Source organism: Sinorhizobium americanum, assembly GCF_001651855.1.
GTDB lineage: Bacteria > Pseudomonadota > Alphaproteobacteria > Rhizobiales > Rhizobiaceae > Sinorhizobium > Sinorhizobium americanum.
Map to the genome: position 1 here is coordinate 1 of NZ_LNQC01000077.1, position 56,137 is coordinate 56,137.

At 63.5% G+C, this 56,137-nt stretch carries 56 protein-coding genes (1 of these 56 cut by a window edge); 34 read left to right on the top strand and 22 right to left on the bottom strand.

Going from position 1 to position 56,137, the window contains the following annotated elements:
• Positions 1 to 119: 119 nt before the first annotated feature.
• From dnaA to mutM, 4 genes are all read right to left on the bottom strand, one after another.
• Positions 120 to 1,562 carry a chromosomal replication initiator protein DnaA gene (gene dnaA / locus ATC00_RS25740; protein WP_064255109.1) on the bottom strand — a complete coding sequence of 481 codons (1,443 nt, stop codon included), beginning with the start codon at positions 1,560 to 1,562 and terminating at the stop codon, positions 120 to 122.
• A 1,103-nt stretch (positions 1,563 to 2,665) separates the two neighbouring features.
• Complete coding sequence (gene rpsT / locus ATC00_RS25745; RefSeq protein ID WP_064254972.1) at positions 2,666 to 2,932, bottom strand: 30S ribosomal protein S20; 267 nt, start codon at positions 2,930 to 2,932, stop codon at positions 2,666 to 2,668.
• Positions 2,933 to 3,123: 191 nt separating this feature from the next.
• On the bottom strand, positions 3,124 to 3,897 hold the full coding sequence (locus ATC00_RS25750) for an enoyl-CoA hydratase (protein ID WP_064254973.1): 774 nt from the start codon (positions 3,895 to 3,897) through the stop codon (positions 3,124 to 3,126).
• Positions 3,898 to 3,952: 55 nt separating this feature from the next.
• Entirely contained in the window at positions 3,953 to 4,843 is an 891-nt protein-coding gene (gene mutM / locus ATC00_RS25755; RefSeq protein ID WP_064254974.1) for a bifunctional DNA-formamidopyrimidine glycosylase/DNA-(apurinic or apyrimidinic site) lyase, read from the bottom strand.
• 182 nt (positions 4,844 to 5,025) lie between these two features.
• On the opposite strand from mutM, the gene ubiE reads away from it, so the two are divergent.
• The 6 genes from ubiE (at position 5,026) to coaBC (ending at position 11,215) form a co-directional block, all read left to right on the top strand.
• On the top strand, positions 5,026 to 5,802 hold the full coding sequence (gene ubiE, locus ATC00_RS25760) for a bifunctional demethylmenaquinone methyltransferase/2-methoxy-6-polyprenyl-1,4-benzoquinol methylase UbiE (protein WP_064255110.1): 777 nt from the start codon (positions 5,026 to 5,028) through the stop codon (positions 5,800 to 5,802).
• A 4-nt stretch (positions 5,803 to 5,806) separates the two neighbouring features.
• Positions 5,807 to 7,381, top strand: coding sequence for a 2-polyprenylphenol 6-hydroxylase (ubiB, locus tag ATC00_RS25765; RefSeq protein ID WP_037378035.1), 1,575 nt, complete (start codon positions 5,807 to 5,809; stop codon positions 7,379 to 7,381).
• A 206-nt stretch (positions 7,382 to 7,587) separates the two neighbouring features.
• A complete protein-coding gene (locus tag ATC00_RS25770; RefSeq protein WP_064254975.1) occupies positions 7,588 to 8,091 on the top strand; it encodes a GNAT family N-acetyltransferase in 504 nt (167 codons plus the stop codon).
• Between the two features lie 126 nt (positions 8,092 to 8,217).
• Entirely contained in the window at positions 8,218 to 9,078 is an 861-nt protein-coding gene (locus tag ATC00_RS25775; RefSeq protein ID WP_037378031.1) for a helix-turn-helix transcriptional regulator, read from the top strand.
• A 133-nt stretch (positions 9,079 to 9,211) separates the two neighbouring features.
• Entirely contained in the window at positions 9,212 to 9,754 is a 543-nt protein-coding gene (locus ATC00_RS25780) for a YbhB/YbcL family Raf kinase inhibitor-like protein (RefSeq protein WP_037378030.1), read from the top strand.
• A 255-nt stretch (positions 9,755 to 10,009) separates the two neighbouring features.
• Complete coding sequence (gene coaBC, locus ATC00_RS25785) at positions 10,010 to 11,215, top strand: bifunctional phosphopantothenoylcysteine decarboxylase/phosphopantothenate--cysteine ligase CoaBC (protein ID WP_064254976.1); 1,206 nt, start codon at positions 10,010 to 10,012, stop codon at positions 11,213 to 11,215.
• A 15-nt stretch (positions 11,216 to 11,230) separates the two neighbouring features.
• Here coaBC and ATC00_RS25790 read toward each other — a convergent pair whose 3' ends face one another.
• A complete protein-coding gene (locus tag ATC00_RS25790) occupies positions 11,231 to 12,073 on the bottom strand; it encodes a class II glutamine amidotransferase (protein WP_064254977.1) in 843 nt (280 codons plus the stop codon).
• 261 nt (positions 12,074 to 12,334) lie between these two features.
• Here ATC00_RS25790 and ATC00_RS25795 point away from each other — a divergent pair, with 261 nt between their 5' ends.
• From ATC00_RS25795 to ATC00_RS25825, 7 genes are all read left to right on the top strand, one after another.
• Entirely contained in the window at positions 12,335 to 13,462 is a 1,128-nt protein-coding gene (locus tag ATC00_RS25795) for a Gfo/Idh/MocA family protein (RefSeq protein ID WP_064254978.1), read from the top strand.
• A gap of 140 nt (positions 13,463 to 13,602) precedes the next feature.
• Positions 13,603 to 14,463 (top strand): MurR/RpiR family transcriptional regulator, encoded by an 861-nt coding sequence (locus ATC00_RS25800; RefSeq protein WP_037378021.1) that lies wholly within the window; start codon positions 13,603 to 13,605, stop codon positions 14,461 to 14,463.
• Positions 14,464 to 14,572: 109 nt separating this feature from the next.
• A complete protein-coding gene (locus tag ATC00_RS25805) occupies positions 14,573 to 16,516 on the top strand; it encodes a bifunctional 5-dehydro-2-deoxygluconokinase/5-dehydro-2-deoxyphosphogluconate aldolase (protein WP_064254979.1) in 1,944 nt (647 codons plus the stop codon).
• Positions 16,517 to 16,628: 112 nt separating this feature from the next.
• Complete coding sequence (gene iolD / locus ATC00_RS25810; protein WP_064254980.1) at positions 16,629 to 18,482, top strand: 3D-(3,5/4)-trihydroxycyclohexane-1,2-dione acylhydrolase (decyclizing); 1,854 nt, start codon at positions 16,629 to 16,631, stop codon at positions 18,480 to 18,482.
• Positions 18,483 to 18,740: 258 nt separating this feature from the next.
• Positions 18,741 to 19,640: a myo-inosose-2 dehydratase gene (gene iolE, locus ATC00_RS25815; RefSeq protein WP_064255111.1), complete on the top strand. Its 900-nt coding sequence runs from the start codon at positions 18,741 to 18,743 to the stop codon at positions 19,638 to 19,640.
• Positions 19,641 to 19,787: 147 nt separating this feature from the next.
• Entirely contained in the window at positions 19,788 to 20,588 is an 801-nt protein-coding gene (gene iolB, locus ATC00_RS25820; protein ID WP_064254981.1) for a 5-deoxy-glucuronate isomerase, read from the top strand.
• Positions 20,589 to 20,667: 79 nt separating this feature from the next.
• Positions 20,668 to 21,072, top strand: a complete 405-nt coding sequence (locus ATC00_RS25825) for a GFA family protein (protein ID WP_064254982.1) — start codon at positions 20,668 to 20,670, stop codon at positions 21,070 to 21,072.
• 272 nt (positions 21,073 to 21,344) lie between these two features.
• Here ATC00_RS25825 and ATC00_RS25830 read toward each other — a convergent pair whose 3' ends face one another.
• Positions 21,345 to 22,328, bottom strand: a complete 984-nt coding sequence (locus ATC00_RS25830) for an NAD-dependent epimerase/dehydratase family protein (RefSeq protein WP_064254983.1) — start codon at positions 22,326 to 22,328, stop codon at positions 21,345 to 21,347.
• A gap of 72 nt (positions 22,329 to 22,400) precedes the next feature.
• Positions 22,401 to 22,925: a helix-turn-helix domain-containing protein gene (locus tag ATC00_RS25835; RefSeq protein WP_037378004.1), complete on the bottom strand. Its 525-nt coding sequence runs from the start codon at positions 22,923 to 22,925 to the stop codon at positions 22,401 to 22,403.
• A 94-nt stretch (positions 22,926 to 23,019) separates the two neighbouring features.
• Between ATC00_RS25835 and ATC00_RS25840 the strand changes: the two genes are divergently transcribed.
• From ATC00_RS25840 to ATC00_RS25850, 3 genes are all read left to right on the top strand, one after another.
• The gene (locus ATC00_RS25840) at positions 23,020 to 23,832 is read left to right on the top strand and encodes an AraC family transcriptional regulator (protein ID WP_037378002.1); all 813 of its coding nucleotides are present in this window, start codon (positions 23,020 to 23,022) and stop codon (positions 23,830 to 23,832) included.
• Positions 23,833 to 23,913: 81 nt separating this feature from the next.
• A complete protein-coding gene (locus ATC00_RS25845; RefSeq protein WP_064254984.1) occupies positions 23,914 to 24,822 on the top strand; it encodes a DMT family transporter in 909 nt (302 codons plus the stop codon).
• A gap of 14 nt (positions 24,823 to 24,836) precedes the next feature.
• On the top strand, positions 24,837 to 25,529 hold the full coding sequence (locus tag ATC00_RS25850) for a B3/B4 domain-containing protein (protein WP_064254985.1): 693 nt from the start codon (positions 24,837 to 24,839) through the stop codon (positions 25,527 to 25,529).
• A gap of 166 nt (positions 25,530 to 25,695) precedes the next feature.
• Here ATC00_RS25850 and ATC00_RS25855 read toward each other — a convergent pair whose 3' ends face one another.
• Complete coding sequence (locus ATC00_RS25855) at positions 25,696 to 27,279, bottom strand: peptide chain release factor 3 (protein WP_037377995.1); 1,584 nt, start codon at positions 27,277 to 27,279, stop codon at positions 25,696 to 25,698.
• A 92-nt stretch (positions 27,280 to 27,371) separates the two neighbouring features.
• Between ATC00_RS25855 and dut the strand changes: the two genes are divergently transcribed.
• On the top strand, positions 27,372 to 27,848 hold the full coding sequence (dut, locus tag ATC00_RS25860; protein ID WP_037377992.1) for a dUTP diphosphatase: 477 nt from the start codon (positions 27,372 to 27,374) through the stop codon (positions 27,846 to 27,848).
• A 58-nt stretch (positions 27,849 to 27,906) separates the two neighbouring features.
• On the opposite strand, the gene ATC00_RS25865 is transcribed toward dut, so the two are convergent.
• On the bottom strand, positions 27,907 to 28,341 hold the full coding sequence (locus tag ATC00_RS25865) for an Lrp/AsnC family transcriptional regulator (RefSeq protein ID WP_037377989.1): 435 nt from the start codon (positions 28,339 to 28,341) through the stop codon (positions 27,907 to 27,909).
• 138 nt (positions 28,342 to 28,479) lie between these two features.
• Here ATC00_RS25865 and ATC00_RS25870 point away from each other — a divergent pair, with 138 nt between their 5' ends.
• Together ATC00_RS25870 and ATC00_RS25875 are read left to right on the top strand one after the other, a co-directional pair.
• Positions 28,480 to 29,394 (top strand): DMT family transporter, encoded by a 915-nt coding sequence (locus tag ATC00_RS25870; protein ID WP_037377986.1) that lies wholly within the window; start codon positions 28,480 to 28,482, stop codon positions 29,392 to 29,394.
• On the top strand, positions 29,391 to 29,696 hold the full coding sequence (locus ATC00_RS25875) for an NIPSNAP family protein (RefSeq protein WP_037377983.1): 306 nt from the start codon (positions 29,391 to 29,393) through the stop codon (positions 29,694 to 29,696). The genes ATC00_RS25870 and ATC00_RS25875 overlap by 4 nt, the downstream gene beginning before the upstream one ends.
• Here the strand turns inward: ATC00_RS25875 and ATC00_RS25880 are convergent.
• Positions 29,674 to 30,411: a gamma-glutamylcyclotransferase gene (locus tag ATC00_RS25880; RefSeq protein WP_064254986.1), complete on the bottom strand. Its 738-nt coding sequence runs from the start codon at positions 30,409 to 30,411 to the stop codon at positions 29,674 to 29,676. The two genes, ATC00_RS25875 and ATC00_RS25880, sit on opposite strands and share 23 nt — an antisense overlap.
• 80 nt (positions 30,412 to 30,491) lie before the next feature.
• A complete protein-coding gene (locus tag ATC00_RS25885) occupies positions 30,492 to 31,124 on the bottom strand; it encodes a LysE family translocator (RefSeq protein ID WP_037377977.1) in 633 nt (210 codons plus the stop codon).
• Between the two features lie 280 nt (positions 31,125 to 31,404).
• Between ATC00_RS25885 and cysK the strand changes: the two genes are divergently transcribed.
• On the top strand, positions 31,405 to 32,373 hold the full coding sequence (cysK, locus tag ATC00_RS25890) for a cysteine synthase A (protein ID WP_037378062.1): 969 nt from the start codon (positions 31,405 to 31,407) through the stop codon (positions 32,371 to 32,373).
• A 261-nt stretch (positions 32,374 to 32,634) separates the two neighbouring features.
• Here cysK and ATC00_RS25895 read toward each other — a convergent pair whose 3' ends face one another.
• The 10 genes from ATC00_RS25895 to rsmI form a co-directional block, all read right to left on the bottom strand.
• On the bottom strand, positions 32,635 to 33,075 hold the full coding sequence (locus ATC00_RS25895; protein ID WP_153045286.1) for a hypothetical protein: 441 nt from the start codon (positions 33,073 to 33,075) through the stop codon (positions 32,635 to 32,637).
• 150 nt (positions 33,076 to 33,225) lie between these two features.
• Positions 33,226 to 34,758 carry a YifB family Mg chelatase-like AAA ATPase gene (locus tag ATC00_RS25900; protein WP_064254987.1) on the bottom strand — a complete coding sequence of 511 codons (1,533 nt, stop codon included), beginning with the start codon at positions 34,756 to 34,758 and terminating at the stop codon, positions 33,226 to 33,228.
• Between the two features lie 175 nt (positions 34,759 to 34,933).
• Positions 34,934 to 35,881, bottom strand: a complete 948-nt coding sequence (gshB, locus tag ATC00_RS25905; protein ID WP_037377973.1) for a glutathione synthase — start codon at positions 35,879 to 35,881, stop codon at positions 34,934 to 34,936.
• A gap of 177 nt (positions 35,882 to 36,058) precedes the next feature.
• Positions 36,059 to 37,051 (bottom strand): exonuclease/endonuclease/phosphatase family protein, encoded by a 993-nt coding sequence (locus tag ATC00_RS25910; RefSeq protein WP_064254988.1) that lies wholly within the window; start codon positions 37,049 to 37,051, stop codon positions 36,059 to 36,061.
• On the bottom strand, positions 37,048 to 38,175 hold the full coding sequence (locus ATC00_RS25915) for a sn-glycerol-3-phosphate import ATP-binding protein UgpC (protein WP_064254989.1): 1,128 nt from the start codon (positions 38,173 to 38,175) through the stop codon (positions 37,048 to 37,050). The genes ATC00_RS25910 and ATC00_RS25915 overlap by 4 nt, the downstream gene beginning before the upstream one ends.
• A gap of 125 nt (positions 38,176 to 38,300) precedes the next feature.
• On the bottom strand, positions 38,301 to 39,143 hold the full coding sequence (gene ugpE, locus ATC00_RS25920; protein WP_064255112.1) for a sn-glycerol-3-phosphate ABC transporter permease UgpE: 843 nt from the start codon (positions 39,141 to 39,143) through the stop codon (positions 38,301 to 38,303).
• 10 nt (positions 39,144 to 39,153) lie between these two features.
• A complete protein-coding gene (locus ATC00_RS25925; RefSeq protein WP_064254990.1) occupies positions 39,154 to 40,074 on the bottom strand; it encodes an ABC transporter permease subunit in 921 nt (306 codons plus the stop codon).
• A gap of 125 nt (positions 40,075 to 40,199) precedes the next feature.
• Complete coding sequence (locus tag ATC00_RS25930; protein WP_064254991.1) at positions 40,200 to 41,498, bottom strand: extracellular solute-binding protein; 1,299 nt, start codon at positions 41,496 to 41,498, stop codon at positions 40,200 to 40,202.
• A 105-nt stretch (positions 41,499 to 41,603) separates the two neighbouring features.
• Complete coding sequence (locus ATC00_RS25935; protein ID WP_037377965.1) at positions 41,604 to 41,972, bottom strand: YraN family protein; 369 nt, start codon at positions 41,970 to 41,972, stop codon at positions 41,604 to 41,606.
• On the bottom strand, positions 41,962 to 42,891 hold the full coding sequence (gene rsmI, locus ATC00_RS25940; protein ID WP_234782423.1) for a 16S rRNA (cytidine(1402)-2'-O)-methyltransferase: 930 nt from the start codon (positions 42,889 to 42,891) through the stop codon (positions 41,962 to 41,964). The genes ATC00_RS25935 and rsmI overlap by 11 nt, the downstream gene beginning before the upstream one ends.
• Positions 42,892 to 43,140: 249 nt before the next feature.
• Here rsmI and dnaN point away from each other — a divergent pair, with 249 nt between their 5' ends.
• From dnaN to ATC00_RS33100, 7 genes are all read left to right on the top strand, one after another.
• Positions 43,141 to 44,259 (top strand): DNA polymerase III subunit beta, encoded by a 1,119-nt coding sequence (gene dnaN, locus ATC00_RS25945; protein ID WP_037377962.1) that lies wholly within the window; start codon positions 43,141 to 43,143, stop codon positions 44,257 to 44,259.
• A 305-nt stretch (positions 44,260 to 44,564) separates the two neighbouring features.
• On the top strand, positions 44,565 to 45,167 hold the full coding sequence (pmtA, locus tag ATC00_RS25950) for a phospholipid N-methyltransferase PmtA (protein ID WP_064254992.1): 603 nt from the start codon (positions 44,565 to 44,567) through the stop codon (positions 45,165 to 45,167).
• A gap of 15 nt (positions 45,168 to 45,182) precedes the next feature.
• Complete coding sequence (locus ATC00_RS25955) at positions 45,183 to 45,764, top strand: histidine phosphatase family protein (RefSeq protein WP_064254993.1); 582 nt, start codon at positions 45,183 to 45,185, stop codon at positions 45,762 to 45,764.
• Positions 45,765 to 45,771: 7 nt separating this feature from the next.
• Positions 45,772 to 46,476: an orotidine-5'-phosphate decarboxylase gene (pyrF, locus tag ATC00_RS25960; RefSeq protein WP_064254994.1), complete on the top strand. Its 705-nt coding sequence runs from the start codon at positions 45,772 to 45,774 to the stop codon at positions 46,474 to 46,476.
• Positions 46,477 to 46,604: 128 nt separating this feature from the next.
• Positions 46,605 to 46,892 carry a DUF1330 domain-containing protein gene (locus ATC00_RS25965; RefSeq protein ID WP_037378049.1) on the top strand — a complete coding sequence of 96 codons (288 nt, stop codon included), beginning with the start codon at positions 46,605 to 46,607 and terminating at the stop codon, positions 46,890 to 46,892.
• A gap of 133 nt (positions 46,893 to 47,025) precedes the next feature.
• A complete protein-coding gene (locus tag ATC00_RS25970) occupies positions 47,026 to 48,006 on the top strand; it encodes a complex I NDUFA9 subunit family protein (RefSeq protein ID WP_037377954.1) in 981 nt (326 codons plus the stop codon).
• Positions 48,007 to 48,245: 239 nt separating this feature from the next.
• Positions 48,246 to 48,407, top strand: coding sequence for a hypothetical protein (locus ATC00_RS33100; protein WP_012710132.1), 162 nt, complete (start codon positions 48,246 to 48,248; stop codon positions 48,405 to 48,407).
• Positions 48,408 to 48,519: 112 nt separating this feature from the next.
• On the opposite strand, the gene ATC00_RS25975 is transcribed toward ATC00_RS33100, so the two are convergent.
• A complete protein-coding gene (locus ATC00_RS25975; RefSeq protein ID WP_064254995.1) occupies positions 48,520 to 49,326 on the bottom strand; it encodes an undecaprenyl-diphosphate phosphatase in 807 nt (268 codons plus the stop codon).
• Positions 49,327 to 49,580: 254 nt separating this feature from the next.
• On the opposite strand from ATC00_RS25975, the gene ATC00_RS25980 reads away from it, so the two are divergent.
• The 7 genes from ATC00_RS25980 to ATC00_RS26010 all read left to right on the top strand — a co-directional run.
• A complete protein-coding gene (locus ATC00_RS25980) occupies positions 49,581 to 50,273 on the top strand; it encodes a glutathione S-transferase family protein (RefSeq protein ID WP_037377948.1) in 693 nt (230 codons plus the stop codon).
• Positions 50,274 to 50,283: 10 nt separating this feature from the next.
• Positions 50,284 to 51,456, top strand: a complete 1,173-nt coding sequence (queG, locus tag ATC00_RS25985; protein WP_082912578.1) for a tRNA epoxyqueuosine(34) reductase QueG — start codon at positions 50,284 to 50,286, stop codon at positions 51,454 to 51,456.
• A complete protein-coding gene (locus ATC00_RS25990; protein WP_037377944.1) occupies positions 51,444 to 52,316 on the top strand; it encodes an SDR family oxidoreductase in 873 nt (290 codons plus the stop codon). The genes queG and ATC00_RS25990 overlap by 13 nt, the downstream gene beginning before the upstream one ends.
• Positions 52,317 to 52,778: 462 nt before the next feature.
• Positions 52,779 to 53,153, top strand: a complete 375-nt coding sequence (locus ATC00_RS25995; protein ID WP_037377942.1) for a septal ring lytic transglycosylase RlpA family protein — start codon at positions 52,779 to 52,781, stop codon at positions 53,151 to 53,153.
• A 127-nt stretch (positions 53,154 to 53,280) separates the two neighbouring features.
• Entirely contained in the window at positions 53,281 to 54,570 is a 1,290-nt protein-coding gene (locus ATC00_RS26000) for an RsmB/NOP family class I SAM-dependent RNA methyltransferase (RefSeq protein WP_037377940.1), read from the top strand.
• Positions 54,571 to 54,722: 152 nt separating this feature from the next.
• Positions 54,723 to 56,003: an imelysin family protein gene (locus tag ATC00_RS26005; protein ID WP_064254997.1), complete on the top strand. Its 1,281-nt coding sequence runs from the start codon at positions 54,723 to 54,725 to the stop codon at positions 56,001 to 56,003.
• Between the two features lie 48 nt (positions 56,004 to 56,051).
• Positions 56,052 to 56,137, top strand: the 5' portion of a protein-coding gene (locus ATC00_RS26010) for a di-heme oxidoreductase family protein (protein ID WP_082912567.1). It continues 1,669 nt past the right edge of the window; the window shows 86 of its 1,755 coding nt (coding positions 1–86); the start codon lies at positions 56,052 to 56,054; its stop codon lies beyond the right edge, outside the window.

Here is a 56,137-nt window from a genome sequence, read left to right on the forward strand (position 1 = left end):
GACAACGACCGACGCCGCGCCTTGTAGGCGCGGCGAGGATATCCTTTGCTTGACAGACCCAGCCCAAAAAGAGAAGCCCGGTCGAACCGGGCTTTTCGTAACTACAAGCTTACCTATACCTATTCATTGATCAGGCGCTTGAGCAGCTCGATCTCGTGGCTGAGCTTCGTGTCGCCGGCGATCAGTTCTTCGATCTTGCGCACCGCGTGGAGCACGGTCGTATGATCGCGGCCGCCGAAGCGGCGGCCGATCTCCGGGAAGGAGCGCGGCGTCAGCGTCTTCGACAGGTACATGGCGATCTGGCGCGGCTTGACGATGACGCGAGTCCGGCGGTTCGAGACCAGTTCCTGGCGCGAGACATTATAGTGCTTGGCGACGATGCGCTGAATGTCCTCGATGCGGACGCGGCGCGGCTCACCGGCATTGACCAGATGGCCGAGGAGCTCGTCGACACGCTCGATCGACAGCTGCGGCTCGAAGGAACGGCGGAAGAGGAGCTGGTTGAAGGCACCCTCCAGTTCGCGGCCGCTGGCCGTGACGTTTCGCGCCACATGGGAGAGAATTTCCTGCGGAATGTCGAGCGAGCCATCGTCATGACGGGCCGCTTCGAGGCGGCGTTTCAGCATTTCGAGGCGCATGTCGTAGTCAGGCCCCTCCATCTCGATCGCCACGCCGCCCTGCAGGCGCGAGCGAACGCGGCTGTCGAGCGATTCCAGTTCCCAGGGCGCCCGGTCCGCCGCCACGACCACCTGCTTGGCCGAGTCGAGCAGCATGTTGAGCAGATGGCAGAACTCGTGCTGGATCGACTTGCCCTGCAGGAACTGCATGTCGTCGATGACGAGAAGATCGATGTTGCGTAGCGATTCCTTCAATGACAGCGCGTCGTTGTCGCGGATCGCGGTGGCGAAACGCCACATGAAATACTCAGCCGTCAGGTAGACGACGCGCGGCGCCCGGGCGCTTTGCAGTGCCGCAAGCGCGATCGCCTGCAGCAGATGCGTCTTGCCGAGGCCGACGCTCGAATGAATGAACAGCGGATTGAAGCGGACGGCGCCGGCCCCGGCCTCCGCGATCGTGCGCGCGGCAGCGAGCGCCACGCGATTGGACGAGCCTTCGACAAAGCTCTCGAAATTGTAACGCTGGTCGAGCGGCGAGCCGAAAAGCGGCGCCTGCGCCGGCTTTGCGGCGGCGGCGACCGTGGCGGCGGCAGCGGCCACCGGCTGCGGCGAGGCCGCGCGGCGGACCGGGGCAGTGGGCGCCGGTTCGGCTGCCGCAGTTACTGCCTCCTCGTGAACCGCCGGGCGCTGGCCGCGGGTCGCGGTACGGACGAGGATCTCCACTTTCAGGATCTCACCGTCTTCCTGCTGAACAATATTGGTGATCAGATCGAGATAGCGATTGTTGATCCATGACTTCAGGAATGTCGTCGGCACCGACAGGCGCACGACGCTTTTCGATACCGAATGGAGCTTGAGACGCCCGAACCAGCTGGCGAAGACATCCGGACCGACCTGGGCTTTCAGACGCGCACTTACCCGCTCGAAAAGTGCGTCATGCCGCATGTCGTGCTTTTCCCCCGCCGCCTGAGACTGATTGCTTCCGGCCTGAATTCCTTCAGACGCCGTCGCCAAATTCATCTGCATGTTGCCGCCTTCCATTATCATTATCCGATGCCGTCATTGCTGCCGGCGTCATCCTTATATCCATCGGACACGGCCGCCTTCCGAAGCCATGCCGCGTCCGACGGACGCCCTGTCGCAGCGAAACCGGGCTCCTCATATCCCGCCCCGCTGCGCGCTGCGCGCACCCGCTCGCCTCGAACAAGCGAATGTCCCCTCGCGCCTCCTGCATGCTTCCTCAAGCCGAAATCGATTCAAGGACGGAATCATGCAGCACTCAAAGTTCTACAGCGACCTTTGCGCGCCCAGATGAGGCGCGCTGTAGCCCTATCGATTCCGCGTGGCCGTTTTCAAGCCATCCGATCCTACTCATTGCGACTACGCCGCACCCTCGTACGAAGCGGGTAGCCGAGGTTTCCTTTCCTCTTGAACGAACACCAACACAGTACCGATGGGAGTCGCGCACGACACAACCATAAGACGAAATGTCCTCGTGCCGTGGCGACGGATCGCCCGGTTGACCATATCGACTTTTCTGATTGAGCGACGTGGATTTCCCCCGCCACAGGGAACAGAAAGCCCAAAGCCATCTCGTTGAAATGACTCCAAACCTCCTTGATACAGATGTGATCCGTGTCCCCTGTGGAAGCCATTTAGGCAGGATCGATGGGCAAGATCAATGGTGATTTTTACCGCTTCTTAAGCGCTGCCAGTTGACTCTCGTGCCACGTTTTGCATGCGGTTTGCGAGTCCCGAAAGAATCCCTGTTGAATCAAGGGTTTTAATTTTGGCCGCCGTGTTTAGCTGGCGAAAAAGAAAAAAAATAAAAATCTTCTTGACTCACTTCGCCTCGAAGTAGGCGGCCTGCCGAGACGTACCTGTTGTGACAACCTCGTGCAACCAGTTGAAATTGTTTCAACAATTTTGTCACGCCGTTGACACAACCACCCTTCTGGCAGGTTAATCATGACGATGGCAGAATTATGAATCCGAAAAGCCCGGCGCTCGCGCCGGGCTTTTCATCAACTGCTTATTATTTAGCCGGGTTAGGCCGACAGGGCCTTCACGCGCTGTGCCAGACGGGACACTTTGCGCGATGCCGTATTGGCATGCAACACGCCCTTGGTGGCGGCACGCATCAGCTCCGGCTGGGCGGCCTTGAGAGCTTCGGCGGCGGCTGCCTGATCGCCGGAAGCGATCGCCTCTTCAACCTGGCGGACGAAGGTGCGGACGCGCGAACGGCGAGCCTTGTTCACTGCGGTGCGGCGTGCGATCTTGCGGGTCGCCTTTTTCGCCGAAGTTGTATTGGCCATTGATGCCTCTCTTCGAAAACTGACATGAACTCCGCCTTCGCCGTGCCGGGTCACTGCGACCTGTCATCCAAAGCAATTCGGGAGCAGTATCGGAAAGCCATGCGAGATGGCGTTTCAAACTGAAGGCGGCGTATAGCGGGAAAGCGCCGGCGCGTCAACGCGCATTTTGCGAAATCCCGCAGCTTGCCGATTCACCTGTGCTTGAATTCCGCCTTGCGCTTCGCCACGAAGGCGGCCATACCCTCCTTCTGGTCTTCGGTGGCGAAGAGCGCTTGGAAGAGCCGCCGTTCGAAACGCAGACCTTCGGCGAGCGTCACCTCCAGTGAGCGGTTGACCGCTTCCTTCGCCATCACCACGGCTGGTAGCGCGAAGGAAGCAATCTTCTCGGCGGCGGCGAGCGCCTCCTCGATCAATCTGTCTGGCGCGACGATGCGCGCGACGAGGCCGGCCCGCTCCGCTTCGGCTGCGTCCATCATGCGGCCGGTGAGGATCAGGTCCATCGCCTTTGCCTTGCCGACGGCACGTGTCAGCCGCTGCGAACCGCCCATGCCGGGAATGACGCCGAGGGTAATTTCCGGCTGGCCGAATTTCGCTGTCTCCGAGGCGATGATGAAATCGCACATCATCGCAAGCTCGCAGCCACCGCCAAGCGCAAAGCCGGAAACGGCGGCAATCATCGGCTTGCGAGCGCCGGCGACGTGCTCCCAGCCGCCGAGAAAGTCGCCGAGATAGCTGTCGACGAAATCTAGCGACTGCATTTCCTTGATATCGGCGCCGGCCGCAAAGGCCTTTTCCGAGCCGGTGATGACGATCGCACCGACCCCCTTGTCCGCGTCGAAGGCCTTCAACGCGGCGTCAAGCTCGCGCATCAGGGTCGAATTCAGCGCATTCAGCGCCTGCGGCCGATTGAGGGTGATCAGGCCGACGCGCCCGCGCGTTTCGACCAGCAGCGTCTCGTAACTCATTGTCGTCTCCTCCAATTTTTGAACGCGATTGAGAAGGCGCCCAGCCTCTCTCCGCTTATTTCTGGCAGCGCGGGCAATGGAAGGTCGAACGCCCTGCCTGAACGATGCGCGCGACCGTACCGCCACAGCCCGGCTTGCGGCAAGCCTCGCCCTCCCGGTCATAGACGGAGAAGGCGTGCTGGAAATAGCCGAGGCTGCCATCCGCCTGGATATGGTCCTTGAGCGAAGAACCGCCGGCCGCGATCGCGTCGGCGATCACCGCCCGGATCGCTTCGACAAGTGCGAACAGGGCCGGTTTTGCGCGGCCGCGCTTGTCGACGAGCGTGCCCGCCTCGCGTTTCGGCGACAGGCCCGATCGCCAGAGGGCCTCGCACACATAGATATTGCCGAGACCGGCGATCGTCCGCTGGTCGAGAAGCGCGCTCTTCAGCGGCTGCGATTTCCCGGCAAACCGGCCGGCCAGATAGGCGGCGTCGAGGGCATTTCCTGTCGGCTCCTCGCCGAGGCCGCGGAAGAAGGCATGCTCGGCGATCGTGTCGCGGCGTGCCAGATCCATGAAGCCGAAGCGACGCGGGTCGTTGTAGATCACCCGCGCCCGGCCGGATTGTCCGTCGAGATGGAAGACCACATGGTCGTGCTTCTCATCCTTGCTGCGCGGGTGATGGAACGCGCCCGGGGTGGCCGGCTCCGCCCCGGCCTCGACCCGGAACGATCCGGACATGCCGAGATGCGCGACGATGACATCGCCACCCTCGAGATCGATCATCAGATATTTGGCCCGGCGCGACAGCGCGACGATGCGCCTGCCCGATACGGCGGCGGCGAAATTGTCGGGAAAGGGAAAGCGCAGGTCCGGCCGGCGCAATTCGGCGCGCACCAGCAGCGCTCCCTCCATCGTCGGCGCCAATCCGCGTTTCACCGTTTCCACCTCGGGCAATTCCGGCATCGGCCGTCTCCCTTCACTCTTTATTCATTCCATCCGCCCGCATCGCGAGCGCGCCATTCCCATGGCAGCATCGATGGCCTATACGAATGCGCTATGTCGCAGCCAGGTCCCTCGCGCTGAGATAGCGCGCGCGGGGCGATTTCGCTATGGTGCCGGCAAATTTCGTTGAAGTGGAGTTTCGTATGGCGGATGAGCGCGTATCGGCGGATGGCGGGATGGAGACCTCCTTCGGTTTCCGCGAGGTCGGCACGGGCGAAAAGCAGCCGCTGGTCAACGACGTCTTCCACAAGGTCGCCAGACGTTATGACATCATGAACGACGTCATGTCGGCCGGTCTCCACCGCGTCTGGAAGGATGCGATGATCGCAGCGCTCAATCCGCCGCGCCGGGAGGACTACCGGGTCCTCGATGTCGCCGGCGGCACCGGCGACATCGCGTTCCGGATCGTGGAGGCCTCCGGCCGCAAGGCGCATGCGACCGTGCTCGACATTAACGCTTCGATGCTCGCCGTCGGCGCCGAACGCGCCAGGAAGAAAGGGCTCACCGCCAACCTCGAATTCGTCGAGGCGAATGCCGAGGACCTGCCGTTCGCGGCAAATTCGTTCGATGCCTATACGATCGCCTTCGGCATTCGCAACGTGCCGCGCATCGAGGTGGCGCTCAAGGAGGCCTATCGCGTGCTGAAGCGTGGCGGTCGGCTCCTGGTGCTTGAATTCTCCGAGGTGGAGATGCCGCTGCTAGACCGCTTCTACGATGCCTGGTCGTTCAACGCGATCCCGAAATTCGGCAAGCTCATTACCGGTGACGAAGCGCCCTACCAATATCTGGTCGAATCGATCCGCAAGTTCCCCGACCAGCGCGATTTCGCCACGATGATCCGCACTGCCGGCTTTGGCCGCGTCTCCTTCACCAACTATACGGGCGGCATCGCCGCCTTGCATTCCGGCTGGAAAATCTGACCGCATGAGCACACCTGGAGCATATTTCCGTCTCGTGCGGATCGGCTGGGTGCTGGCGCGCGAGGATGCCTTTTCGGCCGTCCCTGCCGAACACCTGCCGCCGCTGGCTCGTTTCGTGCAGAGGCTCGCCGGGCTGCTTGCCCGCCGCCGGGCCCGGCTCGAGGTGCGCAGCGGCCGGCTCGCCCGGGCCGTCGAACGGCTCGGCCCCTCCTATGTCAAGATCGGCCAGTTTCTCGCAACACGTCCGGACGTGGTGGGCGCCGAACTTGCTGCCGACCTGTCCCTCCTGCAGGACCGGATGGCGACATTTCCGGAGAGCGAGGCGCGGGCAGCGATAGAAGGTTCCCTCGGCCGCTCCGTCGATGCGCTCTTCGCCGAATTCGCCGAACCGATGGCGGCGGCCTCGATCGCCCAGGTCCATCCGGCCGTGATCCTGCGTGACGGCAAGCGCGAAAGGGTGGCCGTCAAGGTTATCCGCCCGGGCGTGCGCCAGCGCTTCGCCGCTGATATCGAGGCCATGTACCTGGTTTCGCGCATGCAGGAACGGTTCCTGCCCTATACGCGGCGGCTGAGGCCGGTCGAGGTGACGAAGACGCTGGAACAGACGACCAAGGTCGAAATGGACCTCAGGCTCGAGGCGGCCGCCCTTTCCGAACTTGGCGAGAACACCAAGGAGGATTCCGGTTTTCGGGTCCCCAAGGTCGACTGGGAACGCACCGGTCGCGACGTGGTGACGATGGAATGGATCGACGGCGTGAAGATGTCGGACATCGAGGGTCTCAGAGCCGCCGGCCACGACCTCAATACGCTCGCCGAAACGCTGATCCAGTCCTTCCTGCGCCATACGCTGCGCGACGGCTTCTTCCACGCCGACATGCACCAGGGGAACCTGTTCGTCGACGAGGCCGGCCACATCGTTGCGGTCGACATGGGCATCGTCGGCCGGCTCGGCAAGAAGGAGCGCCGCTTCCTCGCCGAGATCCTCTTCGGCTTCATCACGCGCGACTACCAGCGCGTCGCCGACGTGCATTTCGAGGCGGGCTACGTGCCCTCGCATCACGACGCCTCGAGCTTTGCCCAGGCGATCCGCGCCATTGGTGAGCCGATCCATGGCCAACCGGCTGAGACGATCTCGATGGCCAAGCTCCTGACGCTGCTCTTCGAGGTGACCGAGCTCTTCGACATGCAGACGCGCCCCGAGCTCGTCATGCTGCAGAAGACCATGGTCGTCGTCGAGGGCGTCGCCCGCACGCTCAACCCCCGTTTCAACATGTGGAAGGCGTCGGAACCGGTCGTCGGCAAATGGATCCGCGACAATCTTGGCCCGAAACGCATCGTCACGGACCTGCGCGACGGGCTCCACGCCGCACTCCGGGTCGCCGAAGCCGTTCCGGAAATTGCCGCGCGCACCGAACGCTTCTCGGCCGAAATAATGGCGATGACCGAGAACGGCCTGCGCTTCGACCCGGAGACGGCAGAAGCGATCGGCAGGGCGGAGGCGCGCCATACCCGGTCGGGTCGGCTGGCGCTCTGGGTGATCGCGGCAACGCTCCTTTTCATCGCCTGGCAGTTGGCCTGACCTAGACGCAAAGTCGCTTCCGATTTCTTGCATCCTGGAATAGTATCCGTCCATGGACAGTCGCTTTTCGCTCGTGATGCCGGTGACCAAGCAGACCTCAGGGTGTGCGGGAGACCTGTTGCGCTAAGCGAACTGTCTTCATGCCAACCCTGCCGAGGCAAGCAGGGTTCGGCTCTGTTTCCTCGGGCGACAAGAGAGAGGAAACAATGACCGCTGGTTCACTCGCACTTCATATCCGCGCCGCATCCATCTCCGACTGGGAAGTCCTCGCCGCTTTGCGCGATCTGCCCGGCGTTCGCTCCGGAACGCTACGCCTGCCCTTCGCGCCGCCGGAGCAGACGCGACGCTGGCTCGAAAGCCTTACGGAAAATGACATGGTTATCGTCGCCGAACTCGAGGGGCAGATTGTCGGGCTTGCCGGCTTGCACCGGCACAAAGGAAGGCGGCGGCATGCGGCCGACATCGGCATGTCGGTCCACGACGATTATCGCCGACGCGGCATCGGCAAGGCACTACTCGAGGCGCTGACCGAGGCGGCGGACCGCTGGCTCGGCATTTTACGCATCGAACTGACGGTCTTCACCGACAACGAGGCGGCGATCGGCCTCTATCGCAATGCCGGTTTCGTCACCGAAGGCGTGTTGAAATCCTATGCGCTGCGCGACGGAGCCTATGCCGACGTTTTCGCGATGGCGCGCCTGCGGGCGTGATCGGAGCAAGGGTGCCCTGCGGCCTTCGCCGGGCGCGAAGAGGCTTTACCCGACTCACGGGTTCCCGCGTCTTGCGAGCAATCGTCGGAACTGTCATTGCATTTCGCCAATCCGGGAGACCAACACATGAAACACGAAACCCCTCCTGTTATAGCCGGCGCCGTCATCCGGCAGGGGGGAAGGACCTGCCTTCATCGCCTGACGAACACCACCCCGGTGCTTATCCATGTGTGTTCGGGAAACAAGGTCGTGGTCATCCGCGACACGCCTCTGCTTCTCACAGCGGGCGAGTTCGGCCTGTTGCCCGACCATCAGCCGATGACGATGGAGAACATTCCCAAGGCACCGCAGAACTACGAAGCGCGCATCCTGCCCATACCGCGTCCCTTGTTCGAGGAAACATATGCCCGCCTGGCTTTCATCACGCCACCTCGAACCGCCCTTCCCGTGAAGGCTTTTGACCTGCCCGACGAAGCCGTGGCGCTGTTTGATTTCTGCTGCTCCCCGGAAAGCCTTGCAAAACTCCCCACCCCCGTGGCGACGGTCCGCTTGATGGAACTCATCACCTGGTTTGCTCTCAGCGGAGCCGTATTGGGCGTCCAAGGAAATCCCCTCTTGCAGCATCGCCTGCGCCAGATGATCGAGGCCGACCCGTCCCGCAACTGGACCCTCGGCCACGCCGCACGCAGTTTCAACATGAGCGAGGCCACGCTTCGGCGTAAGCTGGCGGCGGAGAACACCAGCTTCACCGAGACGTTGAGCGATACGCGCATGACGCGGGCGCTGGCGCTGCTGCAAACGACCACCCTGCCGATCGCCCACGTTGCCCAGGAGGTCGGCTACGACTCGCCATCCCAGTTCTCGGCCCGGTTCAAGGAGCGGTTCGGCATCAATCCGCGCGAGATACGCGGCGATCTCGGAATTTTTGAGCGGATCGGGACAGAAGTTGAGCAGATCAGGAGAGACGCTGTGTCCATCTGGGGATAGGGTTTCTTTGTCAGATCACCTCATTGTTTCCCTAAAACACTGAACTGACCTAACCCTTTGAAACTACGCAATTCCGCACGGAAAAAACCGCACACTTTTCCTGGAATTGCTCCAGCAACTGCAGGAAAGATCCATGCGCTTCATCACGACACTTCTGGCCCTGAGCTTCCTCGGCGCTACCGCCGCGCGCGCCGAAATGAAACTGACCTCGAACGACTTGGCAGCCGGAAAGCCCATGGCCGACGCCCAGGTCTTCAACGGCTTCGGCTGCAGCGGCAAGAACATCTCGCCGCAATTGCAATGGTCGGGCGCGCCCGCGGGCACCAAGAGCTTCGCGATCATGGCCTATGATCCCGATGCCCCGACCGGCTCCGGCTGGTGGCATTGGACGGTATTCAACCTTCCGGCCGATGCGACGGAGCTCGCGAATGGGGCGAGCGGAGGCGGAAAGCTTCCGGCCGGTGCGATCGAGGGCCGCACCGATTTCGGTTCGTCCGGCTACGGCGGTGCATGCCCGCCGGAAGGTCATGGACCGCACCGCTACCAGTTCACGGTCTACGCGCTCTCCGTCGACAAGCTCCCGCTCGACAAGGACGCCCCCGCCGCCATGGTCGGCTTCTTTGCCCGGTCGAACGCTCTCGACCAAGCGACGATCGAGGTGACCTACGAGCGCTGACCGGCGCCGGCGGTCGCACGGCTCCTTCTGCCCTGCGGCGGATTTCCGCCGCAGGGCACAGCGTCATTCATTCCGGCGAGCCCGGAGCCTCCGATCGCGCGCTTCAGTCGCCTCGGCTACAGCGCCGCGCGTCCAATAAGGTCGCTTTAGCACTTTGAATTGCTGCACGATTTTGTCCTTACATCGATTCCGATGTAAGGAATCATGCAGTAGGGTCGCGTCATGCAGCAAGGAGCGGCGAAAAGCCGAAGCGGAATGACACTGTCGGGCAAGCGTATTCTTCTCATCATTTCCGGCGGCATCGCGGCCTACAAGAGCCTCGACCTCATCCGAAGGCTGCGCGAGCGCGGCGCCACGGTGCGGCCGGTGATGACCGCCGGGGCGCAGCAGTTCGTGACACCGCTTGCGGTCGGTGCCCTTGCGGCCTCGCGCGTCTACACGGAGCTCTTTTCGCGCGAAGACGAGCAGGATGTCGGGCATATCCGACTGGCGCGCGAATGCGACCTCGTCGTCGTGGCGCCGGCGACCGCCGACCTGATGGCCAAGATGGCAAACGGCCATGCCGATGACCTTGCCTCGACGGTCCTGCTTGCAACCGATCGCACCGTGCTCGCCGCCCCGGCGATGAACCCGAAGATGTGGACGCATCCGGCAACGCGCCGCAACCGCGCGACGCTAGCCGCCGACGGCATCCGCTTCGTCGGGCCGGCTTCCGGCGAGATGGCGGAACGCGGCGAGGCCGGCGAAGGCCGGATGGCCGAACCCTTGGAGATCGTCGCGGCGATCGAGGGATTGCTCGCCGGCGCAAAGCCGCTGGCCGGGCGGAAGGCGATCGTCACCTCCGGGCCGACGCACGAGCCGATCGATCCGGTGCGCTATATCGCCAATCGCTCGTCCGGCAAGCAAGGCCACGCCATCGCCGCAGCGCTGGCGCGGCTCGGGGCCGACGTCACTCTCGTCTGCGGTCCTGTAGCGATCCCCGACCCCGCTGGCGTGCAGCTCGTCCGGGTCGAGCGCGCCGCAGAGATGCGCGACGCGGTCGTCGCCGCGCTGCCGGCCGATGTGGCTGTGATGGTGGCGGCGGTCGCCGACTGGCGCGTCGCTTCCGCCGCCGGCAACAAGATCAAGAAGCGGCCGGGCGAGGCACCGCCGCCGCTGCAACTTGCCGAGAATCCCGACATCCTGAAGACCATCGGCCATCATGCATCGCGCCCGAAATTGGTGATCGGCTTTGCCGCGGAGACGGAAAACGTCGCGGAGAACGGCCGGGCAAAGCTTGAAAGGAAAGGCGCCGATTACATCGTCGCAAACGACGTTTCGCCGGCAACGGGGATCATGGGCGGCGACAGGAACAGGGTGAAGCTCATCGCCCGCGACGGCATCGAGGAGTGGCCGGAAATGGGCAAGGACGACGTGGCCGACAAGCTCGCGGCCCTGATCGCCGCGAAACTGTTGTCGTAAGAAGCGCCGCTTCGATCAGGCAACAGGGCTTGCGACCTTCGCGGAAGAGGAGGAGGCGGCACCGGACTCCCGTGCCGGAAGGTCGGCGGCGCTGAAAAGGCGAACGTCGACGCCGTTTTCACCGACGATGACGGCCGAGCCATCCGGTATCTCGGCCCATGCGTTGTCGTCGTCATTGAGGGGTTCCGATACGAGGCAGTAACCGCCCTGCGGTCCCATCGGGGCGGCATAGAGCGTCGGCGCCTTACGGTCGGAGGCGTAGCGCACCGCATAGAGATCCTCACCGTCGGAAAATGCCGCGGTGAAGCGGACGAGCACCTTAAGGCTGAGTTGTTCTGCGAGGCGCTCCACGAAGCCGAGTGCCTCGGCGACCGCGCCAAGCGGATCGCGGTCGAGGCCGAACTGCAGGGCGAGCAGGAAAAGCAGCTCCGAGTCCGTCGTGCCGGTGCGGGCAGCATAGAGATCGTCGGCGAGCATGTTTTCCATCGGCCGGCGCAGATGCTCGAAATGGCCGATCTGGCCGTTGTGCATGAAGGCCCAGCGGCCGTGCACAAAGGGATGGCAATTGTCGCGGCGGGTGCCGCCGCCGGTCGCCGCGCGGACATGCGCCAGGAAGAGGCGCGAGCGGATCTGCCGCGCAATGCTCTTCAGGTTGCAGTCGGACCAGGCGGGCAGGATATCGCGATAGCGGCCAGGCTCGGGGCGGTCGCCGTACCAGGCGATGCCGAAGCCGTCGCCGTTGGTGGCGGTTTTCGCCCGTGTCGCGCAATGGGACTGCTCGATCAGCGAATGCGCCGGCGAAGTCACCAGTTCCTCGAGATAAAGCGGCTCTCCACGATAGGCTGCCCAGCGGCACATGCGTCGATCACTCCGGTTCGGGTTCTTTTGATAAAAGGCGATTCGCCGACCATCGTCACCGCGATGTTCCAACGGAACATGGTAAAAATGCGTTAACACTTTTCGCATGGCGTGCTTTTCAACAGTAGCAAGCATGCAGTCACGGCGCTGTTTCGCTTGGCACATCGAAAAGCGATTTCGAACAAATATTCCATGTTGACAAGCTTCGCTCATTTCATTTCATTTCACCCCACATTCGAAGGCTCAGCCGGGAGGAACGACATGAGCGGCAAACGCAGATTGGGTGTCGGTCTGATCGGCACGGGCTTCATGGGCAAGGCCCATGCGCTCGGCTTCACGATCGCTTCGCGGGTCTTCGACCTGCCCTTCGAACTGGATCTGGTTTCGGTTGCGGACGTCACCGCGGAAAGCGCCGAGGCCGCACGCGCACGCCTCGGCTTCCGCAAGGCGACCGCCGACTGGCGCGAGCTCCTGACAGACCCTGACATCGACATCATCGACATCACCACGCCGAACCTCCTGCACAAGGAAATGGCGCTTGCGGCGATTGCGCATGGCAAGCACGTCTATTGCGAAAAGCCGCTGGCACCGACCGTCGCTGACTGCGCCGAGATGGTGGCGGCCGCCGAAAAGGCCGGTCTCGTCACCCAGGTCGGCTTTAACTACCTGAAGAACCCGCTGATCTTCCTCGCCAAGGAGTTCATCGACAGCGGCGAGATCGGCGAGATCCGCTCGTTCCGCGGCGTCCATGCCGAAGACTTCATGGCCGACGCCACGATTCCGTGGGCCTGGCGGCTCGATCCGAGGAGCGGCGGCGCGCTCGCCGACCTCGGCAGCCATATCATCGCCTGCATGCGTCACCTCGTCGGCCCGATCAAATCCGTGCTTGCGGAGACGGTCATCCACATACCGGAACGTCCGGTCTCCCGCGGCGCGGCCGGGACCCGCGCCGTCGAGGTTGACGATGTCGCCCGCGCCTTCGTGCGCTTCGAGAATGGCGCCAGCGGCAGCTTCGAGGCGAGTTGGATCGCCACCGGCCGCAAGATGCAGCATGATTTTGAAATTTACGGCTCTAAGGGCAGCATCGTCTTCACCCAGGAGCGGCTGAACGAGATCAAAGTCTATTCGACCGGCGGCGACATCAAGAGCCGCGGCTTCCGCACCATCTGGGCCGGACCGGAACACCCGCCCTACGGCGCCTTCTGCGTGGCACCGGGACACCAGATCGGCTTCAACGACCTGAAGGCGATCGAAGTTCACGAGTTCCTCCAGGCGATCGCCAAGGGAGGGAGACCGACCACCGATTTCCGCGAGGGCTACGAGGTCCAGAAGGTGCTTTCCGCCACCCACCGGTCGGCCAGGAGCAACGAATGGGTGGAGATCGGCTGACGGCGTTCGCCGTGATGGCGTTCGCCCGTCGACTTCCTCCGCAGGAAAGAATGTGAAAATAGAACGTCCGTTCTATGCCCGTATCGCCTAATCGATTAAAGTGAGGCAAATAGAACAAGCGAGCCTGGAGACGCTGAACGATGTCGACACCGGAGACGACCACGGATGCCCCGCAGGATTTCGAGGCACTGAAGGCCGTCATCCTGGAACGCAAGGCGCAATTGCCGAAGCGGCTGAAACAGGTCGCCGCCTATTCGCTCGACAATCCGGACGAGATCGCCTTCGGCACGGCGGCGAGCATCGCCACGTCGGCCGATGTCCAGCCTTCGACGCTGGTACGCTTCGCCCAGCATTTTGGCTTCGAGGGCTTTTCGAGCCTGCAGCAGATTTTTCGGGCGCGCCTGCGCGAGCGAACACCGGGCTACGAGGACCGGTTGAAGGCGCTGCGCGGCAATGAGCACAGCAAGCTCGAGAGCGGCTCGATCTTCAACGGCTTCGTGGCGGCCGCGCATCGCTCGCTCGACAACATCGCAACATCGGTCGACCCGGAAGCCTTCGAGCAGGCCGTCGACATCCTCGCCAAGGCGGAGACGATCTACCTGATCGCCAAGCGCCGCTCCTACCCTATCTCCAGCTACATGGCCTATGCCTTCGGCAAGCTGAAGGTAAAGTACCAGCATGTCGGCACGGCGGCCGGCATCGACGACGACATGCTGGCGATGGCGACGAAAGAGGATGCCGCCTTCGCCGTCAGCTTCTCGCCCTATGCGTCCGAGAGTGCGGCCCAGGCTCGGCTTTTGGCGAATCGGAGGGTTCCGGTCGTGTCGCTGACAGACTCCGCCTTCTCGCCGCTCGCCGAGTCGTCGAAGGTCTGGTTCGAGCTCGTCGAGGCCGATCATGCCGGCTTCCGTTCGCTTTCGGCCAGCATGGCCTTCGCCATGGCGCTGACCGTTGCTATCGCCGAAAAACGCCGTCGCGCAGAGGGTGCCGGCACAATATAGAACGGAAATTCCATATTGACGAGATGACGGAATTTATGTTTCATACGCTCATCGCCCAGGACATAATGAAAACTGTCGGCGCCCGCGCGGCGTCCGCGGGGAGGAAGCAGTGAGCCAGATTCCATCGGCGTCGGCAAAGGGCGTCAAGCCCCTCGACATCATCACCATCGGCAGAGCGTCGGTCGACCTGTACGGTCAGCAGATCGGCACCCGGCTCGAGGACGTGGCGAGTTTTGCCAAATCGGTCGGCGGCTGCCCCTGCAACATTTCGGTCGGCACGGCGCGCCTGGGCCTGAAATCGGCGCTGTTGACGCGCGTCGGCAACGAGCAGATGGGGCGCTTCATCCGCGAACAGCTGCAACGCGAAGGCGTGGAGACGCGCGGCATCGTCACCGATCCCGAGCGGCTGACCGCGCTTGCGATCCTCTCAGTCGAGAACGAAAAATCCTTCCCCCTGCTCTTCTACCGCGACAATTGCGCCGACAACGCGCTCAATGAAGATGACATCGCAGAGGACTTCATCCGCTCCGCCCGCGCGGTTCTCGTCACCGGCACGCATTTCTCGAAGCCCAACACGGATGCCGCCCAGCGCAAGGCAATCCGGATCGCCAAGGAGAGCGGCGCGAAGATCGTCTTTGACATTGACTACCGCCCGAACCTCTGGGGCCTCGCGGGCCACGATGCGGGCGAAAGCCGCTACATCGCTTCCGACCGCGTCTCGGCGCATCTGAAGACCGTGCTCGGCGATTGCGACCTGATCGTCGGCACCGAGGAAGAGGTGCTGATTGCGTCTGGCGAGAGCGATCTGCTCCAGGCCTTGAAGACCATCCGCTCGCTGTCGAACGCGACGATCGTTCTGAAGCGCGGGCCGATGGGCTGCATCGTCTATGACGGACCGATCTCCGACGATCTCGAGGACGGTATCGTCGGCAAGGGCTTCCCGATCGAAGTCTATAACGTGCTCGGCGCCGGCGACGCCTTCATGTCCGGCTTCCTGCGCGGCTGGCTGAAGGGCGAGCCGCATGCGACGTCGGCCACCTGGGCCAATGCCTGCGGCGCCTTCGCGGTATCGCGGCTGCTCTGCGCGCCGGAGATCCCCACCTGGACCGAATTGCAGTATTTCCTCGAGCACGGCAGCAAGGAAAAGGCGCTACGCAAGGACGAGGCGATCAACCACGTGCACTGGGCGACGACCCGCCGCCGCGACATTCCGCTGCTGATGGCGCTCGCCATCGACCACCGCAGCCAGTTGGAGGATATCGCCGAAGGCAAGCCGGAACTGCTTCAGCGCATCCCCGCCTTCAAGGCGCTCGCCGTCAGGGCGGCCGCTGAAGTCGCCGCCGGCAGGCCCGGCTTCGGCATGCTGATCGACGACAAGTACGGCCGAGACGCGCTTTATGCCGCCGGTGCCTACCACGATTTCTGGATCGGCAAGCCGATCGAGCTACCGGGCTCGCGGCCGCTGCAGTTCGAATTCAGCCAGGATATCGGCAGCCGGCTCATCGACTGGCCCGTCGATCACTGCATCAAGGTGCTCTCCTTCTACCACCCGGACGATCCGGCCGAACTAAAGGCCATGCAGGTCGCCAAGCTTCGTTCGGCCTTCGAGGCGGCCCGCAAGGTCGGCCGCGAAATCCTGATCGAGATCATCGCCGGCAAGCATGGGCCGCTCACTGACGACACGATACCGCGGGCGCTGAACGAGCTCTATGATGCCGGCCTGAAACCCGATTGGTGGAAGCTCGAGCCGCAGGCGAGCCGCGGCGCCTGGGCGGCCATCGACGCCGTCATCGAAAACCGCGACCCGCTCTGCCGGGGCGTCGTCCTGCTCGGCCTTGAGGCCCCTTACGAGGTGCTGAAGGACGGTTTTGCCGCGGCAAGGACGTCGACGACGGTGAAGGGATTCGCAGTCGGGCGGACGATCTTTGCCGACGCCGCCAAAAACTGGCTCACCGGTTCGATGACAGACGACGAGGCCGTCGCCGACATGGCGGCGAAGTTCAAGGCGCTGGTGGATCTCTGGCTGCGCTTGGGTGAAACAAAGGCCGCCTAAGCCGGGGCGAGGACGTGGCAAGCACCCGAAGCCTGCTCTACCTATAACCGGCCGGCGACATCAAAAAACGACAATAGGCGGAGCGGACTTCGCCACCTGGAGGAAATTCAAGATGAGCCAGAAAACCGTGCGCCTGACCATGGCACAGGCCGTGGCGCGGTTCATGACCCGGCAGATGACCGTCATCGATGGGAAGCGCGTACCGATCTTCGGCGGCGTCTTCGCGATCTTCGGCCATGGCAACGTCGCCGGCGTCGGCGAGGCGCTCTATGCCATCCGCGAAACCCTGCCGACCTACCGCGCCCAGAACGAGCAAGGCATGGCGAACGCTGCGATCGCCTTTGCCAAGGCGAGCTTCCGCCGCCGCTTCATGGCCTGCACGAGCTCGATCGGCCCCGGCGCGCTCAACATGGTGACCTCGGCGGCCCTCGCCCATGTCAACCGCCTGCCGGTCCTCTTCCTGCCCGGCGACGTCTTCGCCAACCGCCGGCCAGATCCGGTGCTGCAGCAGGTGGAAAGCTTCGGCGATGCCACCATCTCGGCCAATGACTGCTTCCGGCCGGTATCGCGCTACTTCGACCGCATCACCCGGCCGGAACAGATCATTCCGGCGCTTCGCCGCACCATGCAGGTGCTGACCGATCCGGCCGATTGCGGCCCGGTGACGCTGTCGCTCTGCCAGGACGTGCAGGCGGAAGCCTATGACTATCCGGAATCCTTCTTCGACGAGAAGGTCTGGGTGCCGCGTCGCATTGAACCGGATCTCGACGAGCTGGCATCGGCGATCGAATTGCTCAAGTCCGCGAAGAAGCCGATCATCATCGCCGGCGGCGGCGTGCTCTATTCCGAAGCGACCGCAGACCTCGCAGTTTTCGCCGAGAAGCACGGTATCCCGGTAGTCGAGACGCAGGCCGGCAAGTCCGCATTGGCGCACTCGCATCCGCTGAACATGGGATCGGTCGGCGTCACCGGAACATCCGCCTCCAATGCACTTGCCGAGGAGACCGATCTGGTGCTCGCCATCGGATCGCGGCTGCAGGACTTCACCACCGGTTCCTGGGCGCTCTTCAAGAACGACGAGCTGAAGATCATCGCCCTCAATGTCCAGCCCTTCGATGCCGGCAAGCACAACGGCCTGCCGCTGATCTGCGACGCGCGCGTCGGCCTCAATCGCATGTCCGGCGGACTGGGTGGCTACACGGTCGACCGGAGCTGGACGGAGAAGGCGAAGGCCGGCAAGGCCGAATGGATGGCCGCTGCCGACAAGGCGACGGCGACGACCAATGCGGCGCTGCCCTCCGACGCCCAGGTGATCGGCGCCGTCCAGCGCGCCCGCGGCGGCAACAAGACGACGCTCGTCTGCGCGGCCGGCGGCTTGCCCGGCGAGCTGCATAAGCTCTGGCAGGCGGAAGAGCCCGGCGGCTACCACATGGAATACGGCTTCTCGACCATGGGTTACGAGGTCGCCGGCGGCCTCGGCGTCAAGCTTGCCCGGCCCGAGCGCGACGTGATCGTCATGGTCGGCGACGGCAGCTACATGATGCTGAATTCGGAGATCGCCTCCTCGATCATGCTCGGCGCCAAGTTCACCATCGTTCTCCTGGACAATGCCGGCTATGGCTGCATCAACCGGCTGCAGATCGAGACCGGCGGCGCCAACTTCAACAACCTGCTTCAGGACACGCACCACGTCGAGCTGCCGCAGATCGACTTCGCCGCCCATGCCGCCGCCATGGGAGCCGTCACCCGCAAGGTCGGCTCGATCCCCGAACTCGAAGCGGCGCTTGCCGAAACCGCCAATGAGGCCCGCACCACGGTCATCGTCATCGACACCCATCCGCTGATCACGACCGAGGCCGGCGGCCATTGGTGGGACGTCGCTGTTCCGGAAGTTTCTGAGCGCGAGCAGGTGAAGGTGGCCCGCGAGGGTTACGAGAAAGCGCTGCAGTCGCAGCGCTTCGGTTAAATTCAATGAGAGGGCGCCCCACGTTTTCGCGCGGGCGCCCTTTCATGTTCGGCCACAAAAGGACAGGGCGGAAGATGCCCCTCTCCTCGGGTTTAACCCGAGGACTAGCCCTCTCCCCGCGGCCGGAGATTTCGGATGGCGCGGCCACATCCCTCTCCCCGCGTGCGGGGAGAAGGTGGCGGCAGCCGGATGGGGGCATTGCGCCAAACGGTAACGAAGCACCCGCTTCAAGCAGACGACAAAGAGAAAGTGACAGACATGATCCGCTACGGAACCAACCCGATCGCCTGGAGCAATGACGACGACCACTCGATCGGCGCGCATCTGACGCTCGAGGACTGCCTGTCCGATTGCCAGAAGATCGGCTTCGACGGGATCGAAAAGGGCCACAAGATGCCTTCCGATCCGGAGGCGCTGAAGCAGAAACTTGGCTCCTACGACCTCCTCTTCGTCTCCGGCTGGCACTCGACCAATCTCTTGACCCATGACATCGAGGCCGAGAAGAAGGCGATCCAGCCGCATCTCGACCTCTTGAAGCACAATGGCTGCAAGGTGGCCATCGTCTGCGAGACCTCGAACGCCATTCACGGCGACGATTCCAAGTCGCTCGTCAAGGACAAGCCGGTACTGCCTACCGATCAGTGGAAGAAGTTCGGCGCCGATCTCGAGGCGATCGCAGAGTATTGCGCCGACCAGGGCATCGACCTCGTCTATCACCACCACATGGGCACGATCGTCCAGACCGGCGAGGAGATCGACCTCTTGATGGAAAACACCGGGCCGACGACGAAGCTGCTGCTCGACACCGGGCACGCCTGGTTCGGCGGCTCCGATCCGGCGGAAGTCGCCAAGAAATACATGGACCGCGTCCGTCACATCCATTGCAAGAACGTTCGTCCGGCGGTTCGCAAAGTGGTTGAAGGCGAAGGACTCTCGTTCCTCGAGGGCGTGCGCCGCGGCGTCTTCACGGTGCCGGGCGATACCGAAGGCAGCGTCGACTTCCTGCCGGTGCTGAAAATCGCCGCCGAACACGGCTATGATGGCTGGTTGGTGATCGAGGCTGAGCAGGATTCGGCGGTGCGCAACCCCTTCGAATACCAGTCGCTGGGGCTGAAGTCATTGAAGGCTTTTGCCAAGGAAGCTGGACTCGACCAGTAGAGTTGGTTTGGCTGTCGGCAGCGGCCTCATCCGGTTGCCGCCACCTTCTCCCCGCCTGCGGGGAGAGGGCTAGTCCTCGGGTTGAACCCGAGGAGAGGGCAAGCTGCGAATCCGACCACGAGGCAAGAGAAGTCAGGAGACCGTCACATGTCCAAACTGCTCGTCAAACCGAAAGCGCAAACCGGTCTGGTGCAGGACATCACGCCGGAGAGCGCCGGCTGGACCTATGTCGGTTTCGCACTCAACCGGCTGAAATCCGGCGAAACGACCGGCGGCGCAGCGGGCGACAAGGAGCTCTGCCTGGTGCTCGTCAGCGGCAAGGCGAAGATCTCCGTCGACGGCGAGAACTTCGGCGAACTCGGCGAGCGCATGACACCCTTCGAGGGTCAGCCCTATGCCGTCTATGTGCCGAAGGGCTGCGTATGGCAGGCCGAAGCCACGACGGACCTCGAACTCGCCGTCTGCTCCGCACCCGGCGGCGAAGGCTTCAAGGCGAAGGTGATCCGCCCCGGCACGCATCCGCAGATGACGCGTGGCAAGGGCACCAACACCCGCTACGTGACCAATATCATGCCGGAGGATGACGGCTCGGCGCAGGCGCTGCTGATCGTCGAGGTGATCACGCCGGGTGGCCACACCTCCTCCTACCCGCCGCACAAGCATGACCAGGACAACCTGCCGGCCGAAAGCTATCTGGAAGAAACCTACTACCACCGCCTCAACCCGCCCCAGGGCTTTGCCATGCAGCGCGTCTATACTGACGACCGCTCGCTCGACGAGACCATGGCGGTGGAAGACGGCGACGTGGCGCTCGTTCCGAAGGGCTACCATCCGGTCGCCGCCATCCACGGCTACGACTCCTATTATCTCAACGTCATGGCCGGGCCGAAGCGAATCTGGAAGTTCCACAACGCGAAGGAACACGAGTGGCTGTTCACCGGCATCTGAGCCGGGACGGCATTGCTCTCGACGAAAGCGTCGGGCGCCCTATCGTATCTTGCTGAAGCAAACGACGGGGAGCCCTCCCATGCATATCGACGGCCAGTGCCATTGTGGCTTCGTCACCTATGAGGCGGAGATCGATCCCGAGGACGTGTCGATCTGCCATTGCACCGATTGCCAGCGGCTCACCGGTTCAGCCTATCGCGTGAGCGTGAGCGCGCCGCGCGCCTCCTTCCGGCTGACCGGCGGCGAGCCGAAGCTTTATGTCAAGATCGCCGAGAACAGCCGCAAAAGACTGCAATTCTTCTGCCCCCAATGCGGCTCGCCGATCTATACCACGGGCACCGAAGAGGACGCGGAAGAGATCGGCATCCGTGTCGGCACGATCAACCAGCGGGCCGAACTCACGCCGCGTTCGCAGATCTGGTGCTCCTCCGCCCTGCCCTGGGTCGGCGACATAAGCGAGCTGCCGGGGCGGCCTCGGGAGTGAGCGCCTTGAGCGAAGTGGGCGCTGCCACCCCCTCTGCCTGCCGGGCATCTCCCCCACAAGTGGGGAGATTGGCCAGAAGCAAAGTCATGCCTGACCTTGAGTCCGCACACACCGAATCGCCGAAGGCAACAGCATGTCTCAGTGTAGTTGATTGAGCAGGACATCGCCGCTTGCCGATCTCCCTCCTTAGGGGGAGATGCCCGGCAAGGCAGAGGGGGTGCGCCCCAGGGGCACTTCGAGATCCGCCCCGCGCAATCTCCGCGTGCCGATGATTACGCCACCGGATAGGGGCCCTCGGCGAACACCACGTCATGATAGCCCTTCGAGCCGATCTCTCGGGCGAGCGGGCTTCGGAAATCCTCTCCCCTGCGAAGGCAAGAAAGCACGTGTCGGAAATCATATTTGGGCTGCCAGCCAAGAGACGAGACTGCCCGGGCACTCACATACACCCGGTCGATCGACGGAAAGAGCTTCCAGCCCCGCTCTGCATAGAGCGCTTCGCATTCCGGAAAATGGCGCAGGACGACGCGCGCGGCGTCCATCCTGAGCTCGGCCAGGTCGTTCGGCGCAAAGGGCGTCGGCGCCGAGACGATATAGCGCCTAAAGCCATTGTCCTCTGCCCTATCCAGCGCTGCCAGGTGCGCGCTCACCACGTCTTCGATATCGGCCCGGCGGTAGAGGAGTTCGTTCGCCTGCGCATTCTCCGTTTCATAGCAACCACGGATTTCCGCATCGTCGTCGGCCTCCGGAAAGAAGCGGGAGGTGCGCAGAACGATGACCGGCAAGCCGTGGCGCCGGGCAAAGAGTTCGCAAAGTCCTTCCGCCGCGAGCTTGCTTGTGCCGTAGATGTTGCGTGGAATCGGTGTGACATTCTCGGTGATCCAGGCGGCCGGCGCGCCGGGCGCCGGCGTCAGCGCCGAGCCGAAGGCGCTCGTGGTGCTGGTGAAGACGAAGGCGCCGACGCCCGCATCGGCTGCGGCCTCGAGCAGGTTGAGCGTCCCGGTGACATTGGTCTCGACGAACTCCGAATAGCCGTGCGTTGCCACATGCGGCTTGTGCAGCGTCGCCGCATGGATGACGGCCCGCACGCCCTTCACGGCGTGCCGGACGAAAGCGGGACCGGCGACCGAGCCGACATGATCGGTGAACTCCGAGGCCTTGATGTCGATGCCGCGTACCGGGCGCCCCGCCTGGCGCAACACCCGCATCAGCGCCTCGCCCAAATGGCCGGCGCTTCCCGTCACCAGAATTGTCATGCGTTCGCTCCTCGTTTTGCCTTGAAGCTAACCGCGCTCGGACGGGAGGAACAACGCATAAAATATGCATCGTCACCCCAGCGTCGTCACCAGGCGGCCCATCGCTCCGTCCGAAAGAGGAATGCGTTCCCACAGCACGCTGCCCGCGAGGATCGGAACGTCGTCGCAGCCGTTCGGCCCGGTCTCGACGACAAGCGACGTCGTCTCGCCGTCGTACCAGCCCAGGTCTTGAAGCTTCGCTTCGGCCTGCTGAATGCCCTCCGACGCATAGCGGAACATCGGCGTCCCGAGCATATCTCGTCGCCATTCCTTCCGTCGGGCGGGTGATGCCGCCAGCAGCCGATGCGAGTGGTCGCAAATCAGATGGACGCGGGCCGCCGAGGTTTCGACGAGCCGCTTGATGGCTGCATCGGCGGCGAATGCCGGAGGTGCGAAGAGGCGTTCGAGAGCGGCTCGCTGATCCTCGGCGGGCATCAGGACGCCGGTCTCCCAGCGCGATATCGTCGCCTGCGTGACGCCCAGGAGCTCCGCCACGTGGCTCTGCTTGATGCCGCGCATGAGCCGCAAGCGCTTCAGCGCCCGCCCTGAATAATGCATTGCCATCTCCTTCGAAGCCGAGCCGCTTTGCCGCAAGGCTTCCGAAAGGCTATACCAGCCTCCAACCGCAACCAAGAAAAAGTGGCGATCGAACGTGGGGAAAGGCCAATTCCGGGTGATGGCGCGCCGCTTTGCCGGCGTCGAGGTGGTGGAAGCCGCCACGCGCCATTCCTTCGCGCGCCACACGCACGAGCAGTTCGGCATCGGGCTCATTCATCAGGGGGCGCAGAGGTCGCTGAGCGGGCGCGGCACCGTCGAAGCCGAAGCCGGCGACGTGATCACCGTCAATCCGGGCGAGATCCATGACGGGGTGCCGATCGGCGACGCCGGACGCTCCTGGCGGATGCTCTACCTCGAGCCGGCGCTCGTCGAGGCGGCCGTCGGCGACATCAGCGAAGGGCGGTGGACGACCCGTGAGTTCGCCGACCCTGTCATCCGCAACGATGCGCTCGCCGTCCGCTTTCGCGCCCTCTTCGCGGCTGCAGCGACCGCAGGCGGCGCCGAGGCGACGCTTCGCTGGGAGGAGTTGGCGGTGACGCTCATTGCAGAGGCGATGCGACTGGTGCCCCTGTCCGCCGGCAGACACACGACTCCCGCTTCGATCGCAGCCGCAGTAAACCTGATCGACGACGATCCGCTGGCGCCCCTCACCCTCGCCGATCTCGCCCAGGCGAGCGGATTGAGTCGGTTTCAGGTCGTGCGCGGCTTCGCCAAGGCGACCGGCCTAACGCCGCATGCCTACCTCCTGCAGCGGCGGATCGACATCGTCCGCCGGCTGATCGGTACGGGCACGCCGCTCGCCGAAGCGGCGATCGCCGGCGGTTTTGCCGACCAGAGCCATATGACCCGCGTCTTCGTTCGCAAATACGGCTTTTCGCCCGGCGCCTATGCGCAGGCGGTGACCTGAGCCTAATCCTGCAATTCCGTTCAAGACCGCCCTTCGCCGATCGGGTTTTCTGCGGCCTGCAATCAGACAAATGGCGGCAGCATGTCGAAAAAGTTTCAGGGATATCTCTATCTGTCGCTCGCGATGATGCTGGTGGGCAGCACGGTCGTCGCGAGCAAGATCATCGCCTCCGGCCTGCCGCCCTTCACGGCGACGGCACTGCGTTTCGCCATCGCCGTGCCGCCTTTCCTCTTCCTCCTTCGGCTGAGCGCAACATCGTGGCCGCGGCTCACGAGAGGCGACTGGGTCATTCTGCTCCTGCAGGCGGGTGCCGGCAGCGTCGGCTATACGACGTTGCTCATTTCCGGCCTGAAGCTGACGCCTGCAGCGGACGCCGGCGTCATCATCGGCACGCTTCCAGTCGTTTCCGCTACGATCGCCATCGTCGTTCTCGGTGAACGGCCGCAGCGCTCCATACTCGTGGCGATCGCCCTTGCCGCCGCCGGCGTCTTGGCGATCGTCTTGCGGCCCGATGCCGACGGCCAGCATTCGCTCGCGGGAAGCGCCCTTATTCTTGGCGCGGTCATCTGCGAAGGGCTGTTCATCCTCCTCAACAAGCGCCTGAAGAGGGAGATTCCGCCGCTCGCCCTGTCCTGCCTGATGGCGTGTCTCGGCGGCGCGATTGCCGCACCGATTGCCCTTGCGGAACTTCCCTGGACCGGCTCGCTTGCCCTGCCGGCCATTGCCGCCGTCGTCTATTATGCGCTCGTGCCGACCGTCGGCGGTTTTGTCCTCTGGTATGCGGGGCTGGCGAAAGTGAGCGGCTCGGAGGCTTCCGTCTTCACGGCGCTGGCCCCGGTTTCTGCCATGCTTCTTGCCTTCGCCGTGCTCGGCGAGCCCATGGCGCTCAATCAAGCGCTCGGCATCGGCAGCGTTCTTGCTGCTGTCGCCTGCCTTGGCGCCGCATTGAGGACCGCGAGGGGCACGCGCCGGCCATCGAAAGCACTATGAGAAAGAGAACCCCCATGTATTTCCGTCATTCGAGCGATATCTGGAGCGCGTTCCCCGAGCTTGCTGCGGGCGTCCTCTACGTGGAGGGCATCCATCCAGACGTGTCCGCCGCAGACTACGTCACACAGTTCGAAGCCGCGGCCAAAGCGCGGCTTACAGATGCTGCGGAGAGCGATCTCCCCGAGATTCAGGCCTGGCGCCGCGGCTTTTCGCGCATGGGCCTGAAGCCGACGCAATATCGCTCGGCTTCCGAAGCACTGCTCCGGCGGTTCAGGAAGGAGGGAACGCTGCCGAGAATCCATCCGCTGATCGATCTCTGCAACGCAGCCTCGCTCGCCTATGCCGTCCCGATCGCGGTCTTCGATCTCGACAAGGTAGCGGGTCATCTCGAGGTGCGCCGAGCTGCCGGCAGCGAGATCTACGTGACCTTTGCCGGCGAAACCGAACATCCCGAGCCGCAGGAAGTCATCTTCGCCGATCAGGAAGGGCGGGCGCATGCGCGGCGCTGGACCAATCGTCAGAGCGGCTATTCGGCCGTGCGCGAGGAGACGGAGCGCGTCCTGATCGTCGCCGAAGGGCTGCATGCCGGCGCGGCGTCCGATGTGGAACGGCTCATCGACGAACTCGGCGCTGCCATCCGCTCCGTTTGGTCTGTTAATCCGCGTACAGCGATTTTGGAACGCTTGGCACCGCGCTTCGACTCTTGATCTCGCGGGCTGCCTCTACCGGCGCCGGCACCATGTCCTTACCACCGTGATGGCCCCTCATCTCTCTGCCGCGACCTTCTCCCGGCAAGCGGGGCCCGACAGAGTCCCCTCAGGAAGAGACTAGGGTGAGGGGGCTCTCGTTCCGACTTGCCAGGAATCGAGATCGTCACGCCGCCTTGGCGACGTGATACTCCTTGATCGCCACCATCTTGATCGCCGGGTAGCGTTCCGCCTCGTAGCGCAGCGAGAAGCCGTCCTGGGCCATGAACACCGGGTCGCCATCGAGGTCGCGGGCGATGTCGCCGCGCCGCGCCGCGATGAACTTTTCGAGTTCGGCGGGATTGTCGGCGGAGACCCAACGGCAGACGGAGAAGCGCGACATTTCGAAGGAGACGGGCAAGCCGTACTCCGCCTGCAGGCGCTCCTTCAGGACATCGAGCTGCAGCGCGCCGACGACGCCGACGATGGCAGGCGCGCCGTCATCCGGCGAGAAGAGCTGCACGACGCCCTCTTCGGCCATCTGCTGCAGCGCCTCCTTCAGCTTCTTCGCCTTCATCGCGTCCTCGAGCCGGACGCGGCGGAGGATTTCCGGCGCGAAGTTCGGCACGCCTTGGAAAACGAGCGGCTCGCCTTCCGTCAGCGTATCGCCGATCCGAAGCGTGCCGTGGTTCGGGATGCCCACGACATCGCCAGCAAAGGCGGTATCGGCGAGCTGGCGCTGCGAGGCGAAGAAGAATTGCGGTGCCGTCAGCCCCATCTGCTTGCCCGTGCGCGACAGCCGCGCCTTCATGCCGCGCTCGAGCTTGCCCGAGCAGACGCGTACGAAGGCGATGCGGTCGCGGTGGTTCGGATCCATGTTGGCCTGGATCTTGAAGACGAAGGCGGTCATCCGATCGTCGGTCGCCTCGACGGTGCGGATGTCGGCGACCTGGGCGCGCGGCGGTGGCGCGAAGTCGCTGAGCGCATTGATCAGATCGCGGACCCCAAAATTGCGGAGCGCCGAGCCGAAGAAGACCGGCGTCAGATGGCCTTCGAGGAAGGCCTTGCGGTCGAAGGGCTTGCAGGCCTCGATCGCCAGCATCGTCTCCTCGATGAAGGCATCGCGTTCGTTTTCCGGCAGGCGGTGCGAGGCCATTTCCGGGTCGTTGACCTTGGTCAGCCGCTCCTGCGTGTCGGCGCCGCGCACCTCGTTGGTGGCAAGGTGATAGGTGCCGCAAAAGGTTTTCGAGCGCCCAATGGGCCAGGTGACCGGCGCGCAGTCGAGCGCCAGCTTGTGCTCGACCTCGTCGAGGATCTCGAAGGGATCGCGGCTCTCGCGGTCCATCTTGTTGACGAAGGTGATGATCGGGATGTCGCGCAGGCGGCACACTTCGAAGAGCTTCAGCGTGCGCGGCTCGATGCCCTTGGCGGCATCGATCACCATGACGGCCGCATCGACCGCCGTCAGTGTCCGATAGGTGTCGTCGGCGAAGTCCTCGTGACCGGGCGTATCGAGGAGATTGTAGACGGTATCGTCGTATTCGAAGGTCATCACCGAGGTGACGACCGAAATGCCGCGCTCGCGCTCGATCTTCATCCAGTCGGAACGCGTCTGGATACGATCCTTCTTTGCCTTGACCTCGCCGGCGAGCTGGATCGCGCCGCCGAAGAGCAGCAGCTTTTCGGTGAGCGTCGTCTTACCGGCGTCCGGGTGCGAAATGATCGCAAATGTGCGGCGGCGGGAGACCGCCTCGGCAATGCTTTCGGCCATGATCTGAGTATCCTGTGAGTTGCCGCGTCCTTTACAGGCTCAGGGGCCAATATGCAATTGACTGCTGGGAGACCGACCCTGCTTATGGCGGAATGACCATGCACAATTCCAAAGACCACCCTGCTCTCGCCCTCGTCCGTCTGCCGCACGCGCAAGACCTAGACCTGCCTGCCTATGAGACGGCTGGGGCGGCGGGCATGGACCTGCGCGCCGCCGTGCCCGCCGACCAGCCGATGACGATTCCTCCGGGCGGGCGCGCGCTGGTGCCGACGGGGTTCATCTTCGAAATACCCGCCGGCTACGAAGGCCAGATCAGGCCGCGCTCCGGCCTCGCCTTCAAGCATGGCATCACCTGCCTCAACACGCCGGGCACGATCGACAGCGATTATCGCGGCGAGGTGAAGGTGCTGCTCGTCAATCTCGGCGAGGCGGATTTCATCGTCGAGCGCGCCATGCGCATCGCCCAGATGGTGATCGCCCCGGTGGCCCAGGTGGCGATCCGCGAGGCGGACGGCGCCACGGCGACCGAGCGCGGCGCCGGCGGTTTCGGCTCGACAGGCGCTAACTAATGCATGTCGCCCAAAAGTGTGCAGCGGTTTTGGGATAACGACATGCATAAACAAGAATCTATAGCGGCGGCAGGCGGCGCTTGACCGGCGTCGACTTGACGATCGACGTGTTGGTCTGCGCCTTTTCGGCGATGCGATCGAGGATCGTGTCGAGCTCGCCCATGTCACGGACGAGCATCTTGGCGACGAAGCAATCGTCGCCGGTGATCTTGTCGCACTCGACGATCTCCGGCGTCTCCTGGATCAGCTTTTCGACGATATGCAACATGCCCGGCATCGGCCTGACGCGGACCACCGCCTGCAGCGGATAGCCGAGCCGTGCCGGATTGACGGAGACGGTGAAGCCATTGATCACGCCGCGCTCCTCAAGCTTGCGCAGCCTCTCGGCCGCGCTCGGCGAAGAGAGGCCCGCTTCCAGCGCGAGTTCTTTCAGCGACACGCGGGCGTTCGCGGCGAGAATTTCCAGGATACGACGGTCCAGTTCGTCCAACATCCGCAACTCCAATAAGCCACTACTAGGCAATTCTCCTCCCATAATTAGGCATCATTTCACATTCTCCTTCGCAAATCCATATATTTGCATCAGCAGACTCATTACTCTGGCGGTCAAATCAGGAGTGGAGCGAGAGCGATGAGCAGCGATTTGCGGCGCGGAAGCGCGGAAATGACGGCGGCAATGCTGATTTCGGGGACGATCGGCTGGTTCGTGCTGATGTCGGGACAGCCGGTCGCCGGCGTCGTCTTCTGGCGCTGCATCTTCGGGGCCGTGACGCTGGCCATTCTTGCCGTGGTGCTTGGCCTGATCGATCTCAGGCAGTTGCGGCCGAGGACCGTCGTTCTCTCGGTGCTTGGCGGTGTGGCGATCGTCGTCAACTGGCTGCTGCTTTTCGAAGCCTATTCGCACGCCTCGATCTCGATTGCGACGATGGTCTACAACACGCAGCCCTTCATGCTGCTGGGGCTCGGGGCGCTTTTTCTCGGCGAAAAGATCACGTCCACCAAGCTCTTCTGGCTCTCGGTCTCCTTCATCGGCATGTTGGCGATCGTCTCAGCCAAGCCGGCAGGCGGCGCCGGAACCGATCACTATCTCGCAGGCATCGCCCTCTCGCTCGCCGCCGCCTTCTTCTACGCCATTGCCGCGATCGTCACCAAGCTGCTCAAGGGCACGCCGCCGCAGCTTATCGCGCTGATTCAGGTCGTGACCGGCGCCGCGATGCTCGCCCCCTTCGCCATGACTGGGCCACTGCCGCAAAGCGCGCTCCAGTGGACGTTGCTGGTCACGGTCGGCGTCGTTCATACCGGGCTCATGTACATCCTGCTCTATGGCGCGATCCAGCGGCTGCCGACCCATGTGACGGGCGCGCTTTCCTTCATCTACCCGATCGCGGCGATCCTCGTCGACCGACTGGCCTTCGGGCACCAATTGCAGCCGGTGCAGATCCTGGGATCGGCCGCGATCCTGCTGGCAGCGGCCGGCACCAATCTCGGCTGGACCCTTCGTTCGGCCCCAAGTATCAAGCAACACGCCGGACGGAGCACCTCATGATCACCTGCTACCTGAAATATGTCATCGATCCCTACAAGCTCAAGGAATTCGAGCATTACGCCAAGCTCTGGATTCCGCTGGTGAACCGGCTCGGCGGCAGCCATCACGGCTATTTCATGCCGCATGAGGGCGCCAACAATATCGCGCTGGCGCTTTTCAGCTTTCCCTCGCTTGCCGCTTACGAGAGCTATCGCGAGAAGATGGCTGCGGATTGCGAATGCCAGGCGGCCTTCGCCTATGCCGAGGAGACGCGCTGCATCGTCAGCTACGAGCGCAGCTTCATGCGCCCCGTGTTTGAATGAGCTCGCTTGACGCCGCGGCTCCATCGCGCTCGATGCACTCCGCAACGAGCGCTTGCAGGCGCCACAAATTGCGGTCCCGAATACCCCTGGCCTCGAGATGCGTTACCGTGTTGAGGAGATACTCCGCGCCCGAGCCGACATGGCCGCAGGCGCGCGCCAGGACTTCGGCGACGGCCTCGAGGGGAAGGCTTCCGGCATAAAATGCCGAAGCGCGGTTCATGACGAAACTCAGGGCGGGAACGGATCCCTGTGCCGTCTCGACCTTGATCCAGCGGGGCATGCTGTTGGGCGGCTTGTAGGTGAACTCACGCCGGAACAGCCTTGCGAGCTGGCCTTCGAGGTCGTCGTTCGGCAGCTCGTAGAGAACGCCGCGGCACTGCCCGCCGCGATCGAGGGCCATCATGAGGCCCGGCTCATCGGGCGTTCCCCGAAAGCGAAGCATCCGCAAGCAGAACGATCGATGCCAGCCCCGGGCGATGCCGATTTCTTCCCTGACATGCTCGATCTCCGGCCTCCAGATCAGTGATCCATAGGCGAAGAGCAAGGTTGGCAAACCCGGGGCCGGATGGCTCTTCATTATGCGCGCCACCCAGTCGTTATAGTCCGTATCTGTGTGCAGTTGCGCTCCGGGTCCCGGACCGCCGTCCGCAATCGCTCTGTGGACCTGCGCAACATGGGCCGCGGTCAAGCTGAAGGATGTTGATCTGCCGGACATGGTCAATATCTCCGCCACGCCGAAGAGGATCGCGCAGCGGTCCCCTGGATGCAAGCTGGCCTTTCGCGGGTGACCTCGCTCTACCGGCGCGCCTCGGCAGCCATGTGGACCGCGAGGCTGGCCAGCACGGTGCTCATCATCCAGCGCTGCACCAGCATGAAGAGGGGGCGGCCTGCGAGGAAGGCAGCGACCGACCCGGCGGTTACCGCGATCAGCGCGTTGACGGTGACGCTGATTGCGATCTGCAGGCTGCCGAAAACGAGCGACTGCAGGAGCACGCTTCCGGATTCCGGTCGGATGAACTGCGGCAGCAGCGAAAGGTAGAGCGCCGCCACTTTCGGGTTGAGCAGGCTGGTGACGAGGCCCATGACGAAGAGCTTGCGCGGTCCGTCCTGCCGCAGGTCGCGGACCTGGAACGGCGAGCGACCGCCGGGCTTCACGGCCTGCCAGGCGAGGAAAAGAAGATAGAGGGCGCCGGCGAAGCACAGCGCGTTATGGGCGAAAGGGACGGCGAGCAACAGGGCGGTGATGCCGAGCGCCGCGAAGACCATGTAGAAGACGAAGCCGAATGCCACGCCGCCGAGCGAGACGAGGCCGGCCGCCGGCCCCTGGCAGAGCGAGCGCGAGATCAGGTAGATCATGTTCGGACCCGGCGTCAGCACCATGCCGAGCGCAATCAGCGCGAAGCCGACGAGATTGTGAATTTCGGGCATGACCGGTCCCCTTCCGCAGTTTTCCGGAGGGTGCACGGCTCAACGACTCGCGGGCAACGCCGTTCTTGTCACCGGGTCAATTTTTGCGAGCGATGCTGCGGCGCTCTCAAGCGAAATTTCCCTTGCCGCGATTTCACCGATCGGAAAAAGATTCTCCGACCGGCCAATTTGCTATCGCTTTTTCCTCCGCCTGCCCGAATCCGGCGCTTTCCGGCTCTGGAATGGACCGTTGATTGTTCCTATTCTCATGGCAACCATCTTGAGCAACGGGAGAAGCACAATGGCAGAAGCGCGCAAGCCCGGCCGCGGCCGCGTCTTTTCATCGATCACCGAAACGATCGGCGACACGCCCATCGTGCGGCTGGACAGGCTCGCCAGGGAAAAAGGCGTGAGGGCGAACCTGCTTGCCAAGCTGGAGTTCTTCAATCCGATCGCCTCGGTCAAGGACCGCATCGGTGTTGCGATGATCGAAGCGCTCGAGGCAGAGGGCAGGATCACGCCCGACCGGACGACGCTGATCGAGCCGACATCGGGCAATACGGGCATAGCGCTTGCCTTCGTCGCCGCTGCCAAGGGCTACAGGCTGATCCTCACCATGCCGGAAACGATGTCGGTCGAGCGACGCAAGATGCTAACGCTCCTCGGCGCCGAACTGGTGCTGACGGAAGGGGCAAAGGGCATGAAGGGCGCCATCGCCAAGGCGCAGGAGCTCACGGAGACGCTGCCGGACGCCGTCATTCCGCAACAGTTCGAAAATCCGGCCAATCCGGAGATCCACCGCCGGACGACTGCCGAGGAAATCTGGAACGACACCGAGGGAAGCGTCGACATTCTCGTTTCCGGCATCGGCACCGGCGGCACGATCACCGGCGCCGGCCAGGTGCTGAAGGCGCGCAAGCCGTCGGTCAAGGTGATCGCCGTCGAGCCCGAGGAATCGCCGGTTCTCTCCGGCGGCGCGCCCGGACCGCACAAGATCCAGGGGATCGGCGCCGGCTTCGCGCCGCCGATCCTCGACACGTCGATCTATGACGAGGTCGTCACCGTGAGTGCGGGCGAAGCTGTCGAATTGGCCCGCCTCGTCGCCAGGCTCGAAGGCGTGCCGGTCGGCATCTCCTCCGGTGCTGCGCTCCAGGCAGCGATCGAAGTCGGCCGGCGCGAGGAAAATGCCGGCAAGACCATCGTCGTGATCATACCGTCTTTTGCCGAGCGATATCTCTCGACGGTGTTGTTCGAAGGGCTTGGCGCGTAGAGGCGCAGCACTGCAGAGCGGGATGAGAGGACGTGCTCCGTTTCCGCCCATACCGCGCTTGATCCCTTCGCTGTTCAGCGATCTCGTCCCAAGCAGGTCTTGTTCATGAGGTCGGCCTTGGTCGAAGCCGCTTTAGCATTCTCGGCATCTCCCTCAACGCTCGGAAAGCACGATGCGTCGATTCAAAGTGTTACAGCGTCCTTTGCGCGCCTGGAGAGACGCGCGGCGCCGTAACGCAGTATGCTTCGGCGTTCCGTGGCACTATCTCGCAATTCCGGGGCAAAGGCTTTGAAAAATTTCGAGCCTCTCGGCGTAGGAGGCAAGCGAAAGGTTTGGGAGAAAAGCTTCGTCACCATCACGGCGAATGAGATAGTCCGTCTCCGACAGCAGCCCTTGCTTGATCATTTCCGGAGACTGCCTGGCCGAGCCGTGAAAGGAGTAGCTGGAACCATGCATGTCCGTCCAGGTGCGCTCGACGCAATTGCCGGTGACGCGGTCAGCAAGTTTCGTCGTTGCGATCACGTCTGTGATGCAGCGAGGCGAATTATCGCGGAGATATTCGACGCAGAAGACTTTCGCATCCTGAAGCGTGTGCTTCAGGCGGATGACCGCGCTTACCGTTCCAATTCCCTCTTTCGCAACGATCGTCATCGTCATGCCGATCCTCGTTCCATAGGAGAGTTTGCTTGGGTCCTCGGACACTGCAGACCCCTCGGATGGCCCGAGCAGAATGCCCGTCACTACGGCGACCGGCATAACGAAACGGTTTGGTTGGAGGGTGCCGTTGAAGGGGAACACGATAGCGGGGCCTTGCGAGATAATTTGGATCTGTGCAACGGGGCCGAGCGATCGCTACGCGGCCGCCGGCAGGCGCTCGCCGGCGACGCGATAGGAGATCGCTTCGGCGAGATGGATGCGCCCGACGGTCGGTGCCTCGTCGAGATCGGCGAGCGTGCGGGCCACCTTCAGCACCCGATGATAGCCACGTGCGGAGAATTTCATCTTTTCCGCAGCGTCACGCAGGAGCTGGAGGCCGGCGGCGTCGGGTTCGGCGATCCTCTCGATCATCGCCGTCGACGCCCGGGCATTGCTCGTCAATTGCGGGTGGCCGAGGGCGGCGAAGCGATCACTCTGCAGCTCGCGGGCGCGGGCGACGCGTCTGGCGACGGCCGCGCTCGCCTCGGCCGTGCCCGGGCGGATGAGGTCGGCGGCGCTGACGGCGGGCACGTCGATGCGGATGTCGATGCGGTCCATCAGCGGGCCCGAGATTCGCGCCTGGTAATCGGCCATGCAGCGCGGGCCGCGGGCGCAACTGCGGCCCGGCTCGCCGGCCATGCCGCAGCGGCAGGGGTTCATCGCGGCGACGAGCTGGATCGCCGCCGGGTAGCTCACACGGTGATTGGCACGGGCGATGACGCATTCGGCGGTTTCGAGCGGCTGGCGCAGCGCGTCGAGCACCTGCGGCGGGAATTCCGGAAACTCGTCGAGAAACAGGACGCCGTGATGGGCAAGCGACGCTTCGCCGGGTTTTGCCCGCAAACCGCCGCCGATCAGCGCCGCCATGGTGGCGGAATGGTGCGGCGCCCGGAAGGGCCGGCGGTCGGAGAGCTTGCCACCCGGCAGTTGACCGGCGATCGAATGGATCATCGACACTTCGAGCAACTCGGACGGCGACAGCGGCGGCAGGATCGACGGCAGCCGCGCGGCGAGCATCGACTTGCCGGAACCGGGCGGGCCGACCATCAGCAGATTATGGTTTCCTGCGGCGGCCACCTCCAGCGCCCGCTTGGCGCTTTCCTGGCCCTTGATGTCGGCGAGGTCGGGAAGGGTGGCGGCTGCCGCGCGGATGGCGGGCTCGGGGCGCGAGAGCACCTGCGTGCCGCGGAAATGATTGGCGATGGCGATCAGGCTGCGCGGCGCGAGGATCTCGTTCTCCGACCCGGCCCAGGCCGCTTCCGCACCGCTTTCGACCGGGCAGATCAGCCCCTTGCCGAGCGCATTGGCACCGATTGCCGCCGGCAGCGCACCGGCGACCGGCGCGATCGTGCCGTCGAGATTGAGCTCGCCGATGACGACATAGCCGGAAAGGGCATCGGCGGGAATGGCGCCGAGCGCCGCCATCAGCCCGAGCGCGACTGCGAGATCGAAATGGCTGCCTTCCTTGGGCAGGTCGGCCGGCGCCAGGTTGACGGTCACTCGTTTCGCCGGCAGCGCCAGGCCGGAAGCGTGCAGCGCCGCCTGGACGCGCTCGCGGCTTTCGGCGACCGCCTTGTCCGGCAGGCCGACGATCTGCATGCCGACCTTGCCTGGGGCCACCATTACCTGGACGTCGACCGGAACGCCCTCGATACCCTGAAACGCAACCGTGCTGACGCGCGCGACCATGATGCCCCCATTGCTCCGGCCTGCATCGCACAACCGCCGCCGGTAGCAAGCCAAATCTTGCACGGTACGCGCTTAAAAACAAGAACAATAATAGAACAAACGCGCGTGGCGTGAAATCGGCGTGCCGGCGGCATGCCGATCAGGCTGGTCGAACTTTCTTAGGCGCTTGCGGAGGTCAGCCGCGCTTCTTCTCGATCGCGTCCCAGAGCAGGCTCGCGACATCGGAACCGCCGAATTTCTTGACCTCGCGGATGCCCGTCGGCGAGGTGACGTTGATCTCGGTCATGTAATCGCCGATAACGTCGATGCCGACGAACAGGAAGCCGCGGGCTTTCAGCGCCGGGCCGATGCGGGCGCATATTTCCTTCTCGCGCGCCGTAAGCTCGGTCGCCTCGGCGCGCCCGCCGACATGCATGTTGGACCGGGCGTCATGCTCTGCCGGCACCCGGTTGATGGCGCCGACCGGCTCACCGTCGACGAGCAGGATGCGCTTGTCGCCTTTTCTGACCGCCGGCAGGTATTCCTGGGCGATGAAGGGTTCGCGGAACATCTGGCCGAACATTTCGAGCAGCGAGGAGAGATTGCGGTCGTCGCGCGCCGAATGGAAGACCCCGGCGCCGCCATTGCCGTAGAGCGGCTTCAGGATGATGTCGCCCATTTCCTCACGGAAGCGGGCGATCTCGCTCGCATCGCGGGTGATCAGCGTCCTCGGCATCAGGTCGGGGAACTCGGTGACGAAGATTTTTTCCGGCGAATTGCGGACCCAGGCGGGGTCGTTGACGACGAGCGTCTTTGGGTGCAGCCGCTCCAGGAGGTGGGTCGAAGTGATATAGGCCATGTCGAACGGCGGATCCTGGCGAAGCAGGATGACGTCCATGGTCGAAAGATCGATCCGCTCCGGCTCGTCCAGGGTGAAGTGGTCGCCCTTGACGTCGCGCAGCGTCATCTGCTGTGCGGTCGCATAGACCTTGCCGTCGCGCAGCGACAGCTTGTCGGGCGTGTAATGGAACAGCCTATAGCCGCGAGCCTGCGCCTCGAGGCTCATGGCAAAGGTGGAATCGCCCGCAATGGTGATGCCCGACACATGGTCCATCTGGACCCCGACATTGACGATTCCTGCCATTTTCCCGTTCCCGTTGGATCCTTGGCCGCATTCGCCCGAGGCGGATATCGCTTCGGCGAAATTATACAGCAATTCAAAGCGCTACCGCGACGATCATGCACCGGCAACGGCGGATGGCACCGCAGAAAGCCCGCCACATGTAGAATGCGCACGGCGCTTAGGCAAGAAGACCGGCGCCTATTCGAACCCCTCGACGACGCAGGTGATGAGATCGTGGTCGGAGAGCGGCCGCCCCGAGGCGTCGAGCGAGGGAATGATCCGGCTTTCGGCGATCTTCAGGCCGCGCGCCAAAAACCAGTCGAGCTTCATCGCTCGTTTCGGCCAACGGGTGATCAGGCTCGGTCGGGTGGTCATCTGATCGATCGGTCCGCCATGGCGGGCGAACCCGCTTGCAGCGCTCGCCGCAAAAAGGCCCTCCGCCTCGAAATCGCCGCCGATATGGTTGCCCGTATTGAGGTCGCCGCCGATTAGGATGGGGAGCCCCGGAAAGGCGGCGTCCAGCTGATCGATCAGTTCCTTCATCTGCCGCTCGCGATAGGCGGCGGTCGTGGCGCTTTCCAAATGCGTGGAAACGGCGACGAAGGGACCCGCTTCGGTCTCGATTACGGTACCGACGGCGCAGCGCTCGCCGAGACGCGGCTGATCGGCGTCGTCCATGAACCACAGGCGCTCGCCCCAAAGCCGCAACAGGAAGGGGCGCCGGAAGGGCACGGCGGCCAGGAAGGCATTGCCGTGGAAGCCTTTGTCGTTGAAGTCGTCTTTGCAGAATTCGCGCTCGGTATCGGAGCCGAGGCCGAGCTCAATGAACTCGACGCCGTAGGCATATTGCATTTCCAGCGCGGGCGCGATCGCGGCCGTCGTGTGGCGCTGCGCCGTGCGGGCCATGCCGTTGTCCATCTCCGAAAGCAGCACGAGCCGCGCCCCGGTCGCGCGGAGATGTTCGGCGCTTTCTTCTGGAAAGAGACAGCGCTCGAGGTTCCAGGCGGCAACGGTGAAGGGAAAGGCAAGCGGCGCCGGCGCCGTGACGATGCCGCCGATCTCGATCGTATTCATCGCCTCGAGCCCCGCCATCATCGAATCATGTGCGGGGACGCTGCGTTCCGTACGGGCAATCGCTTCGCGGTTCTCCTGTGAAGGAACGGCAAGCGTCGATACGGTTTTCTCAATCACGATACAGACTCCAAATTCACGGCTTGCGGGCGCGCCGGCACGGCCATGGCCGTCCGGTCCGTCTCCCCTCGACGCTGGAGCCGCTTGCCGTTCTCCGCGGAGAAGAAATGCAGGCGATCCATCGGGATGGCGATGGCAAGCTCGCTGGCAAGCGGCGTTTCCGGCGGCAATGCGACGGTCAGCGGCTGATCCTCGACCGCGCCGTGCACCAGGCGTTGTGCTCCGAGTTCCTCGACATAGTCGACGCGGAAGAGCAAGGCCTGCTCGCCGGCAGATGCCGGACGCAAGTCTTCCGCCCTGAGCCCGACGGTCACCGGGCCTCGGGTCGGCGCCGGATAGTCGAGGTCGATCGCATGCGTGCCGAGATGCAGGCGGCCGCCTTCCAGCACGCCCTTGAGGAGGTTCATCGCCGGCGAGCCGATGAAGCTCGCGACGAAGGTTGAGGCCGGTGCGTGATAGACCTCGAGCGGCCGGCCGATCTGCTCGATCCGGCCGCCGTTCAGCACCACCAGCCGGTCGGCGAGCGTCATCGCCTCGAGCTGGTCGTGAGTCACGTAAAGCGAGGTGGTGCCGAGCCGCTTCTGCAAGCGCTTGATCTCGCCCCGCATCGAAACCCGCAGCTTCGCATCGAGGTTCGAGAGCGGCTCGTCGAAGAGAAAAGCGGCCGGCTTGCGAACGATCGCCCGGCCCATGGCGACGCGCTGGCGCTGGCCGCCCGAAAGCGCGCGCGGCTTGCGGTCGAGGTAGGGCTCGATCTCCAGCATCCGAGCCGCTTCCGCGACCCGCGCGTCGATCTCCGCCTTCGGCGTCCCTCGGTTCCTGAGGCCATAGGCAAGGTTCTCGTAGACGGTCATATGCGGATAGAGCGCATAGTTCTGAAAGACCATGGCGATGTCGCGTTCGGCCGGGTCGACGTCGTTGACGAGGCGCGTGCCGATCGTCACGTTGCCTTTCGAGATCGTTTCCAGCCCGGCGACCATGCGCAGAAGCGTGGACTTGCCGCAGCCGGAGGGGCCGACGAGCACGATAAACTCGCCGTCGGCAATGTCGATCGAGACGGATTTCACCGCTTCGACGCCGCCCGTATAGATTTTCGAGACCCCTGCGATATCGATCGCTGCCATTGGCTGCCTCCGTTTGGGATTTCGGAGCGGTGAAGGGCAAACCACTTCGCCCCTTCTCTCGTTCCACTTTTTTGCTTCCGCGCATTTCCGGACGGCGAACCGCACACACTTCGCCTGGAAATGCTTTATTTGTCGCTTTCCGTAAGTCCCTTGATGAACCAGCGCTGGAAGATGACGACGATCATCACCGGCGGCAGCATGGCGAGGATCGCCAGTGCAAAGGCCTCGTTGTAATCGGGGATGTTGGAGCCGACCCAGACGAGCAGGATCTGCTTGATGCCGCGTACCAGCGTGAAGAAGCCCTCGTCCGTCGTCATCAGCGTCGGCCAGAGATACTGGTTCCAGCCGTAGACGAACATGATGATGAAGATCGCCGCCATCATGGTGCGCGACAGCGGCACCAGCACGTCGATGAAGAACTTGAACGGTCCCGCGCCGTCGATCCGCGCCGCCTCGAGCAATTCGTCCGGCACCGATTTGAAGAATTGTCGGAAATAGAAAGTCCCTGTCGCCGAAGCGAGAAGCGGCACGATCAGCCCGGTATAGGTGTTCGTCAGCTTCAGGGCATTCATCACCTCGTAGGAGGGCAGGATGCGGACCTCGAGCGGCAGGAGCAGTGTCGTGAAGATCACCCAGAAGAACAAGCTCGCCAGCGGAAAGCGGAAATAGACGATCGCATAGGCCGCCAGCATCGAGAGCACGATCTTGCCGACCGCAAAGCCGAGGCCGAGGATCATCGAGTTCAGCATCATGTTGAAGCCGGTGACCTTGCCGGTGAAGCCGCCCTCGCGGGTCAAAACCGTCTCATAGGTCTCGGCGAAATGGCCGCCCCAGGTGAGACTGAGACCGTTGCGGTGGATGTCGGCAGCCTCGTGCGTCGAGGTCATGAAGGCGACGACGACGGGCGCCACCATGATGAAGACGCCGATCAGGAGAATGACATGATCGAAGAACCGGGTGCGATGCATCGGCATCACCTCAATTGTAGTGTACGCGCCGCTCGATGAAGCGGAACTGGAAGACGGTGAGCACCAGGACGATGAGCATCAGGATCACCGATTGCGCCGAGGAGCCGCCGAGATCGTTGCCGCGGAACCCGTCCATATAGACCTTGTAGACGAGCGTGATCGGGTTGTTGGCGGCCTTATCCTTCACCATCACGTCGATGATGCCGAACGTGTCGAACAGCGCATAGGTGACGTTGATGATCAGCAGGAAGAAAGCGGTCGGCGCCAGCAACGGCAGGATGATCGTCCAAAACCGGCGCAGCTCCGAGCGGCAGTCGATCGCCGCCGCCTCGCGCACGGAAACCGGAATGCCCTGAAGTCCCGAGAGGAAGAAGATGAAGTTGTAGGGGATCTGCTTCCAGACCGCGACGACGATCATCGCGAAAGCCGTGTCGAAATAATCGAGCCCGACCTTGATGTCCCAACCGAACCAGCGGGCGAATTCGACGAGCGGGCCGATATGCTGGTTGAAGAACATCATGCCGATCAGGCCGGCGACAGGCGGGGCGATCGCATAGACCCAGATGAGCAGCGTCTTGTAGGCCGCATTGCCGCGGATGACGCCGTCCGCCTTGACGGCGAGCAGCAGCCCGATTGCTAGCGCGAAGAAGGTGACGAGAGCGGTAAAGATGGCCGTGAACCGCGCGATACCGAAATACTCAGTCGACTTCAGGACGTCGGCATAGTTCGTCAGCCCCACGAAGGTCGAGCCGAAACCGAACGGATCCTCGAGGTAGAAGGAAGACTGGATCGCCTGGACAGACGGCCAGTAGAAGAACACGAAGATGATCGCGAGCTGCGGCGCGAGAAAGAGATAGGGCAGGAAAGGCGAGGCGAATTGCACGCGCTTGGCGGCTGCCTGCCGTCCTTGATCTTTGAAGCGGCCCCTCATCCGGCCTGCCGGCCACCTTCTCCCCGCCATTGCGGGGAGAAGGGACGCTCCATTGTCGGCAGCATTCCCCTCTCCCCGCGCGCGGGGAGAGGGCCAGGGTGAGGGGCTCGCCTCGCTCATCGCAATCAGCCTGCGGTCTTGGCGAAACGGGCAAGCAGTTCGTTGCCTTCCTTCTCGATCGCCTCAAGCGCATCCTTCACGGTCGCTTCGCCGGAGAAGATGCGCCCGTATTCGCGCTCCATGATCTCGCGGATCTGCGGATAGAAGCCGAGGCGGTAACCCTTCGACCATTCGCCGGCCGGCAGCAGGAGCTGCTTGATGCCGACTTCGGCGACCGGCTTTTCCTTGTAGTAGCCGTCCTTCTGGGCGAGCTCATGGGCCGCCTTGGTGATCGCAACGTAGCCGGTGGCCTTGTGATAGAAGTACTGGACTTCCGGCGAGGTCAGGAACTGGAAGAAATCGGCCACGCACTTGTTTTCCGCGTCCGACTTGCCGGACATGGCAAAGAGTGCGGCGCCGCCGATGAAGGAGTTGGTGCCGGCGCCCTTGATCGCGTTCCAATAGGGCAGGAAGGTCGCCGAGAAGGGCATCGTCGCCGTCTTCTGCAGGCCGCCGAAGGAGCCGGAGGAGCCGATCCAAAGGGCTGCCTTGCCTTCTTCGAAGACCTTCTGGTTGTCGTTCCAGCCGGCACCGTAGAAAGCGAAGTAGCCCTGGTCCTTCCAGGCCTTCAGCTTCTCGAACATCATTTCGAGATTCGGGTCGGTCACCTTGAGCTTGGTGTCAACGACGCTGTCGTAGCCGTTGTTGTTGGTGGCGAACTGGATGTTGTTGCGCGAGAAGAAATTCTCGGTGAACTGCCAGGTGAGCTGCGACTGGACGAGCGGAATGAAGCCGGCGTCTTTCAGCTTCGGAGCGATCACCTCGAACTCTTCCCAGGTCTTCGGCGCCTCGACGCCGGCCTTCTTCAGGGCCTCGTCGTTGATATACATGATCGGCGCCGAGGAATTGAACGGCATGCCGACGAACTTGCCTTCGCTGTCGGCGTAGAAATAGCGCACGCCGTCGATGAAGGCATTGCGATCGAAGCTGTAGCCGGCCTTGGTGATCAGGTCCTCGGCCGGAATGACGGCGCCCTTGGCGTTGATGATGGTGGCGGCACCGGCATCGAAGACCTGCAGAATGTTCGGCTGTTCGCCGGCGCGGAAGGCGGCGATGCCGGAGGCGAGTGCTTCCTCGTAGGTGCCCTTGCTGACCGGGGTCAGCGCGCAGGCGCTCTGGGATGCGTTGAATTTCTGGGCGACCTCGTTGATCACCTCGCCGTTGCGGCCGGCCATGCCGTGCCACCAGGTGATGTTGGTCGCGGCAAGCGACGTCGTCGTGGAAAATGCGAGTGCAATGGCTGCAAGCGAAATCGTTTTGAGCATGGCTGGTCCCTCTCCACCGTGGTTGCGGTGGCAGTGGACTAGTGACCTTCGATGACAGGCCGGTAATGCTTTTATGTCGGATCGATTACATTTTTGATCATTCGATCAAAACGCGTCCCGCAGGTGCCGCGGCCAGCGCCAAGGCATGACGGCGATGATGTCGTAGCGGACCGAGAGGCGGTGAAAATCCGCCTGGCGCGACAGCCAGATATCACTTGCCGCCCTGATGCGCCGCTGCGCCGTGTCGGAGACGGCGAAGACGGCTCCATCGAAGCTCGCCCGTGCCTTCACTTCGACGCAGGCGATCAGGTCGCCGCGTCGGGCGATGATGTCGATCTCGCCGAGCTTGGTGCGATAGCGCATGGCGACGATCCGGTAGCCCTTGAGCACAAGGCAGAGCGCGGCACGGTATTCGGCGAGATGGCCGCGCTTCAGGGCCTTGAGCTTGCGGGCGGCCGGGCGCTCAGCCTTCATGACTTTCCTTCAGGCGGAGGAGTCGATCGTAAAGCTCCTTGCGCGGCAGTCCGGTCCGGCGCGCCGCCTCCGTCGCGGCCTTGCCCGTCGGCATGTCGCGGACGAGCGCCTTCAGCAGCGCGTCCACATCCGCGGCCTCCGGCGCGGGCTTTGCGTCCGGGGGACCGATCACCAGAACGATCTCGCCCTTGACGCTCGCGCCTTGGTCATAAAGGGCCTTGAGCTCGCCGAGCGTGCCGCGGCGGAACTCCTCGAAAGCCTTGGTCAGTTCGCGGCAGACGGCGGCCTTCCGTTCCTCGCCGAAAACTTCGGCGGCGGCGGCGACGGTGGCGGCGATGCGGTGCGGCGACTCGAAGAAAAGGAGCGTCGACGGCACATTGGCAAATTCCCTGAGCCGGTCGCGCTTCGCCTTGTCCTTGGTCGGCAGAAAACCGGCAAACAGGAAGGCGTCGCTTGGAAGGCCCGACCCGACGAGGGCCGCGAGCGGCGCCGACGGACCGGGAACGGGAATAACCTTGTGGCCGGCGTCGATGGCGAGTTGCGCCAGCCGGTAGCCGGGATCGGAGACGAGCGGCGTGCCGGCATCGGAGACAAGCGCCACCGATTTCCCTTCGGCGAGCGCCGCAAGCAGCCGCGGCCCGGCCTCGGCGGCGTTGTGCTCATGATAGGGAACCGGCCGATTGACGATGCCGTAGCGGTCGAGCAGCACGCGCGTCACCCGCGTGTCCTCGCAGGCGAGCAGATCGGCGCCGGCAATCGTCTCCAGCGCTCTCAGGGTAATGTCGGCGAGGTTGCCGATCGGCGTCGCCACCAGATAGAGCGCCGGCCCCAGGGGGCGCGCCGGAACGCTTGCATTGTGCAGGCGAAAGCTGCGTTGTCTTTCCTTCTCCGCCGCCCCGGCCGATTGCTGCTTTTCCAACACCCTGTTCCCGCTTATGCCCGGCTTGCCGGTTTGGCCCTTTATGAGTGAGCGGCCAGCGCAGGGCAAGACCGGTTAGGCCGGCCGGCTGCTGCATTTGGGAAAAGCCAGCGAAACCGCTTGCTTTCGCGGCGATTTTTCTGCCATTTTGCCCGTCCACATCGCTCCGGCCGGCCGGCCGGGACACACGCAGTTTGACGCCGCGGCAGGCGCGCCCCGTCCGGCAATGGTTGAAAGCGGTAGCATCCCATGCGCATTACTCTCGAGCGGTCCAATCTTTTGAAATCGCTGAACCATGTCCACCGCGTGGTCGAACGGCGCAACACGATCCCGATCCTCTCGAACGTGCTGTTGCGCTCCGACGGCGCCAGCCTCGAAATGAAGGCGACCGACCTCGACCTGGAGATCACCGAGGCAACGCCGGCGCAGGTGGAACAGGCCGGCGCCACCACCGTTCCGGCGCATCTGCTCTATGACATCGTTCGCAAGCTGCCGGACGGTTCCGAGGTGCTGCTCGCCACCAATGCCGAGGGCACGGCGATGACCGTCGCCTCGGGCCGCTCCAAGTTCTCGCTGCAATGCCTGCCGCAATCGGACTTCCCGGATCTCACGGCCGGCAGCTTCTCGCATTCCTTCCGCGCCAAGGCGACGGATCTGAAGATGCTGATCGACAGGACGCAGTTTGCGATCTCGACGGAGGAAACGCGCTACTACCTCAACGGCATCTTCTTCCACACGGTGGAGAACAAGGGCGAGCTCAAGCTGCGGGCGGTGGCGACCGACGGCCATCGCCTCGCCCGCGCCGACATCGAGGCGCCGGCCGGCTCCGAGGGCATGCCCGGCATCATCATTCCGCGCAAGACCGTCAGCGAATTGCAAAAACTGCTCGACACTCCTGACGTGGTGGTCACGGTCGAGGTCTCGGACGCGAAGATCCGCCTGACGATCGGCTCGATCGTCATGACGTCGAAGCTGATCGACGGGACGTTCCCGGACTATCAGCGGGTGATCCCGGCAGGCAACGACAAGGAACTGCGCGTCGACTGCCAGTCCTTCGCACAGGCCGTCGACCGCGTCTCGACGATCTCCTCCGAACGCGGCCGGGCCGTCAAGCTGGCGCTCTCCGACGGCCAGATGACGCTGACCGTGAACAATCCGGATTCCGGCAGCGCAACGGAAGAATTGCCGGTCGGTTATGAGAGCGATCCGCTCGAAATCGGCTTCAATGCCAAATATCTTCTCGACATCACTGCCCAGCTTACCGGCAATGAGGCGGTCTTTATGCTGGCGGATCCCGGCTCGCCGACCTTGGTGCGCGATCTCGCCGCGGACGACGCGCTCTACGTGCTGATGCCGATGCGCGTCTAAGACTGAAGCGCAGTAAGTCTCGATCGGACGCACGGAGGTCGCTCCAGCACGTTTGCCTTCCCAATTCGGCTGCGATTTTAGGGAGACAGGCGGCGGAGCTCTAGCGGATTGAACCGCCATGCTGCCGCTGGCGGGTTTTTCATTGGCGGGACTGTCGCTGCTTGTTGATAAAGTGTCGCTTTCAGACGCGGACCGACTTGTTTTCGCCGCAGATGGGAGCACATTATGAGCAGACGCTTACGCGCGGCCGCCGAATCGCGGTACCGCGCGCAAAGCCATGGGAACAATGAAGCCGAGGGGATTCGATGAGTCTGCGCCTGAAGGTGAAGGAAAAGTTCGGTCAGAAGTTCGACGAAGAGATTCGCTTCTTCAAGGGCTGGATGAGCAACACCCGCGCGGTCGGTGCGATCCTGCCGACATCCGCAGTGACGGCGCGGCGCATGGCAAGCGTTGTCAACCCGCGCTCCGGCCTGCCGGTGCTCGAGCTCGGCCCGGGGACGGGCGTGATCACCAAGGCGATCCTCGAGCGCGGCATCTCCCCTGAGAAGCTGGTATCGATCGAATACTCGACGGAATTCTTCAACCAGTTGAAGGCGGACTTCGCCGGCGTGCACTTCATCAATGGCGATGCCTTCGACCTTTCGCGCACGCTCGGCGCGCTGAACGGCCAGCAGTTCGACAGCGTCGTCTCCGCCGTACCGCTCCTGAATTTTCCGATGCACCGTCGTGTCGAGTTGATCGACGATCTGCTCGCGCGCATTCCCTTCGGGCGCCCGGTGGTTCAGATCTCCTACGGGCCGATGTCGCCGGTCGTCGCCATGCCGGATCGTTATCGCATCCAGCATTATGATTTCGTCGTGCGCAACATCCCGCCGGCACAGCTCTGGGTCTACAGCAAAGCCCATTAGACGGCCGGCTCGCCCGTGTTCGGCGTCTACCTCACGCACCCGCAGATCCGGATCGATCCTGCTGTCCCGGTGCCGGAATGGGGCCTGTCCGATCTCGGGCGGGAACGGGCGCGCCTGACCTCCGAACAACCTTGGGTCCGGCTGCTGGGCCGCATCGTCTCCAGCGGGGAACGGAAGGCGCTGGAAACCGCAGCGATCCTTGCCGAGGCCGCCGGCGTCCCGGTCGAGACCGACGAGGAAACCGGCGAGAACGACCGCTCTTCGACGGGCTTCCTGCCGCCCGAGGATTTCGAGAGGGCAGCCGACCGGTTCTTCGCCCATCCGGACAAGAGTTTCAGGGGCTGGGAACGCGCCATCGACGCCCAGGCGCGGATCGTGAAGGCGGTGTTCTACATCCTTGACCGCCACGATCCGGCCGTCCCGATCGCCTTCGTCGGCCATGGCGGCGTCGGCACGCTGCTCAAGTGCCGAATGACCGGGACGGCGATCGCGCGCAGCGCCGACCAGCTGCCGGGCGGCGGCAATCTCTTTGCCTTCCGCCTTGCGGATCGCGCCGTCACATGCGACTGGACGCCGATGGAGTTCTGGCAAGGGTAGTCTCGACATGAGCACAAGCGCGCGCGACCGGCTGATCGTCGGCCTCGATATCCCGACGACCGCCGAGGCGGAGAGGATCGTCTCGACGCTTGGGGACGACGTTGTCTTTTACAAGATCGGCTACCAGCTGGCCTTCGCCGGCGGCCTGGATTTCGCCCGTGATCTCGCCGGCGGCGGCAAGAAGATCTTTCTCGACATGAAGCTGCTCGACATCGACAACACGGTGGCGAAGGGCGTCGAGAATATCGCCAGGATGGGCATGTCGATGCTGACGCTGCACGCCTATCCGAAGGCGATGAAGGCGGCCGTCGACGCTGCAAAGGGCTCCGGCCTCTGCCTGCTCGGCGTCACGGTGCTGACCTCGATGGACGCGCAGGACGTCGTCGATGCCGGCTACGGAACCGATCCGCATAGCCTGGTGCTACGCCGTGCCGAACAGGCGCGCGCCGCCGGCATGGGCGGCATCGTCTGCTCGGCGGAAGAGGCCGCTGCCGTCCGCCGCGTCATCGGTGCGGAGATGGCGGTGGTGACGCCCGGCATTCGTCCCGCCGGTGCGGAAAAAGGCGACCAGAAGCGGGTGATGACGCCGGCCGAGGCGATCCGCGCAGGCTCCAGCCATCTCGTCGTCGGCCGGCCGATCGTCAAGGCGGCCGATCCGCTGGCTGCGGGCCGTGCCATCCTCGCGGAGATGGAGAGCGCTCTCTCCGGTTGATTCCGTCGCCAAGAGGCAACCGGCTTCGGCTTTTCGACTTCTCGTCTGCCGGCGCGCTTGACCTCGACCAGGAATTGCCGGAAGTAACGATCCCGTCTGTACTTTTCGGAAAAGACGAGGAGCTCATCATGGCCAAGGGATACTGGATTGCTCGGGTCGATATCAGAGACCCGGAACGCTACAAGGACTATGTGGCGGCCGCAAAACCCGCCTTCGAGAAATATGGTGCGACCTTCCTCGCGCGCGGCGGCGAGTTCCACCGGCTGGAGGGCGCCGTCCGTGCCCGCAACGTGGTGATCGAATTCCCTTCGGTGCAGGCCGCCATCGACTGCTATAATTCCCCGGAATATCAGATCGCCGCGGCCATCCGCCAGGAGGTCGCCGACGCCGAGATGGTGGTGGTTGAGGGCGTCTGAGGATTAGCTGGGAGTCCTGCCGCGGGCAGCGGACGGAAGGCGCGCGAGCCTGAGCGGAATGGCCTTCACCTTGCCCGCTGCTTCGGCTATGTAGCAATCCATTCTTGCCAACGACCTCAGGAGTGCGCTTCCCATGACCTTGTCCAACCTTCCGCCGCTGGTGACGATTTTCGGCGGATCCGGATTTGTCGGCCGTCATGTGGTTCGCGCGCTTGCAAAGCGAGGCTATCGCATCCGCGTCGCGGTGCGCCGGCCGGATCTCGCAGGCCATCTCCAGCCGCTCGGCACCATGGGCCAGATTTCCTTCGTCCAAGCCAATCTGCGCTATCGCCGGTCCGTCGACCGCGCCGTCGAGGGGGCCGACCACGTGATCAATTGCGTCGGCGTGCTCTTCGAGCGCGGCCGCAACACATTTGACGCGGTACAGGACTTCGGCGCCCGGGCCGTCGCAGAAGCCGCCCGCGCGGCCGGTGCAAAGTTGACGCATATTTCGGCGATTGGCGCGAACACGAATTCCGAATCCCAATACGCCCGCACCAAGGGCCGGGCCGAGATCGCCATCCTCGAAACGGTGCCAGAGGCGGTCATTCTGCGGCCGTCGATCATCTTCGGACCCGAGGATGATTTCTTCAACAAATTCGCCAACATGGCGCGTTTCGCGCCGGTCCTGCCGCTGATCGGCGGCGGCCAGACGAAGTTCCAGCCGGTCTATGTGACGGATGTCGCCGAAGCCGTCGCCCGCTCCGTCGACGGGAAGCTCAAGGACGGGACGATCTACGAACTCGGCGGCGCCCAGGTCCTGTCGTTCCGCGAATGTCTCGAGATCATGCTCAACACGATCGATCGCAAGCGCTCCTTCGTCTCGATCCCCTTCGGCGTCGCATCGCTGCTCGGCAGCGTCGCATCGCTCGTGCCCTTCATCGCGCCGCCGATCACCGCCGACCAGGTGGTGTTGCTGAAATCCGACAATGTCGTTTCTCCGACCGCCGAAGCGGAAGGCCGGACGCTTGCCGGCATCGGCATCGAGCCGACTTTGCTGGATTCGATCCTGCCGACCTATCTGGTGCGTTTTCGCCCGCAGGGGCAGTACACGCGCGGCGGTCGCGCCGCCTGATCGCCGCCGCGGGCGTTGTTGTCTGATCCCAGCCGCCGGTCCCGCCGGCGGCTTTTGCTTGTGGCGCTGGCGCAACAGCGTTGCAGTTCTGCCGCAGTCGAAAACCGGAATGGTGTTTACCGCAGATTCAGCATGTCCTGATATTGATCATGACACGCTCGGCGAATAAACACCGCTCGCACCCACGGCGCGGCGAGCGCAGGCGGTGACAACATCATAGTCGAAAGGCATAACGTCCCATGGGCAAGTCGATCGCAATCTTTTTTGCGTCTGCGGCACTGATCATTCTGGCTGGCTCATTCATCGCACCGGGCACTGTGGCGAGCAGCAGCAAGGGTTGCACGCCGGCCTATGGCGTCGATCCGTGCACGACGGCGTCGATCGGCGCTTCCGGCTGGTAAGCCGGTCAACTGCCTCGGCCTTGAGGCAGACATCTTGAGTTTATTGGCGGGGGCCAGGGGCCGCATGCGTCTCGCAAGAGACGCATGCGGCTTATGTTTTTCCGGGCTCAACCTACCCCAGCAGCCAGAGGCCCATCAGGCCTGCGGTGCCGACAACAATGCGCCAGATCGCGAAAGGCGTGAAGCCGCGCTGCGAGACGAAATCGAGCAGCGAGCGGACGACGAAGATGCCCGCGACAAAGGCGGCGATGAAGCCGACGGCGATCAAGCTGATGTCGTCGAAGGAGAGCGCGTCGCGGTTCTTGTAGAGATCGAGGGTGAAGGCGCCGACCATGGTCGGCATGGCGAGGAAGAAGGAAAACTCGGCAGCCGATCGCTTGTCGGTTCCCATCAGAAGCGCGCCGGCGATCGTGGCTCCTGAGCGTGACGTCCCCGGGATCATGGCAAGGCACTGGAAGAGGCCGATCTTCAGCGCCAGCGACGGGGGGTAATCGAAGACGTCGGTGTAGCGCGGCTTCAAGGGGAGCTGATCGATCACATAGAGGATCACGCCGCCGACGATCAGCACGACGCAGATCAGCATCGGCGTCTCGAACAGCACCGTCTTGATGAAGTCATGCGCCGCGGCGCCGATCAAGGCCGCCGGCAGGAAGGCGACGAGCACCGAGAGAACGAAGCGCCGCGCCTTGACGCTCGTCGGGAGCGCCAGCGCGATCGACAGCAGCTTCTGGAAATAGACGAGCAGAATGGCAAGGATGGCGCCGAGCTGGATGAGCACGGCGAAGGTGTTTCCGGGCGACTTGAAGCCGAGAAAGTGACCGGCGAGAAGGACATGCGCCGTCGACGAGACGGGAATGAACTCCGTCAACCCTTCGATGAGCCCGAGCACGAGCGCGCTGATGATCGATTGATCGGCCATATATGAACGTTTCCTGATATTCTGGGATTTGGGAGGAGAAAGTCGATTCTCTTGTGTTTGCCACCGCAACTACCTATAGCTCGTTGTATGAAGCCGTGGCCAGTTGCATATGCCGCGATGCCCACTGCATGTTTCCTTCAATCGAGCCGATTTAAGGAAACATGCAGCGATTCAAAGTGCTACAGCGTCCTTTGTGCGTCTGAAAAGACGCACGGCGCTGCAGATCCCCGAAAACAACTGCAATCTGATCATCGATGCCGACACTGTATCACCACCCCATGTCCTCCGCCTCGCGGTTCGTACGCCTTATTCTCTCAGAATATGGCTATCAGACGGAATTGAGCGAAGAACAGCCCTGGGAGAACCGGCGCGACTTCCTGGCGCTCAACCCGGCCGGCACCCTGCCGGTCTATGTGGACGACAGCATGCGGGCGCTCTGCGGCGCGACGATCATCTCGGAATATCTCGACGAGACCAGCGGCATCATGAAGCGCGATCGCCGGCTTTTGGCGGAGGATCCGTTTCAGCGCGCCGAAATCCGCCGGCTCAGCGAATGGTTCCTGCAGAAGATGGAGGCCGACGTGACCCGGCCGCTGGTGCGCGAGCGCATCTACAAGCTGCAGATGACGCCCGACCAGGGCGGCGGCGCGCCGGACTCGAAGATTCTCCGGACCTCGCGTAGCAATATCCGCCAGCATATGAAGTATCTCTCCTGGTTGGCCGGTTCGCGCCCGTGGCTTGCCGGCGACCGGATTTCCTACGCCGATCTCGCGGCGGCCGCGGCGGTCTCCGTCCTCGACTATCTCGGCGAAATCGACTGGTCCGACGCGCCAACCGCCAAGGAATGGTACCAGCGGCTCAAATCCCGGCCGTCCTTCCGCCCGCTGCTCGCCGAGCGGGTGCGCGGCGTTACCCCCGTTTCCCATTATGCGGACCTCGATTTCTAAGGACACGATGGTGCCCGGCGACGCTGCAAAGGCGGAGAACCAGGGCAGGAAACGCCGGACGCTCACCGCCTTCCTGAAGGAGGAAGCCGCGGCCAAGGGTTTCGAGCTCTGTCGGATCACCCGGCCGGATGCCATACCGCAGGCGCCGGCGCGGCTCCGGCAATTCCTGGCCGCCGGCTGCCACGGCACGATGGAGTGGCTGTCCGAGACGGCGGAGCGGCGTGCCGATCCGCGCGTGCTGTGGGGCGAGGTCCGCTCGATCGTCCTCTTCGGGATGAACTACGGCCCCGACACCGATCCGCTGGAGATCCTCGCCAAGCGCGATCGCGGCGCGATCTCCGTCTATGCGCAGAACCGCGACTATCACGACGTCGTCAAGGGGCGGTTGAAGGAGATCGCCACGCGCTTTGCGGCACGCGCCGGCGAGGATGTGAAGGTCTTCGTCGACACCGCGCCGGTCATGGAGAAGCCACTGGCGGAAAAGGCCGGACTCGGCTGGCAGGGCAAGCACACCAATCTCGTCAGCCGCGAATTCGGCTCCTGGCTGTTTCTCGGCAGCCTGTTCACGACCGCCGATCTCGACATCGATGATCTTGAGCGCGACCATTGCGGCTCCTGCCGGGCCTGCCTCGACGCCTGTCCGACCCGGGCCTTCCCGGCGCCCTACCAGATCGATGCACGGCGCTGCATCTCCTATCTGACGATCGAGCACAAGGGGCCGATCGACTCCGAATTGCGGCCGCTGATCGGCAACCGCATCTATGGCTGCGACGATTGCCTGGCCGTCTGTCCATGGAACAAGTTCGCCCGCTCGGCCTCGGAGATGAAGCTCAAAGCCAGGGAGGACCTTAGGGAACCGGAGCTCACCGCCCTGCTGACGCTCGACGATGCCGCCTTCCGCAGCCTGTTTTCCGGCTCCCCGGTGAAACGCATCGGCCGCGACCGCTTCGTCAGAAATGTCTTGATCGCCGCCGGCAATTCCGGTGAAGAGAGGTTGGTGCCCGCCTGCAAGGCATTGGCGCGTGATGCCTCCCCGACGGTCCGGGCGATGGCCGTCTGGGCGCTTTCCCGGCTGATGGCAGCTGACGAGCTCGCCGCCTTTGCCATGGAGTGCGGGCAGGAAACGGATGACGAGGTGCTTTCGGAATGGCAAATGGCGGGAGTGAGCCGATGCATGTCCTGATACTTGGTGCCGGCTATTCCGGCACGGCGATCGCCAAGGCGCTGGCGCCAGCCGCACAGTCGGTCGCGGGAACGACCCGCTCGCCGGACAAGCTGACGGCGCTCCAGGCGGCCGGCATCGAGCCGCTGCTGTTCGACGGCGGCGACATTTCCCCGGGGCTCGCCGAGGCGATGGGCAAGACGACCCACCTCATCCAATCGATCGCGCCGGGACGCGAAGGCGACCCGATGTTCCGCTCGGCCACGCCGCCACTCGACGACCTCATGCCGCGACTCCGTTGGGTCGGCTATCTCTCGACCGTCGGCGTCTATGGCGACCATGGCGGCGGCTGGGTCAGCGAGGAAACGCCGATAAAGCCGGTTTCGCAGCGCTCGAAGGAACGGGTCGAGGCGGAAAACGCCTGGTTGGACTATGGCGCTAGGCGAGGCATTCCCGTCGCCGTGCTTCGGCTTGCCGGCATCTACGGACCGGGCCGCAACGCCTTCCGCAATCTCGCCGAAGGCACGGCGCGCCGCGTCGTCAAGGCGAACCAGGTCTTCAATCGCATCCGCGTCGAGGATATCGGCGCGGCGGCCGCGTTCCTTGCCGGACGCGGCATGGGCGGGATCTTCAACGTCACCGACGACGAGCCGGGACCACCGCAGGAAGTGGTGGCCCAAGCCGCCCGGCTGATGGGCGTCGAGCCGCCGCCGGAGATTCCCTTTGAGAGCGCGGAGATGTCGCCGATGGCGCGCTCCTTCTATGGTGAGAACAAACGCGTTTCCAATGCGCGTCTGCGCGCGACCGGCTTCGACTTCGCCTATCCGAATTATCGCGTTTCGCTTGCACAGCTATGGGCAAGCGGGACCTGGCGTGGATAGTAAATCCACCTCTACGATACTTCGATCAGAATATCTCCCACCGCCGAAAGCATGTTGTGAGATCATCCGAAAGTAATAGATTCGGACGACTCACCTTGACTGCCTCATACTGCCATATTTCAACCTATACTTCGCCACGGTCCGCAACCTAAGAGATAGCTGCGTATTTTGATGAGGGAAATTCGTCGAAATTCACGCGAATCGAAATTTTAAATGATTTTTTACGTCGGCCGGACAGTTGCCTGGAACCAAAACCCGCAAAAAACGTTTAGGCGCTGATTCAAAAGAACTTCTTGGGTCATTCTAAAGCAATTAAAACGGCTCTCCGTTTTAAAATCATAGCATTTTTCAATAAATCCTAATCAACGGTTAACGGTTGAAGCACGTTTTTGCCATGTTTCGCCCTAATTAGCTCGAACTGCAAGGGAACTAGTCGAACATTCAATCCGAAGGGGTCGCCGCTTGAAGCCCGCGAAAATCAAGACTGCTGCCGCTGCAGCGCTATTCGCCGCCGGGATGGGTCTCGTCTCGGCATCCGACAGCCAGGCAAAGGGAACGGGTTGCGGTGGCGCCTCCTGGTATGCCCTAACCTCGAAAACCGCTTCCGGCGAACGGATGAACGCCGCGCGCCTGACGGCCGCGCATCGAAGCCTGAAATTCGGCACCAAGGTCCAGGTCACCAACAAGCGAAACGGCAAGTCCGTCGTCGTGCGGATCAATGACCGTGGTCCCTTCATTCGCGGCCGGGTCATCGATCTTTCCAAGGCGGCCGCCTCGCAGATCGGCATGATCCGCTCGGGCACTGCCAGCATCTGTTACCAGGTCGTCAACTCCTGACCACTCACCGTCGGCTTGAGATCGGACGGTCTGTTCCGCGGGGCGATCGCACCCGCACATAATGCGACCGCTCACTTGCTCTTCGGTGCCATCGCCGCTACCACGGCGAAAAAGGAGTTGATCGAAGATGCGATTGGGCGGACGGCTCGCTGGAGCCATAGACGTTCTTGACGATATCGAGAAGCGCAAGCGCCCGGTCGCTGACGCGCTCAAGGATTGGGGCCTCTCGCATCGTTTTGCCGGATCGGGCGACCGCGCCGCCATCGGCAACATCGTCTATGACGCACTACGGATGAAGCTGTCCCATGCCTATCTGATGGATAGCGACAGCCCGGCCGCCCTTGGCCACGCGGTCATGTACCGCCAATGGGGCTTCACGCCCGATAGGCTCGCGGCGGAACTCTCCGACGACAAGTTCGCTCCGCAGGCACCCTCGGCAGAGATGATGAAGGCGTTCCGCGAGCGCCATATCGAACACGCGCCGCTCCATGTGCAAGGCGATATCCCTGAGTGGACGCAAGCCTCTTTCGAGGAAAACTTCTCCGACGACTGGCTCGACGAAGCCAGGGCGCTCGCCGGCCGGCCGACGCTCGACCTTCGCGTCAACACGCTGAAGGCAAGCCGCGACAAGGTCCTGAAGGCATTGGAGCGCAGCGGCGCCGAACCGGCGGCGATTGCCCGCCAGGGCATCCGCATCCCCGCCGGCGAAGGCGCCGCGCGCCTGCCGCACGTCACCGCCGAAATCTCGTTCCAGAAGGGCTGGTTCGAGGTTCAGGACGAGGGCTCGCAGATCGTCGCCGACCTGGTCGTTCCGCGCGAGGGTGAGCAGGTGCTCGACTACTGCGCCGGCGGCGGCGGCAAGACGCTCGCCATCTCGGCCGCGATGAACAACAAGGGCCAGGTGCACGCCTATGACACCGATCGCAAACGGCTGGCGCCGATCATCGAGCGGCTGAAGCGCGCCGGTACCCGCAATGTGCAGGTGCATGAGTCGGCGGATTCACTTGCGGCGCTCGCTGGCCGCTGCGACCGGGTGCTCGTCGACGCGCCATGCACGGGCACCGGAACCTGGCGGCGCCGGCCAGACACCAAGTGGCGTCTGACGCAGAAGAACCTCGAGGAGCGACTGGCCCAGCAGGAGGAGGCGCTTGCCGGCGCCGCCCAGTTCGTCCGTCCCGGCGGTCACCTGATCTATGTGACCTGCTCGGTGCTTCCGGAAGAAAACGAAGCGCAGGTCTACGGCTTCTGCGAGGACAATCCGGAGTTCGAGATCCTCTCGGCCGCCGAAACATGGGCAAGCCTGTTCGGCACCGACAAGCCGCAGCCCTGGTCGGCCGACATGAAGACCGTCACCCTGACGCCCGCCTCGACCGGAACCGACGGCTTTTTCTTCTGCCTGATGGGTAGGAAAGACTAGCATTGATTTCCTCCGCCAGGGGAAGTCGCAAATTTGAAAATGTTCTAAACTATACACTTTGACACAAGTTTGCTTTTGGTTCATGACATTGGCGCCTTATTGGCCCCGAGCCGCTTTGCTCGACCGGCCTTTAAGAAGCCAAGGAGAGGGTCATGACCAAGAATTTCATCCGCGCCGCCGCGCTGGCACTCATGACGGCCACGTCCGTGCTGGCCCTGCAGCCGGCCAGCGCCGCGACCGACGCAGCGGCCGTCGTCAAACATTATGCGGCGATCGCGTACGCCAAATATGAGGACGCGCTGACCACCGCCGAAGCGCTCGACAAGGCCGTCGATGCGTTGATCGCCAGCCCCAGCGAAGAGACTCTGAAGGCGGCGCGCGAGGCCTGGCTCAAGGCGCGCAACCCCTACCAGGAGACCGAGGTCTACCGCTTCGGCAATGCGATCGTCGACGAATGGGAAGGCAAGGTGAATGCCTGGCCGCTCGATGAAGGCCTGATCGACTATGTCGATCCGAGCTACGGCACCGAGAGCGACGAGAACGCGCTGTTCACCGCCAATGTCGTCGCCAACAGGACGATCAAGATCGACGGCAAGGACGCCGACACGACGAACATCACGCCGGAATTCCTGGCCGGCACGCTGCAGGAAGCAGGCGGCATCGAGGCGAATGTCGCGACCGGCTACCACGCCATCGAATTCCTGCTCTGGGGCCAGGATCTGAACGGCACCGGCCCGGGGGCCGGCAAGCGCGCCTTTACCGATTTCGACACCAAGGCCTGCACCAACGGCAATTGCGATCGTCGCGCCGCCTACCTGAAGGCGGCGACCGACCTGCTCGTCTCCGACCTCAAGGAAATGGTCGCCAACTGGGCTCCGGAAGGTGCCGCGGCCAAGGCGGTGGAAGCCGACCCCAAGGCTGGCCTCGCGGCAATCCTCACCGGCATGGGCTCGCTCTCCTATGGGGAACTTGCCGGCGAGCGCATGAAGCTCGGCCTGCTGCTGCACGATCCGGAAGAGGAGCATGATTGCTTCTCGGACAACACACACAATTCGCATCTGCATGACGCGATCGGCATCCAGTCCGCCTATACGGGCGAATACACCCGGATCGACGGCACGAAGCTCACCGGCCCGTCGCTTTCCGAGCTCGTCGCCGCGAAGGACGCCGCGCTCGACAAGGAGATGACGACCAATCTCGCGACAACGGTCGAGAAGATGCAGGCGATGGCCAAGCGCGCCGAGACGGGCGAGGCCTATGACCAGATGATCGGCGAAAACAATACGGAAGGTAATGCGACCGTCCAGGCCGCCATCGACGGGCTGATTGCCCAGGCCAAGACCGTCGAACGGGTCATCGCCGCGCTCGACCTCGGCACGATCGAGCTTGAAGGTTCGGACAGCCTGGATAATCCTAACGCGGTTTTCCAATGAGCTGAAAAGGCGGGCCGCCCCGACGAGGTGTGGCCCGGCTCTTGCCCGATGAAAATCCTGACTGCCCGCTTCCTCGCGTTGCCGCTCGCCGCGCTTATCGGCGCTGCCGCCGCGGCTTGGGCTACAGGCGATGG

Excerpts from the sequence above, each read along its gene's own strand:
- dnaA (WP_064255109.1), bottom strand. The coding sequence starts at position 1,562 with ATGCGGCATGACGCACTTTTCGAGCGGGTAAGTGCGCGTCTGAAAGCC.
- rpsT (WP_064254972.1), bottom strand. The coding sequence starts at position 2,932 with ATGGCCAATACAACTTCGGCGAAAAAGGCGACCCGCAAGATCGCACGC.
- ATC00_RS25750 (WP_064254973.1), bottom strand. The coding sequence starts at position 3,897 with ATGAGTTACGAGACGCTGCTGGTCGAAACGCGCGGGCGCGTCGGCCTG.
- mutM (WP_064254974.1), bottom strand. The coding sequence starts at position 4,843 with ATGCCGGAATTGCCCGAGGTGGAAACGGTGAAACGCGGATTGGCGCCG.
- ubiE (WP_064255110.1), top strand. The coding sequence starts at position 5,026 with ATGGCGGATGAGCGCGTATCGGCGGATGGCGGGATGGAGACCTCCTTC.
- ubiB (WP_037378035.1), top strand. The coding sequence starts at position 5,807 with ATGAGCACACCTGGAGCATATTTCCGTCTCGTGCGGATCGGCTGGGTG.
- ATC00_RS25770 (WP_064254975.1), top strand. The coding sequence starts at position 7,588 with ATGACCGCTGGTTCACTCGCACTTCATATCCGCGCCGCATCCATCTCC.
- ATC00_RS25775 (WP_037378031.1), top strand. The coding sequence starts at position 8,218 with ATGAAACACGAAACCCCTCCTGTTATAGCCGGCGCCGTCATCCGGCAG.
- ATC00_RS25780 (WP_037378030.1), top strand. The coding sequence starts at position 9,212 with ATGCGCTTCATCACGACACTTCTGGCCCTGAGCTTCCTCGGCGCTACC.
- coaBC (WP_064254976.1), top strand. The coding sequence starts at position 10,010 with ATGACACTGTCGGGCAAGCGTATTCTTCTCATCATTTCCGGCGGCATC.
- ATC00_RS25790 (WP_064254977.1), bottom strand. The coding sequence starts at position 12,073 with ATGTGCCGCTGGGCAGCCTATCGTGGAGAGCCGCTTTATCTCGAGGAA.
- ATC00_RS25795 (WP_064254978.1), top strand. The coding sequence starts at position 12,335 with ATGAGCGGCAAACGCAGATTGGGTGTCGGTCTGATCGGCACGGGCTTC.
- ATC00_RS25800 (WP_037378021.1), top strand. The coding sequence starts at position 13,603 with ATGTCGACACCGGAGACGACCACGGATGCCCCGCAGGATTTCGAGGCA.
- iolD (WP_064254980.1), top strand. The coding sequence starts at position 16,629 with ATGAGCCAGAAAACCGTGCGCCTGACCATGGCACAGGCCGTGGCGCGG.
- iolE (WP_064255111.1), top strand. The coding sequence starts at position 18,741 with ATGATCCGCTACGGAACCAACCCGATCGCCTGGAGCAATGACGACGAC.
- iolB (WP_064254981.1), top strand. The coding sequence starts at position 19,788 with ATGTCCAAACTGCTCGTCAAACCGAAAGCGCAAACCGGTCTGGTGCAG.
- ATC00_RS25825 (WP_064254982.1), top strand. The coding sequence starts at position 20,668 with ATGCATATCGACGGCCAGTGCCATTGTGGCTTCGTCACCTATGAGGCG.
- ATC00_RS25830 (WP_064254983.1), bottom strand. The coding sequence starts at position 22,328 with ATGACAATTCTGGTGACGGGAAGCGCCGGCCATTTGGGCGAGGCGCTG.
- ATC00_RS25835 (WP_037378004.1), bottom strand. The coding sequence starts at position 22,925 with ATGCATTATTCAGGGCGGGCGCTGAAGCGCTTGCGGCTCATGCGCGGC.
- ATC00_RS25845 (WP_064254984.1), top strand. The coding sequence starts at position 23,914 with ATGTCGAAAAAGTTTCAGGGATATCTCTATCTGTCGCTCGCGATGATG.
- ATC00_RS25850 (WP_064254985.1), top strand. The coding sequence starts at position 24,837 with ATGTATTTCCGTCATTCGAGCGATATCTGGAGCGCGTTCCCCGAGCTT.
- ATC00_RS25855 (WP_037377995.1), bottom strand. The coding sequence starts at position 27,279 with ATGGCCGAAAGCATTGCCGAGGCGGTCTCCCGCCGCCGCACATTTGCG.
- dut (WP_037377992.1), top strand. The coding sequence starts at position 27,372 with ATGACCATGCACAATTCCAAAGACCACCCTGCTCTCGCCCTCGTCCGT.
- ATC00_RS25865 (WP_037377989.1), bottom strand. The coding sequence starts at position 28,341 with ATGTTGGACGAACTGGACCGTCGTATCCTGGAAATTCTCGCCGCGAAC.
- ATC00_RS25870 (WP_037377986.1), top strand. The coding sequence starts at position 28,480 with ATGAGCAGCGATTTGCGGCGCGGAAGCGCGGAAATGACGGCGGCAATG.
- ATC00_RS25875 (WP_037377983.1), top strand. The coding sequence starts at position 29,391 with ATGATCACCTGCTACCTGAAATATGTCATCGATCCCTACAAGCTCAAG.
- ATC00_RS25880 (WP_064254986.1), bottom strand. The coding sequence starts at position 30,411 with ATGTCCGGCAGATCAACATCCTTCAGCTTGACCGCGGCCCATGTTGCG.
- ATC00_RS25885 (WP_037377977.1), bottom strand. The coding sequence starts at position 31,124 with ATGCCCGAAATTCACAATCTCGTCGGCTTCGCGCTGATTGCGCTCGGC.
- cysK (WP_037378062.1), top strand. The coding sequence starts at position 31,405 with ATGGCAGAAGCGCGCAAGCCCGGCCGCGGCCGCGTCTTTTCATCGATC.
- ATC00_RS25900 (WP_064254987.1), bottom strand. The coding sequence starts at position 34,758 with ATGGTCGCGCGCGTCAGCACGGTTGCGTTTCAGGGTATCGAGGGCGTT.
- gshB (WP_037377973.1), bottom strand. The coding sequence starts at position 35,881 with ATGGCAGGAATCGTCAATGTCGGGGTCCAGATGGACCATGTGTCGGGC.
- ATC00_RS25915 (WP_064254989.1), bottom strand. The coding sequence starts at position 38,175 with ATGGCAGCGATCGATATCGCAGGGGTCTCGAAAATCTATACGGGCGGC.
- ugpE (WP_064255112.1), bottom strand. The coding sequence starts at position 39,143 with ATGCATCGCACCCGGTTCTTCGATCATGTCATTCTCCTGATCGGCGTC.
- ATC00_RS25925 (WP_064254990.1), bottom strand. The coding sequence starts at position 40,074 with ATGAGGGGCCGCTTCAAAGATCAAGGACGGCAGGCAGCCGCCAAGCGC.
- ATC00_RS25930 (WP_064254991.1), bottom strand. The coding sequence starts at position 41,498 with ATGCTCAAAACGATTTCGCTTGCAGCCATTGCACTCGCATTTTCCACG.
- ATC00_RS25935 (WP_037377965.1), bottom strand. The coding sequence starts at position 41,972 with ATGAAGGCTGAGCGCCCGGCCGCCCGCAAGCTCAAGGCCCTGAAGCGC.
- dnaN (WP_037377962.1), top strand. The coding sequence starts at position 43,141 with ATGCGCATTACTCTCGAGCGGTCCAATCTTTTGAAATCGCTGAACCAT.
- pmtA (WP_064254992.1), top strand. The coding sequence starts at position 44,565 with ATGAGTCTGCGCCTGAAGGTGAAGGAAAAGTTCGGTCAGAAGTTCGAC.
- pyrF (WP_064254994.1), top strand. The coding sequence starts at position 45,772 with ATGAGCACAAGCGCGCGCGACCGGCTGATCGTCGGCCTCGATATCCCG.
- ATC00_RS25965 (WP_037378049.1), top strand. The coding sequence starts at position 46,605 with ATGGCCAAGGGATACTGGATTGCTCGGGTCGATATCAGAGACCCGGAA.
- ATC00_RS25970 (WP_037377954.1), top strand. The coding sequence starts at position 47,026 with ATGACCTTGTCCAACCTTCCGCCGCTGGTGACGATTTTCGGCGGATCC.
- ATC00_RS33100 (WP_012710132.1), top strand. The coding sequence starts at position 48,246 with ATGGGCAAGTCGATCGCAATCTTTTTTGCGTCTGCGGCACTGATCATT.
- ATC00_RS25975 (WP_064254995.1), bottom strand. The coding sequence starts at position 49,326 with ATGGCCGATCAATCGATCATCAGCGCGCTCGTGCTCGGGCTCATCGAA.
- ATC00_RS25980 (WP_037377948.1), top strand. The coding sequence starts at position 49,581 with ATGCCGACACTGTATCACCACCCCATGTCCTCCGCCTCGCGGTTCGTA.
- ATC00_RS25990 (WP_037377944.1), top strand. The coding sequence starts at position 51,444 with ATGCATGTCCTGATACTTGGTGCCGGCTATTCCGGCACGGCGATCGCC.
- ATC00_RS26000 (WP_037377940.1), top strand. The coding sequence starts at position 53,281 with ATGCGATTGGGCGGACGGCTCGCTGGAGCCATAGACGTTCTTGACGAT.
- ATC00_RS26005 (WP_064254997.1), top strand. The coding sequence starts at position 54,723 with ATGACCAAGAATTTCATCCGCGCCGCCGCGCTGGCACTCATGACGGCC.